This is a genomic window from Pseudomonas viridiflava (genome assembly GCF_001642795.1).
Taxonomy (GTDB): Bacteria; Pseudomonadota; Gammaproteobacteria; order Pseudomonadales; family Pseudomonadaceae; genus Aquipseudomonas; species Aquipseudomonas viridiflava.
Genome location: NZ_LKEH01000023.1, coordinates 230,089 through 285,379, shown reverse-complemented (window position 1 = coordinate 285,379; position 55,291 = coordinate 230,089). Strand labels below are relative to the sequence as shown.

Annotated in this window: 60 protein-coding genes (1 of these 60 cut by a window edge); 29 read left to right on the top strand and 31 right to left on the bottom strand. The window is 59.8% G+C overall.

The genetic code is table 11. The features are described 5' to 3' along the window. The 6 genes from AO065_RS10190 to AO065_RS10165 all read right to left on the bottom strand — a co-directional run. A protein-coding gene (locus AO065_RS10190) for an EAL domain-containing protein (RefSeq protein ID WP_032652430.1) crosses the window boundary here: on the bottom strand, positions 1-1,245 show its 5' portion. Its footprint begins 372 nt before the window's first position; only the first 1,245 of its 1,617 coding nucleotides appear in the window; the start codon lies at positions 1,243-1,245; its stop codon lies beyond the left edge, outside the window. Between the two features lie 83 nt (positions 1,246-1,328). After that, positions 1,329-2,108, bottom strand: coding sequence for an N-acetylmuramoyl-L-alanine amidase (locus tag AO065_RS10185; RefSeq protein ID WP_004887646.1), 780 nt, complete (start codon positions 2,106-2,108; stop codon positions 1,329-1,331). Between the two features lie 94 nt (positions 2,109-2,202). Then, positions 2,203-4,293, bottom strand: a complete 2,091-nt coding sequence (locus AO065_RS10180; RefSeq protein ID WP_004887644.1) for a GGDEF domain-containing protein — start codon at positions 4,291-4,293, stop codon at positions 2,203-2,205. Continuing rightward, entirely contained in the window at positions 4,290-5,165 is an 876-nt protein-coding gene (locus tag AO065_RS10175; protein WP_004887642.1) for an endonuclease/exonuclease/phosphatase family protein, read from the bottom strand. Before AO065_RS10175 ends, AO065_RS10180 begins: the two co-directional genes overlap by 4 nt. Positions 5,166-5,174: 9 nt before the next feature. Next, positions 5,175-5,822 (bottom strand): thiol:disulfide interchange protein DsbA/DsbL, encoded by a 648-nt coding sequence (locus AO065_RS10170; RefSeq protein WP_004887640.1) that lies wholly within the window; start codon positions 5,820-5,822, stop codon positions 5,175-5,177. Positions 5,823-5,987: 165 nt separating this feature from the next. Beyond that, positions 5,988-6,602 carry a c-type cytochrome gene (locus AO065_RS10165; protein WP_004887639.1) on the bottom strand — a complete coding sequence of 205 codons (615 nt, stop codon included), beginning with the start codon at positions 6,600-6,602 and terminating at the stop codon, positions 5,988-5,990. A gap of 352 nt (positions 6,603-6,954) precedes the next feature. Between AO065_RS10165 and yihA the strand changes: the two genes are divergently transcribed. Further along, a complete protein-coding gene (gene yihA / locus AO065_RS10160; RefSeq protein ID WP_004887638.1) occupies positions 6,955-7,590 on the top strand; it encodes a ribosome biogenesis GTP-binding protein YihA/YsxC in 636 nt (211 codons plus the stop codon). 244 nt (positions 7,591-7,834) lie between these two features. Here yihA and polA read toward each other — a convergent pair whose 3' ends face one another. Next, a complete protein-coding gene (polA, locus tag AO065_RS10155) occupies positions 7,835-10,600 on the bottom strand; it encodes a DNA polymerase I (protein WP_004887636.1) in 2,766 nt (921 codons plus the stop codon). Between the two features lie 74 nt (positions 10,601-10,674). Between polA and AO065_RS10150 the strand changes: the two genes are divergently transcribed. Next, positions 10,675-10,962, top strand: a complete 288-nt coding sequence (locus AO065_RS10150) for a DUF2782 domain-containing protein (protein ID WP_004887635.1) — start codon at positions 10,675-10,677, stop codon at positions 10,960-10,962. Between the two features lie 34 nt (positions 10,963-10,996). Further along, on the top strand, positions 10,997-11,947 hold the full coding sequence (locus tag AO065_RS10145) for a homoserine kinase (protein ID WP_004887633.1): 951 nt from the start codon (positions 10,997-10,999) through the stop codon (positions 11,945-11,947). 674 nt (positions 11,948-12,621) lie between these two features. Here AO065_RS10145 and znuA read toward each other — a convergent pair. After that, positions 12,622-13,566, bottom strand: coding sequence for a zinc ABC transporter substrate-binding protein ZnuA (znuA, locus tag AO065_RS10140; RefSeq protein ID WP_004882534.1), 945 nt, complete (start codon positions 13,564-13,566; stop codon positions 12,622-12,624). A 67-nt stretch (positions 13,567-13,633) separates the two neighbouring features. On the opposite strand from znuA, the gene AO065_RS10135 reads away from it, so the two are divergent. The 4 genes from AO065_RS10135 to AO065_RS10120 are packed head-to-tail and all read left to right on the top strand — an operon-like array spanning position 13,634 to position 16,449. Beyond that, entirely contained in the window at positions 13,634-14,116 is a 483-nt protein-coding gene (locus AO065_RS10135) for a Fur family transcriptional regulator (RefSeq protein ID WP_004882533.1), read from the top strand. Beyond that, positions 14,116-14,913, top strand: coding sequence for a zinc ABC transporter ATP-binding protein ZnuC (gene znuC / locus AO065_RS10130; protein WP_004882532.1), 798 nt, complete (start codon positions 14,116-14,118; stop codon positions 14,911-14,913). The genes AO065_RS10135 and znuC overlap by 1 nt, the downstream gene beginning before the upstream one ends. Then, positions 14,906-15,694 (top strand): zinc ABC transporter permease subunit ZnuB, encoded by a 789-nt coding sequence (znuB, locus tag AO065_RS10125; protein WP_004882531.1) that lies wholly within the window; start codon positions 14,906-14,908, stop codon positions 15,692-15,694. Before znuC ends, znuB begins: the two co-directional genes overlap by 8 nt. A 38-nt stretch (positions 15,695-15,732) precedes the next feature. Then, positions 15,733-16,449 carry a PA5502 family lipoprotein gene (locus AO065_RS10120; protein ID WP_004882530.1) on the top strand — a complete coding sequence of 239 codons (717 nt, stop codon included), beginning with the start codon at positions 15,733-15,735 and terminating at the stop codon, positions 16,447-16,449. Positions 16,450-16,594: 145 nt separating this feature from the next. On the opposite strand, the gene katE is transcribed toward AO065_RS10120, so the two are convergent. Then, positions 16,595-18,742 carry a catalase HPII gene (katE, locus tag AO065_RS10115; protein WP_004882529.1) on the bottom strand — a complete coding sequence of 716 codons (2,148 nt, stop codon included), beginning with the start codon at positions 18,740-18,742 and terminating at the stop codon, positions 16,595-16,597. A 14-nt stretch (positions 18,743-18,756) separates the two neighbouring features. On the opposite strand from katE, the gene AO065_RS10110 reads away from it, so the two are divergent. The 4 genes from AO065_RS10110 (at position 18,757) to AO065_RS10095 (ending at position 21,560) form a co-directional block, all read left to right on the top strand. After that, positions 18,757-18,990 (top strand): hypothetical protein, encoded by a 234-nt coding sequence (locus tag AO065_RS10110; protein ID WP_004882528.1) that lies wholly within the window; start codon positions 18,757-18,759, stop codon positions 18,988-18,990. Between the two features lie 62 nt (positions 18,991-19,052). Further along, positions 19,053-20,060 carry a methionine ABC transporter ATP-binding protein gene (locus tag AO065_RS10105; RefSeq protein ID WP_004882527.1) on the top strand — a complete coding sequence of 336 codons (1,008 nt, stop codon included), beginning with the start codon at positions 19,053-19,055 and terminating at the stop codon, positions 20,058-20,060. After that, the gene (locus tag AO065_RS10100) at positions 20,060-20,734 is read left to right on the top strand and encodes a methionine ABC transporter permease (RefSeq protein ID WP_004882526.1); all 675 of its coding nucleotides are present in this window, start codon (positions 20,060-20,062) and stop codon (positions 20,732-20,734) included. The genes AO065_RS10105 and AO065_RS10100 overlap by 1 nt, the downstream gene beginning before the upstream one ends. A gap of 52 nt (positions 20,735-20,786) precedes the next feature. Then, positions 20,787-21,560 (top strand): MetQ/NlpA family ABC transporter substrate-binding protein, encoded by a 774-nt coding sequence (locus tag AO065_RS10095; protein WP_004882525.1) that lies wholly within the window; start codon positions 20,787-20,789, stop codon positions 21,558-21,560. A 160-nt stretch (positions 21,561-21,720) separates the two neighbouring features. Here AO065_RS10095 and AO065_RS10090 read toward each other — a convergent pair whose 3' ends face one another. The 5 genes from AO065_RS10090 to AO065_RS10070 are packed head-to-tail and all read right to left on the bottom strand — an operon-like array spanning position 21,721 to position 25,616. Next, positions 21,721-22,353 carry an SCO family protein gene (locus tag AO065_RS10090; protein ID WP_004882524.1) on the bottom strand — a complete coding sequence of 211 codons (633 nt, stop codon included), beginning with the start codon at positions 22,351-22,353 and terminating at the stop codon, positions 21,721-21,723. Continuing rightward, complete coding sequence (cyoE, locus tag AO065_RS10085; protein WP_004882523.1) at positions 22,350-23,249, bottom strand: heme o synthase; 900 nt, start codon at positions 23,247-23,249, stop codon at positions 22,350-22,352. The genes AO065_RS10090 and cyoE overlap by 4 nt, the downstream gene beginning before the upstream one ends. Further along, positions 23,246-24,304, bottom strand: a complete 1,059-nt coding sequence (locus AO065_RS10080) for a COX15/CtaA family protein (protein WP_080597934.1) — start codon at positions 24,302-24,304, stop codon at positions 23,246-23,248. Before AO065_RS10080 ends, cyoE begins: the two co-directional genes overlap by 4 nt. 12 nt (positions 24,305-24,316) lie before the next feature. Continuing rightward, positions 24,317-24,901: a hypothetical protein gene (locus tag AO065_RS10075; protein WP_032651086.1), complete on the bottom strand. Its 585-nt coding sequence runs from the start codon at positions 24,899-24,901 to the stop codon at positions 24,317-24,319. Further along, a complete protein-coding gene (locus tag AO065_RS10070) occupies positions 24,867-25,616 on the bottom strand; it encodes an SURF1 family protein (RefSeq protein ID WP_004882520.1) in 750 nt (249 codons plus the stop codon). Before AO065_RS10070 ends, AO065_RS10075 begins: the two co-directional genes overlap by 35 nt. A 74-nt stretch (positions 25,617-25,690) precedes the next feature. On the opposite strand from AO065_RS10070, the gene AO065_RS10065 reads away from it, so the two are divergent. After that, positions 25,691-25,885: a twin transmembrane helix small protein gene (locus AO065_RS10065; RefSeq protein ID WP_004882519.1), complete on the top strand. Its 195-nt coding sequence runs from the start codon at positions 25,691-25,693 to the stop codon at positions 25,883-25,885. Between the two features lie 141 nt (positions 25,886-26,026). Here AO065_RS10065 and AO065_RS10060 read toward each other — a convergent pair whose 3' ends face one another. From AO065_RS10060 to coxB, 4 genes are all read right to left on the bottom strand, one after another. Then, positions 26,027-26,917, bottom strand: coding sequence for a cytochrome c oxidase subunit 3 (locus tag AO065_RS10060; RefSeq protein WP_004882518.1), 891 nt, complete (start codon positions 26,915-26,917; stop codon positions 26,027-26,029). 1 nt (position 26,918) lies between these two features. Beyond that, positions 26,919-27,497, bottom strand: a complete 579-nt coding sequence (locus AO065_RS10055) for a cytochrome c oxidase assembly protein (RefSeq protein ID WP_004882517.1) — start codon at positions 27,495-27,497, stop codon at positions 26,919-26,921. 7 nt (positions 27,498-27,504) lie between these two features. Further along, positions 27,505-29,097, bottom strand: coding sequence for a cytochrome c oxidase subunit I (ctaD, locus tag AO065_RS10050; RefSeq protein ID WP_004882516.1), 1,593 nt, complete (start codon positions 29,095-29,097; stop codon positions 27,505-27,507). A 217-nt stretch (positions 29,098-29,314) separates the two neighbouring features. Next, positions 29,315-30,436, bottom strand: a complete 1,122-nt coding sequence (gene coxB, locus AO065_RS10040; RefSeq protein ID WP_032651083.1) for a cytochrome c oxidase subunit II — start codon at positions 30,434-30,436, stop codon at positions 29,315-29,317. Between the two features lie 354 nt (positions 30,437-30,790). On the opposite strand from coxB, the gene AO065_RS10035 reads away from it, so the two are divergent. Beyond that, a complete protein-coding gene (locus tag AO065_RS10035; RefSeq protein ID WP_032651081.1) occupies positions 30,791-31,441 on the top strand; it encodes a hypothetical protein in 651 nt (216 codons plus the stop codon). Positions 31,442-31,550: 109 nt separating this feature from the next. Here the strand turns inward: AO065_RS10035 and AO065_RS10030 are convergent, their stop codons facing one another. From AO065_RS10030 to AO065_RS10020, 3 genes are all read right to left on the bottom strand, one after another. Continuing rightward, positions 31,551-33,083, bottom strand: coding sequence for a SulP family inorganic anion transporter (locus AO065_RS10030; RefSeq protein WP_004882513.1), 1,533 nt, complete (start codon positions 33,081-33,083; stop codon positions 31,551-31,553). A 101-nt stretch (positions 33,084-33,184) separates the two neighbouring features. Beyond that, positions 33,185-33,925: a carbonic anhydrase gene (locus AO065_RS10025; RefSeq protein ID WP_004882512.1), complete on the bottom strand. Its 741-nt coding sequence runs from the start codon at positions 33,923-33,925 to the stop codon at positions 33,185-33,187. 206 nt (positions 33,926-34,131) lie between these two features. Then, positions 34,132-35,190, bottom strand: a complete 1,059-nt coding sequence (locus AO065_RS10020) for a PA0069 family radical SAM protein (protein WP_004882511.1) — start codon at positions 35,188-35,190, stop codon at positions 34,132-34,134. A gap of 238 nt (positions 35,191-35,428) precedes the next feature. Between AO065_RS10020 and AO065_RS10015 the strand changes: the two genes are divergently transcribed. The 4 genes from AO065_RS10015 to AO065_RS10000 all read left to right on the top strand — a co-directional run bounded on the left by AO065_RS10015 (position 35,429) and on the right by AO065_RS10000 (position 37,194). Next, the gene (locus AO065_RS10015; protein WP_004882510.1) at positions 35,429-35,899 is read left to right on the top strand and encodes a phosphoinositide-specific phospholipase C-related protein; all 471 of its coding nucleotides are present in this window, start codon (positions 35,429-35,431) and stop codon (positions 35,897-35,899) included. Further along, positions 35,899-36,429 carry a PI-PLC domain-containing protein gene (locus AO065_RS10010; protein WP_004882509.1) on the top strand — a complete coding sequence of 177 codons (531 nt, stop codon included), beginning with the start codon at positions 35,899-35,901 and terminating at the stop codon, positions 36,427-36,429. The genes AO065_RS10015 and AO065_RS10010 overlap by 1 nt, the downstream gene beginning before the upstream one ends. Before the next feature lie 186 nt (positions 36,430-36,615). Continuing rightward, positions 36,616-36,849 carry a hypothetical protein gene (locus AO065_RS10005; protein ID WP_004882508.1) on the top strand — a complete coding sequence of 78 codons (234 nt, stop codon included), beginning with the start codon at positions 36,616-36,618 and terminating at the stop codon, positions 36,847-36,849. A 57-nt stretch (positions 36,850-36,906) separates the two neighbouring features. Then, positions 36,907-37,194: a hypothetical protein gene (locus AO065_RS10000; RefSeq protein ID WP_004882507.1), complete on the top strand. Its 288-nt coding sequence runs from the start codon at positions 36,907-36,909 to the stop codon at positions 37,192-37,194. 65 nt (positions 37,195-37,259) lie between these two features. Here the strand turns inward: AO065_RS10000 and AO065_RS09995 are convergent, their stop codons facing one another. Then, entirely contained in the window at positions 37,260-37,547 is a 288-nt protein-coding gene (locus tag AO065_RS09995) for a YheV family putative zinc ribbon protein (protein WP_004882506.1), read from the bottom strand. Next, complete coding sequence (gene prlC, locus AO065_RS09990) at positions 37,544-39,631, bottom strand: oligopeptidase A (RefSeq protein ID WP_161987266.1); 2,088 nt, start codon at positions 39,629-39,631, stop codon at positions 37,544-37,546. The genes AO065_RS09995 and prlC overlap by 4 nt, the downstream gene beginning before the upstream one ends. 76 nt (positions 39,632-39,707) lie before the next feature. Between prlC and AO065_RS09985 the strand changes: the two genes are divergently transcribed. The 4 genes from AO065_RS09985 to AO065_RS09970 all read left to right on the top strand — a co-directional run bounded on the left by AO065_RS09985 (position 39,708) and on the right by AO065_RS09970 (position 41,599). After that, complete coding sequence (locus tag AO065_RS09985) at positions 39,708-40,256, top strand: gamma carbonic anhydrase family protein (RefSeq protein WP_004882504.1); 549 nt, start codon at positions 39,708-39,710, stop codon at positions 40,254-40,256. A gap of 23 nt (positions 40,257-40,279) precedes the next feature. Further along, positions 40,280-40,930, top strand: coding sequence for an HAD family hydrolase (locus tag AO065_RS09980; RefSeq protein WP_004882503.1), 651 nt, complete (start codon positions 40,280-40,282; stop codon positions 40,928-40,930). A 95-nt stretch (positions 40,931-41,025) separates the two neighbouring features. Continuing rightward, positions 41,026-41,331 (top strand): type II toxin-antitoxin system RelB/DinJ family antitoxin, encoded by a 306-nt coding sequence (locus AO065_RS09975; RefSeq protein ID WP_004882502.1) that lies wholly within the window; start codon positions 41,026-41,028, stop codon positions 41,329-41,331. Continuing rightward, positions 41,282-41,599, top strand: a complete 318-nt coding sequence (locus AO065_RS09970; protein WP_032651078.1) for a type II toxin-antitoxin system RelE/ParE family toxin — start codon at positions 41,282-41,284, stop codon at positions 41,597-41,599. The genes AO065_RS09975 and AO065_RS09970 overlap by 50 nt, the downstream gene beginning before the upstream one ends. A 274-nt stretch (positions 41,600-41,873) precedes the next feature. Here AO065_RS09970 and AO065_RS09965 read toward each other — a convergent pair whose 3' ends face one another. Next, the gene (locus tag AO065_RS09965) at positions 41,874-42,929 is read right to left on the bottom strand and encodes an aminopeptidase (protein ID WP_032651071.1); all 1,056 of its coding nucleotides are present in this window, start codon (positions 42,927-42,929) and stop codon (positions 41,874-41,876) included. Positions 42,930-43,022: 93 nt separating this feature from the next. Here AO065_RS09965 and AO065_RS09960 point away from each other — a divergent pair, with 93 nt between their 5' ends. Then, positions 43,023-43,436, top strand: coding sequence for a PA0061/PA0062 family lipoprotein (locus tag AO065_RS09960; protein WP_004882499.1), 414 nt, complete (start codon positions 43,023-43,025; stop codon positions 43,434-43,436). Here the strand turns inward: AO065_RS09960 and AO065_RS09955 are convergent, their stop codons facing one another. Beyond that, positions 43,437-43,670, bottom strand: coding sequence for a DUF1161 domain-containing protein (locus AO065_RS09955; protein WP_004882498.1), 234 nt, complete (start codon positions 43,668-43,670; stop codon positions 43,437-43,439). It lies immediately after the preceding gene. 150 nt (positions 43,671-43,820) lie between these two features. Continuing rightward, positions 43,821-44,252, bottom strand: coding sequence for an OsmC family protein (locus tag AO065_RS09950; RefSeq protein ID WP_004882497.1), 432 nt, complete (start codon positions 44,250-44,252; stop codon positions 43,821-43,823). 214 nt (positions 44,253-44,466) lie between these two features. On the opposite strand from AO065_RS09950, the gene AO065_RS09945 reads away from it, so the two are divergent. After that, a complete protein-coding gene (locus AO065_RS09945; RefSeq protein WP_004882496.1) occupies positions 44,467-45,468 on the top strand; it encodes an LLM class flavin-dependent oxidoreductase in 1,002 nt (333 codons plus the stop codon). Between the two features lie 133 nt (positions 45,469-45,601). On the opposite strand, the gene AO065_RS09940 is transcribed toward AO065_RS09945, so the two are convergent. Together AO065_RS09940 and AO065_RS09935 are read right to left on the bottom strand one after the other, a co-directional pair. Then, the gene (locus AO065_RS09940) at positions 45,602-45,826 is read right to left on the bottom strand and encodes a DUF1161 domain-containing protein (protein WP_004882495.1); all 225 of its coding nucleotides are present in this window, start codon (positions 45,824-45,826) and stop codon (positions 45,602-45,604) included. A 147-nt stretch (positions 45,827-45,973) separates the two neighbouring features. Then, complete coding sequence (locus tag AO065_RS09935; protein WP_004882494.1) at positions 45,974-46,192, bottom strand: dodecin; 219 nt, start codon at positions 46,190-46,192, stop codon at positions 45,974-45,976. A gap of 166 nt (positions 46,193-46,358) precedes the next feature. On the opposite strand from AO065_RS09935, the gene AO065_RS09930 reads away from it, so the two are divergent. Continuing rightward, entirely contained in the window at positions 46,359-46,685 is a 327-nt protein-coding gene (locus AO065_RS09930; protein WP_004882493.1) for an ElaB/YgaM/YqjD family protein, read from the top strand. Here AO065_RS09930 and AO065_RS09925 read toward each other — a convergent pair whose 3' ends face one another. Continuing rightward, positions 46,686-47,642 carry a LysR family transcriptional regulator gene (locus AO065_RS09925; protein ID WP_004882492.1) on the bottom strand — a complete coding sequence of 319 codons (957 nt, stop codon included), beginning with the start codon at positions 47,640-47,642 and terminating at the stop codon, positions 46,686-46,688. 79 nt (positions 47,643-47,721) lie between these two features. Between AO065_RS09925 and trpB the strand changes: the two genes are divergently transcribed. From trpB to AO065_RS09910, 3 genes are all read left to right on the top strand, one after another. After that, positions 47,722-48,951, top strand: a complete 1,230-nt coding sequence (gene trpB, locus AO065_RS09920) for a tryptophan synthase subunit beta (RefSeq protein WP_004882491.1) — start codon at positions 47,722-47,724, stop codon at positions 48,949-48,951. Beyond that, complete coding sequence (gene trpA, locus AO065_RS09915; RefSeq protein WP_004882490.1) at positions 48,948-49,760, top strand: tryptophan synthase subunit alpha; 813 nt, start codon at positions 48,948-48,950, stop codon at positions 49,758-49,760. Before trpB ends, trpA begins: the two co-directional genes overlap by 4 nt. 128 nt (positions 49,761-49,888) lie before the next feature. Further along, on the top strand, positions 49,889-50,362 hold the full coding sequence (locus tag AO065_RS09910; RefSeq protein ID WP_004882489.1) for an anti-virulence regulator CigR family protein: 474 nt from the start codon (positions 49,889-49,891) through the stop codon (positions 50,360-50,362). Positions 50,363-50,633: 271 nt separating this feature from the next. Here the strand turns inward: AO065_RS09910 and AO065_RS09905 are convergent, their stop codons facing one another. Next, complete coding sequence (locus AO065_RS09905) at positions 50,634-51,458, bottom strand: alpha/beta fold hydrolase (RefSeq protein ID WP_004882488.1); 825 nt, start codon at positions 51,456-51,458, stop codon at positions 50,634-50,636. A 288-nt stretch (positions 51,459-51,746) separates the two neighbouring features. Continuing rightward, a complete protein-coding gene (locus AO065_RS09900; protein WP_004882487.1) occupies positions 51,747-52,697 on the bottom strand; it encodes a choline sulfate utilization transcriptional regulator in 951 nt (316 codons plus the stop codon). 114 nt (positions 52,698-52,811) lie between these two features. Here AO065_RS09900 and betC point away from each other — a divergent pair, with 114 nt between their 5' ends. Then, entirely contained in the window at positions 52,812-54,317 is a 1,506-nt protein-coding gene (betC, locus tag AO065_RS09895) for a choline-sulfatase (RefSeq protein WP_004882486.1), read from the top strand. Positions 54,318-54,355: 38 nt separating this feature from the next. Further along, positions 54,356-55,282: a choline ABC transporter substrate-binding protein gene (locus tag AO065_RS09890; protein ID WP_004882485.1), complete on the top strand. Its 927-nt coding sequence runs from the start codon at positions 54,356-54,358 to the stop codon at positions 55,280-55,282. Positions 55,283-55,291 lie beyond the last annotated feature (9 nt).

Here is a 55,291-nt window from a genome sequence, read left to right as displayed (position 1 = left end):
ATGATTGCGCGCCACCACCGCATCGATCAGCCCCCGCTCCGTCACCTCGAACGCTATCTGCCGTGCAGACACCTTGTGCAGCGCCAGTAACCGGGCAGTGATGCGCCCGATGCGCGCTGACATGACGTCGCAGGCCGCCAGATTGACCGAGATGTACAGGTGCGGATTGGCGCGCAGCAAAGGCCCCAGTTGCTCCAGTGTTTGTTGCAGCACGAAGTCGGTGATCTGGCGTATCTGGCCGGTGTTTTCAGCCAGCGGAATGAACAGATCAGGGCTGGTCACCGTGCCGTCCGGCCGATGCCAGCGCACCAGCGCCTCGGCCCCTACGCATAGCCTCGTATCGAGGTTGAAGATCGGTTGATACAGAACTTTCAATTCGCCACGACGCAGCGCACGGTTCAGCTCGGCCCCCAGCGATTTGCGCTGACGCAGCACTTGAAACACCAGCGCCCCGACGCACAGCGATATCAGCAGGCTGGCGGGCACCAGCAGCCACCAGGCGCCGGTCATGTCGTCGCGCAGACCGGTACGCGGCGTGATCAGCACCAGTTGATACTCCGGACTCTGGGTGGCCATGCGGTAGACCAATTGCGTGGCCGTGGTGATCAGCGGCTCGCTGCCACCCGTTTCCCAACCCGGAACAGGCCACGCCTGTGCGGGGCCGAGCACCGGTATCGCGCGAGTTGCGTTATCCAGCACCACGAGCAGGCTGCCGCCTGGGGGAAGATCGACCACGTCAGTCAGGTGACCACGGGATGTGGACACCCGAAAGCCCCCACGGCCCATCACCAGCGCCGCCAGGTTATCGTCCGGCTGGGCCGAGGTGTTCAGCCAGTAGTCGTACGTAGGCCCACGAATGTCGGGCGTGCGGGTTTCAGCCAGCAGTGTTTTTCGCGGCCAGCTGGAGCAGGCGCGGGCGTCACCGACATAAGCGGCTTCGTAGATGAAGCGGTGGCTGGAAATGACCTCTCGCAGACGCCCCAGCATCTCCGGGCTGCAACGTCGCAACGGTTGATGCTCGAGCTGGTCCAGCCCCGACTGCAACTGGCCAAACAGCTGCTCGAGCCTGACCAGAAAGCGCTCGCCCTGAGCGTTCATCTGCTGACTCTCGGTCTGCCGCGCCTGCTGCAAGGCCAGCATCAGACTGCCAGTCAGCAACACGGCCGCGCTCAGCAAGGCTGCGAGCAATGCCAGCAACCAAGGGCGGGAAAGGGTCGTTCGAAGACGCGTTGACGCAATCAGCATCGGTGGATACTCAGAGAGAGTACCCATCAGTTATAGCAACAAGCGCGGAGTTGGCCCTTCGAAAGAACGGGCCGGATCTGCGCTCAGTTCGTGCGGTTGAGGACCTGCAGGATGGCAGCGCTCTGCGCATCTGGCTCGCCGTCGAAACGCTCTGGCCGGAAATGCATCTGGAAAGCGGCCATAACCTCTCGTGTGGCGGTATCCAGCTCACCCGTCTGAGGTGTTGTGTAACCCAGGCGTGCCAGTTGCTGCTGGAACCAGCCGATCGTTGGCAGGTTGTTCATCATCAGCGCCTGACGCTGCGCCACCAGCCGTTCGTCGGGCCAGACGCCAAGGCCGTCTGCGGCCAGGCGCTTCCAGGGAAACAACGGCCCCGGATCCATCTTGCGCGTCGGTGCGATGTCGCTGTGTCCGATTATGTGTTTCGGCTCGATCCTGTTGCGTTTGACGATGTCCTTGAGCAGTACCTTGATCGACTGATACTGCGCCTCGGTGTACGGATACCACAGACGGCCTGTCGGCGTTTCAGTGTAGCCGGGATTGACGATCTCGATGCCGATGGAGCTGGAGTTCAGCCAGGTGCGGCCATCCCATTCGCTTTCACCCGCGTGCCAGGCGCGGGCGCTTTCATCGACCAGCTTGTAGATGGTTGCAGAGGCGTCATCACCGATCAGGTAATGGCTGCTGACCTCGCCGTGGGTCAGCAATTGCAGGGACCGCTCGAGTGAGGCGGAGGTGTAATGCATGACAACGTATTGAATACGTCCGTCAAAGTTTGCCGAGGGATGACTGGTGTCCAGTCTTGGGCCGCTGGAGCAGGCGGTCAGGGCAATCAGGAGAAAAGCAGCGAGGTACAACTTCATGAGATCAGACTACGTGCGCGATTAATGCAACATCATAACAAACCGTGCACCAATAGCTCATGCGCTACGACAGCTGTTTGTCCGGAACAGCGCATCAGCCCTGTTCGACCTTGTTCCGGCCACTTTCCTTGGCCCGGTACAGCGCCTGATCGGCGCGCTTGAGGGCCACTTCACTGCGCTCGCCAGAGCGAAACGCGGTCACGCCCATGGAAACCGTGATGGTCACGCGCTCGCCCTTGAAATGGAACGGGCAGAGCTCGACGGTTTCCCTCAATTCGTCCAGCAAATGCAGGCCCGTCGTGACAGGCGTGGCCGGCATCAGCACCACAAATTCTTCGCCCCCGAAACGTGCCAGGAAATCACCCGGCCGCAGACGTTTTTTCAAAACACTGGCGACGATCTTCAACACCTTGTCACCCGCCAGATGCCCATAGCCATCGTTGATCCGCTTGAAATGGTCCAGATCCAGGATGCCGACCAGCAGACTGTTCTTGTGCTGCTGCCAGAGAATCATTTCCTGCTCGAGCCGCTCCGCCCAGGCCGCGCGGTTCGCAAGCCCCGTAAGCGGATCGATCAGGGCTTTCTGACGCTGCTCTTCAAGGTTGGTGCGAAAGCCCAGTGCCTCCTGCTCCATGGTCGCCACGCGGGCAGCGAGACTTTGCAGGCGGGATGCGACTTCCTGCTCACGCGTATCACGCTTGCGCTGGTAGTCGTCCATGGTGCTGAGCAGGCCTTCCAGGCGATTGTCCAGCACCAGTTTGAGGCTGGGCAGATCGGAGGCGTCCTGAACGCTGCTCTGCAGGCCACCCACCTGTTCGCGCAATTGCTCGTTGAGGTCGCGAACCGAAGATTCGCCCTGCGCATGGTCCTCGCTGGCTGCCTGCAGATGGCTCTGGAACGACTCGAGCCGCTCATTAAGTTGCTTTAGGTAGATACCGAATTCCTGCTGCCCGCCGTTGTTGATCGCCAGCATCAGCACGGCGAGATCATCCAGGATTGGCAACAGTTCGTACCAATTTAACCCGTGCCTGAGCCGCAGTTGCATGGCCTCGACCTGAGGCCGGTAATGCTCGGACAGCGTCAGGTCGGCAAGCAGTCCCAACAAGGTTTCTTCGATGTGTGCGGCCACCGAGCTGTAACTCGGTTCGGGCGCAGAGGGCAGGGCATAGCCATCGTCTTCGGCCTCCTCATCAACATCGCTGTCAGCGTCCTCTTCAGGCACCTCATGCTCGCTGACTGGCACCGGTATCTGTTGGAAATGCACGCTCGGCGTCGGCGTCAGCATGCCCTCGATATCGCTGTCGAGCATGGGCTCGGCCACAGGCACGACGACCATCGGGGCAGGTGGTGTGACATCAATCGGTGGAAGGACCGGCTCGGCAGCCTGAATGATTGCAGGCTCTTCAACATCAAGCGCCTGCGCTGGCGGCTCGGAAGGTATGGCAGCGACAGGCTCAGGCGTGGCAGCGACTGCCGGCGCATCGTGTGGAGCGACAGCGACTACTTGCGCAGGCTCGACCGAACGCTCAACGGGTGCTCCGGGCTCCGGATCCTCGTGTGCATACTGTTCTGCGTGAGGGGCGTCGCGCTCATGATCGGAAGAAGACGGCGTTTCGGCAGGTATGACTGCATCGGGATGAGGTTGAGCCTCGCCATGCTCATCCCGCGAGCCGAACAGACGCTCCAGCAACCCGGGTCGATGGCCTTCTTCAGGTTTTTCCAGCTGGGTCAGCGCCTTGCCTTGCAAGCCACTCAGTTCACTGAGCAGCAATGGCAGCTCGCGTGCCTGCGAGGCCCGCTCCTCAAGGTCTTTGGCAAACCGCTTGAGCGGCTTGCGCACGTCACGCGGCAGCGGCAGGGCTTGCAGTTGCGTCACCAGTGCGGTCAGGGCGGTGCTGATCTGACCGACCCGGACTTCGCGCCGGTGCTCGGAATCCAGCACAGCCTTTTCAAGACGTGGAATCAAGGCCGCAAGACCGGCATCCATGTCGTCCTTGCGCACGATTTCGCGCATTTCCTTCATGCATTCGTCGACAGCGCGATCAGAGCCTTCTGCCGCCAGACTGCTTCGTACCAGACCTCGCCGCAACAGGTCGAGCCGCGCATCCCAGCGCTTTTCAAGCTTGTCCTGTTGTTCGATTCCCTTGAGGTACTTCTCTCTCCAACGCTCCGCGTCGTCGCTCATGCAAGGCTTCCACCAGAGGGCACAGGCAGCGAGTCCCCACACAGTGAAGCAGGCAGGCGAATCTCGACAGCAACCGGCAGGTGATCGGAAATGGGTTGAGCCAGCACCTGTACGCGCTCGAGTGTCAGGGTCGGGCTGAGCAAAATATGATCAAGGCAGCGTTGTGGCCGCCAGCTGGGGAACGTCGCTTCGATCTGTGGAGCCAGCAGGCCCAGATCCCGCAGCGGCGAATGCTCCAGCAAGTCATTGGCATGGGTGTTCATGTCGCCCATCAGCACCTGATGACGATAGCCGCCAATCAGTTCGCGGATGTAGGCCAACTGTCGCGTTCGGGTTCGCGTGCCGAGGGCCAGGTGCATCATGACCACCACCAGCGCATCGTCGCCCTCACCGAAACGCACCAGAATCGCACCACGTCCGGCGGGGCCGGGCAGCGGGTGGTCTTCGATCTTGGCGGGACGCAGACGGCTCAGCACGCCATTGCTGTGCTGAGCGAAGCGGCCAAGGTTGCGATTGAGTTGCTGATACCAGTACGGAAAGGCACCCAGCTGGGCAAGGTGCTCGACCTGGTTGACGAAGCCGGAGCGCATGCTGCCGCCGTCGACTTCCTGCAAGGCAACCAGATCGAAATCATGAAGCAGATCACCGATCTTCTTCAGGTTGCCTGCCCGCCCGACGTGCGGCAGCAGGTGCTGCCAGCTGCGCGTCAGGTAGTGCCGGTACCGCTCGGTGCTGATACCGACCTGGATATTGAAACTGAGCAATCGCAGCCTGCCGTCTTCGGGCAGACCACTTTTGCTCAGATGATGTTCGTTGACCCGCGGATCATGCAGGCCAACGACTCGCTTTGTGCCCTCGCCCCAGCGGCCCATGACCGGCGCTTACTTCGCCGCCTGGTTGGCCGCCCGCTCTTTGGCGATCAACTGGTCGGCCACCTGCAGGGTGGCTTCCGGACCACCGGCAGAACCGAGGTCAAAGCGGTACTTGCCGTTCACGATCATGGTTGGAACGCCGGTTACTTCGTACTGTTTGGCCAGTTCCTTGTATTTGGCGATCTTGCCCTTCACAGCAAACGAGTTGAAAGTTTCAAGAAACTTGTCCTTGTCGATGCCTTGAGTCGCAACGAAGTCAGCCATGTCCTTGGGATCTGTCAGACGCTTGCCGCCCTTCTGGATCGCATCGAATACAGCCGCGTGAACCTTGTGCTCGACGCCCATGGTATCGAGCGTGATAAACAGTTGGCCGTGGGCATCCCATGGGCCACCGAACATGGCAGGAATACGGACGAAGTTTACGTCGGACGGCAGTTTTTCAACCCATGGATTGATGGTCGGCTCGAACGCGTAGCAATGCGGGCAGCCATACCAGAACAGCTCCACGACTTCGATCTTGCCTGGTACTGCGACAGGCACAGCGCTGCTCAGCTCGACGTATTGCGGCTTGCCTGCCTGAGCAGGCTCGGCAGCTTGAGCGGACATACCGAACAGACTGGCGGCAACCAGTGCGGCGCTGATGATCAGATTACGCATGCTTTACTCCTGAGCAGATTGAATCGCCTTCAAGCGACGGTGTTTTCGACCGAACGCGAAAGCCTGAGTTCGTTAGTGTAACGCTGGCGACCACAAAAAAGGTCAGGCGTAGTGGCCCTTTTTGCAGACGACGTGAATCAAATCACCCCCCACAAGCACGGCCGCTCAGTGCAAGCCCTGAATATAGTGCGCCAGCGCCTCGATGTCCCGGGTGCTCAGTTTGGCAGCAATGGCACGCATGACCTGGGTATCGCCATCATTGGTCCGGTCACCCTCACGAAATGCTGTCAGCTGCTTCTTGATGTAATCGGCATGCTGGCCGCCAAGATGAGGAAAACCTGCCTGGATATTGCCGCTGCCATCCGGCGAGTGACAGCCGGTGCAGGCGGGCAGGCCCTGATCCAGCCTTCCGCCCCGAAACAAGGCCTCACCTTGCGCCACCAGATCCGGGGACGCAGCGCCGACACTGCCTTTCTGACGAGCGTAGTAAGCGGAGATGTCCGCAAGGTCCTGATCGGTGAGAGTGTTCAGCATGCCGGTCATTTCCACGACCACACGCTTGCCGTCCTTGATCTCGCGCAGTTGCTTGAGCAAGTAGCGCTCACCCTGGCCCGCCAGTTTGGGGAAGTTGGGCGCCAGGCTGTTGCCATCCGGACCGTGGCAGGCGCCGCATACCGCGATTTTTGCCTGTCCGGCGGACGCGTCGCCCACCGGGTCGGCAGCCCTGGAAGCGGCGCAGATGCCCAGCGCCAGCAGCAGACTCACGAATAGTTTGTTCATCAGGTCATCCGATCAGCCAAGGGGGTGAAAAGTCGGGTAGCCCGTGACTTGCGTATCCAGAAGGATAGTCGGCAAATCCTGGCCACTGCTGTCCTTGCACGTTCCACACAGCGCAGCGGCATCGCCTTTGACCCTGTGACAACTGCCCTGAAGCCCGATGACTCAGCAAAAACCTTTCAGGTTGAAAGCGGACTGCGTTCTAATGCGCATATTGATTTCGCTTAACTGTGCACGCTCCCACCGGGAGACGAAAGCACACACAAAATTTGCGGCATTATATACTCGCGCTACCCAAACGGAAACGACACCCCTTGCCGCTTGCCTTGCAGGCAGGGCCTTCACCGGAAATCACATGCAACTCAAGAACCCCATCCTCGGTCTGTGCCAACAGGCCACCTTCATGCTCAGCGCCGCCAAGGTCGACCAATGTCCCGACGACGAGGGTTTTGAAGTCGCGTTCGCCGGTCGTTCCAACGCGGGCAAGTCCAGCGCACTGAACACCCTGACCCACGCCAGCCTGGCGCGCACCTCCAAGACGCCGGGCCGTACCCAGTTGCTGAACTTCTTTGGCCTGGACGAGGATCGCCGCCTGGTCGACCTGCCGGGTTACGGCTACGCCAAAGTGCCTATTCCGCTCAAGCAACACTGGCAGCGCCACCTGGAAGCCTATCTGGGCAGCCGCGAAAGCCTGAAGGGTCTGATCCTGATGATGGACATCCGTCATCCAATGACCGACTTCGACCTGCTGATGCTGGACTGGGCAGTGGCAAGCAACATGCCGATGCATATTCTGCTGACCAAGGCCGACAAACTGACCTACGGCGCAGCGAAGAACACGCTGCTCAAGGTTCAGTCGGAAATCCGCAAGGGCTGGGGCGAAGCCGTCACCATTCAGCTGTTCTCGGCGCCCAAACGCATGGGCCTGGAAGAAGCCTACACCGTGCTGGCCGACTGGATGGAGCTGGAAGACAAGGCACCCGCCGAATAAAAACAGCGGGCAAAAAAAACCCCGGACTTCGAATGGGGAGGGGGAAGTTCCGGGGTTCAAGGTCCAGACCTTAGGGTGGGGTCCGGATATCTGCCAACACTTAACACAACATAGGAGCGCGATCAGTTTTTCAACCAATCGCGACGTCTGACTCCTGCCTGGATGGTTAAGTTCCAGCAATGAAGAAAAGTTCACATTTCCTACAGCATTTGGCGAACTTGGTGACAAGTTCGCCATTATGCCGTCAGTGCGCCTCGTCCCAGTTGTTGCCCACACCGACTTCCACCAGCAGCGGAACCGCCAGTTCAGCCGCGCCGCTCATGTGCGGACGGATCTGCTCGCTGATCTGATCGACCAGATCCTCGCGCACTTCCAGCACCAGTTCGTCGTGCACCTGAAGAATAACCCGCGCGTCCAGACCGGACTCATCCAGCCAGCCGTTCACGGCCACCATCGCCTTCTTGATGATGTCGGCAGCGGTGCCTTGCATAGGCGCGTTGATCGCCATGCGTTCCGCGCCCTTGCGCAGCGACGGGTTCTTGGCATTGATGTCCGGCAGGTACAGGCGACGCCCGAAGATGGTCTCTACGAAACCCTGTTCAGCCGCCTGGGCCCGCGTGCGCTCCATGTAATCGAGCACGCCGGGGTAGCGGGCGAAGTAGCGATCCACATAAGCCTGCGACTGCTTGCGGTCCACGCCGATCTGCTTGGCCAGACCAAAGGCGCTCATGCCGTAGATCAGACCGAAGTTGATCGCCTTGGCACTGCGGCGCATGTCGTTGGTGACGTTTTCCAGCTCGACGCCAAAGACTTCCGCGGCCGTCGCGCGGTGCACATCCAGATCGTTGCGGAAGGCGTGCAACAAGCCCTCGTCCTGGGCCAGATGCGCCATGATCCGCAGTTCGATCTGCGAATAGTCGGCCGCCAGCAGCTTGTAGCCTTTCGGTGCGACGAACGCCTGGCGGATACGACGGCCTTCAGCGGTGCGAATAGGAATGTTCTGCAGGTTTGGATCACTGGACGACAGACGTCCGGTCACCGCCACGGCCTGATGGTAGGAGGTGTGGATCCGGCCGGTACGCGGGTTGATCTGTTCAGGCAGGCGGTCGGTGTAGGTGCTCTTGAGCTTGCTCATGGAGCGGTACTGCATCAGCACCTTGGGCAGCGGGAAATCCTGCTCGGCCAGCTCCGCCAGAACGGCTTCAGCCGTGGAAGGCTGGCCAGTCGCAGTCTTGCTCAGGATCGGCATGCCGAGCTTTTCGTAGAGGATCACGCCCAGTTGCTTGGGCGAGCCCAGGTTGAACTCTTCACCGGCGATGGCAAAGGCTTCGCGCTCCAGCGCGGTCATCTTGTCGCCCAGTTCCACGCTTTGAATACCCAGCAGGTTGGCGTCGACAAACGCGCCTTGACGCTCGATACGCGCCAGCACAGGCACCAATGGCATCTCGATGTCGTTCAGCACCGGTTGCAGGGTCGGAATGGCTGCCAGTCGGGCTTCGAAGACTTCGTGCAGGCGCAGGGTCAGATCAGCTTCCTCTGCGGCATAGGGATAAGCCTGCTCCAGGGCAATCTGATCAAAGGTCAGCTGCTTGGCGCCTTTACCGGCAATGTCCTGGAAATTGATCGGCGTGTGCGTCAGGTACTTGGCCACCAGACTGTCGCGGTCGTGACGAGTGGCCGTGGAGTCCAGCACATAGGATTCCAGGATCGTGTCGAATTTGACGCCCCGCAGATCAATGCCCTGGCTCTGATCGCCACCCAGCGCACAGTTGGCGAGCAGGTTGATGGCGAACTTGGCGTGCTGGCCAACCTTGATCTTGTCCGGGTCCTCAAGCAACGGCTTGAGGGCCTTGAGCACGGTGTCGCGATCCAGTTGCTGCGGCACGCCCATGTAGGAGTGGGTCAGCGGAATGTAGGCCGCTTCGTGGGTCTGAATGGCAAACGACAGGCCGACCAGCTGTGCACGCTGCGCGTCGGTGCCGTTGCTCTGGGTAACGATAGCGAACAGCGGCGCAGCCTGAAGCTTCTTCAGCCAGGCGTCGAATTGCGCCTGCTCGAGGATCACCTCATACGCGGCCTCCTTGGAGACCACAGGCGCTTCTTCGACCGCCAGTTCCTGTCCGGCACGCTTGGCGTCGCGTTGCAGGTCTTCGATCCAGCTCTTGAATTCAAGCTCGGCGTACAACTCCATCAGCGCATCGCGATCAGGTTCGCCGCAGTGCAGCTGGTCCAGTTCGATGTCCAGCGGTACATCGATCTTGATGGTCGCCAGCTCATAGGACAGGAGCGCCATCTCTCGATGTTCTTCAAGCTTGGCAGCCAGCGTCTTGGCGCCACGGATCGGCAGGCCTGCCACTGCTTCAAGATTGCCGTACAGTTCTTTCAGACCACCGCCGACGCCGACCAGCAGACCAACAGCCGTTTTTTCGCCCACGCCGGGAACGCCGGGAATGTTGTCGACCTTGTCGCCCATCAGCGCGAGGAAATCGATGATGTGCTCAGGACCGACACCGAATTTCTCTTTCACGCCAGCGATGTCCAGCACGCTGCCGGTCATGGTGTTGACCAGCGTAATGTGACCATCGACCAGTTGCGCCATGTCCTTGTCGCCGGTGGAGATGATCACCGGACGATCGGCTGCCGCGCTGCTGCGCGCCAAGGTGCCGATCACGTCGTCGGCCTCTACGCCTTCGACGCACAACAGCGGATAGCCCAAACCTTTGACACAGGCATGCAACAGATCGACCTGCACGCGCAGGTCGTCCGGCATGCTGGGACGATTGGCTTTGTATTCGGCGTACAGCGTGTCGCGAAAAGTGCCGCCTTTGGCATCGAACACTACCGCAAACGGGCTTTCCGGGTATTGCCGACGCAGGCTCTTGAGCATATTCAGCACGCCTTTGACGGCGCCGGTCGGCAACCCTTTGGACGTGGCCAGTGGAGGCAGTGCGTGAAAGGCACGGTAGAGATAAGAAGAACCGTCCACCAGGACGAGGGGTGCTTGGCTCATGAGCAGAATCAACCTTTTCGGCGGGTCCGGCGCTAGAATGCGAGGACCATTGACAACAAAGGGGCAAGGTTATCATGCGCAAGGCAAATCGACTGTTGTTGACCGGCTTGTTGGTAATCTGTCCTTTGGTTGCAATCGGCGCTGAAGATTCGCCCTCGGCGGCACCGGACGTCACGATCCGCACCGACGGTGACAAGACCATTCAGGAATACCGCCAGAACGGCTTCCTGTACGCGGTGAAGATCACGCCCAAGCATGGCAAACCCTATTTTCTGGTGCGCGCCGATGGTACAAGCCCCAATTTCATTCGTTCGGACCAACCGGACATGCTGATCCCGCAGTGGGAAATATTCAGCTGGTAACACCCTACATTCACTTATTGCTGGCAGTCCTGATATGTCCGTTTTTACCCCACTGGCTCGGCCCGAGCTGGAAACATTCCTCGCCCCCTATGGGCTCGGCCGTCTGCACGACTTTCAAGGCATTGCCGCCGGTAGCGAAAACACCAACTACTTCATCAGCATGGAGCAGGGCGAGTTCGTTCTGACGCTGGTCGAACGCGGTCCGGTGCAGGAGATGCCGTTCTTCATCGAGCTGCTGGACGTGCTGCACGACGCCGATCTGCCGGTGCCCTACGCCTTGCGCACCACCGACGGCCAGGCGCTGCGCGAGCTGGCGGGCAAACCGGCGCTCTTGCAACCGCGCCTGCCGGGCAAACACATCAGCCAGCCGAATACGCAGCACTGCGCACAGATCGGTGAGCTGCTGGCCAACCTGCATCTGGCGACACGTGAACACGTGCTGGAACGCAAGACCGATCGCGGTCTGGACTGGATGCTGAGCGAAGGTCGCAATTTCCTGTCGCACTTGGGTGATGCGCAGAACGCATTGCTGGACACGTCGCTACAGGAAATCGAAGACCTCAAGCCACAGATTCTGGCGCTGCCTCGGGCCAACCTGCACGCCGACATGTTCCGCGACAACGTGTTGTTCGAAGGCACGCACCTGACCGGGCTGATCGATTTCTACAATGCCTGTTCGGGGCCGATGCTGTATGACCTGGCCATTGCGCTGAACGACTGGTGCTCACGCGAGGACGGCCAGATCGACCCGGTCCGAGCACGTGCCATGCTGGGTGCCTACGCCACCCTGCGGCCGTTCAATGCGGCTGAAGCCAAACTCTGGTCAACCATGCTGCGCGTTGGCTGCGTGCGTTTCTGGCTGTCACGCTTGATTGCGGCAGAGACCTTTGCCGGGCAGGACGTACTGATTCACGACCCCGCAGAATTCGAACAACGCCTGGCACAGCGTCAGGAAACGCACATACCGCTGCCGTTTGCGCTGTAGGCGACATGATTGATCCCATGCTCTGCGCTCACGTTATGCACAAGCCTGTCTCTACACTGATCGTGCCCACGCTCTGCGCTCATCGTTATACACAAGTCTNTCGACACTGATCGTGCCCATGCTCCGCGTGGGTATGCCTCCCGTGACGCTCCGCGTCACAAATGGCACAGACTGAGGATTCAGTGAGCCAGGCGCATGACGTGGGTAACGCTGGAGCTTGGGCGCGCATCTGCGCCACATTCGAGAGCGGACGCGGAGCGTCCTGAGCGGCATTCCCACGCGGAGCGTAGGAACGATCAGCGTGATCTCAAGCACGCCGATCATGCCCACGCCTGTGCTCAGCGTTATACCCGAGTCTTGCTGCGACCACGGACTACTGTGGGAGGCGGCTTGCCGGCGATGCTTTTTCTGAAGCGACCTATCAGCGACTGAACGGACGCAATCGCCGGCAAGCCGCCTCCCACGGGGTATGCATTCAGTCAGATACTTACGTTTTGACCCCCGTTTTGCGCGTCTTGCGGACTTGTGTATAACGACGAGCGCTCTGCGTGGGTATGCCGCCCGCGACGCTCTGCGCCACATTCGAGAGCGGACGCGGAGCGTCCTGGGAGGCGTTACCACGCAGAGCGTGGGAACGATCAATGAGCGCGGAGCGTGGGCACGACTCACCGGGTTCAAATCCCCGACAGACACCCACTCAGATCATCCGCCAGTTTCTGCACGACCTGCTCGTAACCCTGAGCGGTCGCTGGCGTGTAGCCGCCCAGCGCGTCCAGCTCGGCCAGTTTCACCGGCAGGCCTGCGCTCAGGGTTTGCGCCAGACGTGGTCGCAACGGGGGTTCGCTGAACACGCAGGTCTTGCCGGCCTCTTTCAAACGCTCACGCATCGCAGCCACGTGCTGGGCGCCGGGCTGGATTTCGGCAGCGATGGCGAATACACCGGTGTGCTTGAGGCCATACGCCTCTTCGAAGTAATCAAACGCTTCGTGGAACACGAAAAACGGCTTGCCCGTGACCGCGCTCATCTGAGTCTTGATGCGGCTGTCCAGCGTATCCAGCCGCTTGGCAAATGCCTCGGCATTGCGTGTGTAACGCGCTGCGTTGGCCGGGTCCGCGGCGCCAAGGTCCGACGCCATCTTCGCAGCGATCACCCGCGCGTTGACAGTCGAAAGCCACAGGTGCGAGTCCAGACTGCCGGGCATGTGATCGTGGTCGTGCTCATCCGCACCATGCGCGTGGTCGTCGTGATCATGATCATCGTGCGAGGCATTGTCCGCGCCGAAGTGGCGCAGGTGCATGCCGGGCAACTTCTCTACCGCGACCGAAGGCTGGCTGCGCCCTTGAAGCACTCGCGGCAGGAAGGTTTCCATGCCGGGGCCGATCCAGTAGAGCAACTGCACGTCCCTGACGCGCCGTACGTCGGATGGCCGCAGCGCATAGTTATGCGGCGATGCACCCGGTGGAAGCAACACCTCAGGCGTACCGACACCATCCTGCACAGCCGCGGCAATCAGTTGCAGCGGCTTGATGCTGGTCAGAACCCTGACCTCGGCCTGGGCGGAAGGGACGGCCAGCAGACTGGCCCACAAAATGACGCAAAGGTTAAGAAAACGGCGCACGTAAAACACTCATATCGGGCGGGAACAGGTAACATAATAACGTCTCTGGCAAATATCGTCGCTGCTCATGCCCAATACTCCCCTGGCTAGTCGCCCCCATGATCACTCCCATTGCGTGCATTCGGCACTCGCCGAAGCCGATGCGCTGTGCGCCAGACAAGGTCTGCGACTGACCGCGTTGCGCCGCCGCGTGCTGGAACTGGTCTGGCAAAGTCACAAGCCGCTGGGTGCCTACGACATCCTTGCGGTCCTGAGCGAAGAAGATGGCCGTCGCGCTGCGCCGCCAACGGTCTACCGCGCCCTGGATTTCCTGCTGGAAAACGGCCTGGTCCATCGCATCGCATCCCTTAACGCCTTCACCGGCTGCAACCACCCGACCCACGCGCATCAGGGCCAGTTCCTGATCTGCCGCGAGTGTCATGCGGCTATCGAGTTGCAGCACCCGGCCATCAGCAATGCCGTGGTCAGTGCTGCGGTCGAGGTCGGTTTCGAGGTCGAAGGTCAGACCGTCGAAATCGTCGGCATCTGCGCTGGTTGCAAGGCTGCCTGATGAGTGACGCGCTGATTCGCCTGGAACAGGTGGCCGTCACGCTGTCCGGGCAAAACGTGCTGGATAACATTCAGCTGAGCGTCAAACCCGGCGAGATCGTGACCCTGATCGGCCCCAACGGCGCAGGCAAGACCACGTTGGTGCGCGCCGTGCTGGGCTTGCTAAAGCCCGATTCGGGCACTGTGTGGCGCAAGCCGAAGCTGCGCATCGGTTACATGCCGCAAAAGCTGCATGTCGATCAGACCCTGCCGCTGTCCGTATTGCGCTTCCTGCGGCTGGTACCCGGCGTGGACCGTGCGGCTGCGATGACCGCGCTGGAAGAAGTCGGCGCCGAAAAAGTCATCGACAGCCCGCTTCAGGGGATTTCCGGCGGCGAGATGCAGCGTGTTCTGCTGGCGCGTGCTCTGTTGCGCGAACCGGAACTGCTGGTGCTCGACGAGCCGGTGCAAGGCGTCGATGTGGCTGGGCAGGCTGAGCTGTACAGCCTGATCACTCGTTTGCGCGACCGCCACCGATGCGGCGTCCTGATGGTGTCCCACGATCTGCATCTGGTGATGAGCACGACCGATCAGGTGGTGTGCCTGAACCGCCACGTCTGCTGCTCCGGTCACCCCGAGCAGGTCAGCCATGACCCGGCGTTCGTCGAGCTGTTCGGCAAGAACGCGCAGAGTCTGGCGATCTATCACCACCATCACGACCACGCCCATGATCTGCATGGCGAAGTCGTGAGCGATGCCTCGAACGCTACGCCGCATTCCCACACTCATGTTCACGGAGACAGCTGCAAGCATGGCTGATTTTCTACTGTATGCCTTGCTCGCAGGCGTTGCTCTGGCCGTGGTTGCTGGCCCGCTGGGGTCATTCGTGGTCTGGCGGCGCATGGCGTATTTTGGCGACACCCTTTCTCATGCAGCCTTGCTGGGCGTGGCCCTGGGCTTTCTGCTGGATGTCAGCCCGACCATCGCGGTGACCTGCGGTTGCCTGTTGCTGGCGGTGTTGCTGGTCACGCTGCAACAGCGCCAGCCACTGGCGTCGGACACCCTGCTGGGCATACTCGCGCCCAGTACTCTGTCGCTCGGGCTGGTAGTGCTCAGCTTCATGCACGAAGTGCGCATCGACCTGATGGCGTATCTGTTCGGCGACCTGCTGGCGATCAGCCCGACCGATCTGGCCTGGATTCTGGGTGGCAGCGCCCTGGTGCTGGTGATGATCGTGGCGCTATGGCGGCCTTTGCTGGCCGTGACCGTGCATGAGGAACTGGCGAAGGTCGAGGGCCTTCCCGTGGCAGCACTACGTATGGCGCTGATGCTGTTGATCGCCGTAGTGATCGCCGTGGCGATGAAAATCGTCGGTGTGCTGCTGATTACATCGCTGCTGATCATTCCGGCAGCTGCGGCACAACGTCACGCTCGTTCGCCGGAGCAGATGGCACTCGGCGCGAGCGTGCTGGGCGTGACGGCCGTGTGTATTGGGCTATCGTTATCGTGGTTCAAGGACACCCCGGCCGGACCGTCTATAGTGGTATCCGCTGCGGCGTTGTTCTTGCTCAGCTTTGTTCTCCCCAAGCGAGCGGTGTAGACTTGCTCGTTTTTTGCGCAAACTAGAGAATCGCAGGAATGAAGCCGCTCGCCCCACGCCATCTGCTGCTGATCGCCTTTTCCATCCTGTTGGGTGCCTGTCAGAGTGCGCCCACTGCCGAGACGCCTGTGGCCGAGGCTCAGCCGAGCGGGTTCGCACAGCTCGATCAGAGCATCACCAGCAATGAGCTGGCGACGGCCGAAGATCAGCTCGCTGCCTTGCAGGCAGCGGCACCCACCGATATTCGTCTTGAAGCCTTCCAGCGCCGGCTGGCCGAGGCCTACCTGAGCCGCAGCCAGATCGGCCTGCAGAAAGGCGACATGAATGCCGCCGCCAACGCCCTGAGCCGTGCCCGTGCACTGATGCCCAAGGCACCGGCGCTCACCAGCGGCGTGAACGGCGCTATCGCGCATGCCCGCAAGGCTGAGCTGGAAAAGGCAGAGGCTGAATTGCGCGAAGCCGAAGCGCGCCGCGTGGCGAAACTGATTGATCCATCGGCCATGAGCACCACCATCGACCTGAAGATCGGCGACATGCCGAAACTGCGTCGGCAACTGGATGACATTGCGGCAGATACCGTGGCGTTCAACTGTGACGTGCTGCTGGTCGTGCCGCGCACCGACGATTACCCGTGGTTGGCGACGCTGTTGACCAAGCGCGTGGTGAAGATCAATCCGGATTTCGAACTGGACATGAGCCGCCAGATCAATCGCAAGGAACAGGCCTACATCGTACTGACGCCTGCAAGGTCCTGATCGAGCTTCCCTCCCGGAATCTGATCGTGCCCATGACGCTCTGCGTCACATTCAAGAGCGGACGCGGAGCTTCCCGAGAGGCATTCCCACGCAGAGCGTGGGAATGATCATCGATCGTCGAGGCCTGCCTCGACGGGCTAGATCCTCAAGCCGGAACAGCCTTGGCTTTCGGCTCACGCGCCCAGACACGGTGCTGCGCAATGGCGTCGAAGAACGCTTCGAACGAAGCGCTATCCGATACGCACAGCAGGCCGGCGTCTTCATCAAGATGCAGCAGCTTCAGCAACTCTTTGGCTTCTCCGGACAGCGAGATGGCCTTGAGGTGCTTGTAGGCTTCCAGGATGAAGTGCAATGCCACACCGTCGGTGCTCAAGGCTTTCACCGAGTCGGCACCACCCGGTACGAACACCGCATCGAACGCTACCGATGGCAGGCCTTCGGCTGAAGCATCGACCGGCAGGCTCTTGCCATCGGCTGTCTTGACCGGAGCAGAGGTCGGGCCGAGTACCTTGGCATGGGCGCCTTTGGCTTCCAGTGCGGCCTTCATTGCATCGACTGCTTTCCCATCAACACCGTTGGCAACCAGAATCGCCACCTTGCGCGAAGCGATATCGCCAGACAGCAGATTGTCCTGGCTCAGCGCTGGAGACGGTTTCACGGAGGCCTTGCTCGCTGGAACCGTACGCGCGGTTGGCGCTGGCAAACCGAGGTTCGCTGCAACACGGCCAGCCAGTTCCAGGTCGATGTTGGCCAGAATCTCGTTGACCTGACGCGCACGGATGTACTCGCGCTCGACCTTGCCCAATTCGAAGCTGTAGGCCGCGATGATGTGCTCTTTCTCGTGGTGGCTCATGCTGTTGAAGAACAGTGTGGCCTGGGAGAAGTGATCGCCGAACGACTCGCTGCGCTCACGCACCTTGTGCGCTTCCACGCGTTCAGGATAGGTCTCGAAACCGCCATCGACAGCTGCCGCTGGAGTCTCTTTCGGCCAGCCGCCATCGATCGAGTTCGGCTCGTAGGAAGCGCGGCCCTTGTCGATGGTGGTGCGATGCTGCGCGTCACGCTGACCGTTATGGTTAGGCGACACAGGGCGGTTGATCGGGATCTCGTGGAAGTTCGGCCCGCCCAGACGACTGATCTGCGTGTCGGTGTAGGAGAACAGACGCCCCTGCAGCAGCGGGTCATTGGAGAAGTCGATGCCTGGCACCACGTGGCCCGGACAGAACGCAACCTGCTCGGTCTCGGCAAAGTAGTTGTCCGGGTTACGGTTGAGCACCATCTTGCCCAGCGGCGTGACCGGCACCAGCTCCTCGGGAATGATCTTGGTCGGGTCCAGCAGGTCGAAGTCGAACTTATGCTCGTCTTCTTCGGACACGATCTGTACGCCCAGTTCCCACTCGGGATAGTCGCCCATCTCGATGGATTCCCACAGGTCGCGGCGGTGGAAGTCGGTGTCTTTACCGGCCAGCTTCTGGGCTTCATCCCAGACCAGCGAGCAGACGCCGTACTTCGGCTTCCAGTGGAATTTCACGAAGCTGGATTTGCCTTCGGTGTTGATCATGCGGAAGGTGTGAATACCGAAGCCCTGCATGGTGCGCAGGCTTTTCGGAATGGCACGGTCAGACATGGTCCAGAGCACCATGTGAGCGGATTCCGGCACCAGCGAAACGAAGTCCCAGAACGTGTCGTGAGCCGACCCGCCGGTAGGGATTTCGTTATGCGGCTCGGGCTTCACGGCATGCACGAAGTCCGGGAACTTGATGGCATCCTGAATGAAGAAGATCGGCATGTTGTTGCCAACCAGGTCGAAGTTGCCTTCTTCGGTGTAGAACTTGACCGCAAAGCCGCGCACGTCACGCACGGTATCGCCCGAGCCACGTGGACCCTGTACGGTCGAAAAACGCACGAACACCGGGGTCTTGTGGCCCGGATCACGCAGGAAACCCGCCTTGCTCAGCGCGCCATGGTTTTCATACGTCTGGAAATAGCCATGCGCAGCAGTACCGCGGGCGTGGACGATACGCTCCGGGATGCGCTCATGGTCAAAGTGCGTGATCTTTTCACGCATGATGAAATCTTCGAGCAGCGATGGACCACGGCTGCCTACTTTGAGGGTGTTCTGGTTGTCGGCAATCTTCACACCCTGGTTGGTGCGCAGCGCCTGTTGAGTGGCGTCGGAACGGAACTGCTCGAGGCTGTCGAGCTTGGCGTTGGTGTTGCCACGATCCAGTGTGTCGGTGCCGGCCAATTCGCTCTTGGACGTTTCGGTCACCGGTGTTTTCTCGTTAGCCATCAGAAAAACTCCTCATGTTCGACCCAATCATGGAGTTGGGTTCGCTGATTACGACTCCCTGGGCGTTCGCCGGAAATCACGGTATCCAAGAAGTGACCGGGTTGAAAAACAGCCGTTCCGTTTATTTTTTGATCATTGGCACCAGTGGTCACGTTATGTCCGTCCGGCAGGTCATCCTGCAAATAAATGCTAAGCACAGCGGGCCGGACAGGCTAAAATGCGCGCCCGGCTCAATCCGGCCGAGGTAACGAAACAAGCAGGCACCGCCCGCTGCGCTGATTTTTTAACGCGCCCCCACAAGGTTCGCTCCGTGATCGAGTTTCATAACGTCCACAAAACCTATCGGGTGGCAGGCAAGGAAATTCCGGCCCTGCACCCCACCAGCCTGCGCGTCGAAGACGGCCAGGTGTTCGGCCTGATCGGTCATTCCGGTGCAGGCAAAAGCACGCTGCTGCGCCTGATCAACCGCCTGGAAACGCCCAGCGGCGGACAGATCGTGGTTGACGGTGAAGACGTCACTGCGCTGGACGCCAATGGCCTGCGTCGTTTTCGTCAGCAGGTCGGGATGATCTTCCAGCACTTCAACCTGCTGGCCTCCAAGACCGTGGCCGACAACGTCGCCATGCCGCTGACCCTGGCAGGCGACATGCCGCGCAGCCAGATAGACCAGCGCGTCGCCGAGTTGCTGGAGCGGGTTGGACTGTCCGATCACGCGAAAAAATACCCGGCGCAATTGTCAGGCGGCCAGAAGCAGCGCGTCGGCATTGCCCGCGCCCTGGCCACCAAACCGAAGATTCTGCTGTGCGACGAAGCCACCAGCGCACTGGACCCGCAGACCACTGCGTCGGTCCTGCAACTGCTGGCCGAGCTCAATCGTGAGCTGAAGCTGACCATCGTGCTGATTACCCACGAGATGGACGTGATTCGTCGCGTCTGCGATCAGGTCGCCGTCATGGACGCCGGCGTGATCGTCGAGCAGGGCAAGGTGGCCGATGTGTTTCTGCATCCGCAGCACCCGACCACCAAGCGCTTCGTGCAGGAAGACGAACAGATCGATGAGAATGAGCAACGCGACGACTTCGCCCACGTTCAGGGCCGTATCGTGCGCCTGACCTTTCAGGGCGAGGCGACCTACGCACCGCTGCTGGGCACCGTTGCGCGGGAAACCGGTGTCGATTACAGCATCCTGGCCGGTCGCATCGACCGCATCAAGGACACACCTTACGGGCAACTGACGCTGGCCATTACCGGCGGCGACATGGACGCTGCATTCGCGCGCTTCACCGCAGCTGATGTTCACATGGAGGTGCTGCGCTGATGGACGCCTTTCTGAACCTGTTCTCCAACGTCGACTGGTATGAAATCTGGGTCGCCACCGGCGATACGCTGATCATGCTCAGTGTGTCGCTGGGCTTCACCATCCTGCTCGGCCTGCCGCTGGGCGTGCTGATGTTCCTGACCTCGCCACGCCAACTGCTGGAACACAAACAGCTGTACGCCACGGTCGGGCTGATCGTGAACATGCTGCGTGCCTTGCCGTTCATTATTCTGCTGATCGTCATGATGCCGCTGACCGAGATCATCACCGGCACGTCGCTGGGCATTCTGGGTACGCTGCCGCCGCTGATTGCCGGCGCCACGCCGTTCTTTGCACGTCTGGTGGAAACCGCCCTGCGTGAAGTCGACCGCGGCATCATCGAAGCCACACAGGCCATGGGTGCCACCACCCGGCAGATCATTCTCAAGGCGCTGCTGCCCGAGGCGCGGCCTGGCATCTTCGCAGCGATTACCGTCACCGCCATTGCGCTGGTGTCCTTCACCGCCATGGCAGGTGCTGTCGGTGCAGGCGGGCTGGGCGATCTGGCCATTCGTTATGGATACCAACGTTTTCAGAACGATGTGATGTTCGTGACGGTCGTATTGTTGCTGGTGCTGGTGCAGATTCTGCAAACCGTCGGCGACAGACTGGTCGCGCACTTCACACACCGTTGATCGAATCAGTTGGCATCGGCCTGCCACAGGCGGGCCTCAAAGGAGTTGTTGCATGAAAAAGCTATTGGCCGTATTTGCCGCCGTAACCGCACTGTCCGCACAGGCCAACGAAACCCTGACGGTCGCAGCCTCGGCCGTGCCCCACGCCGAGATCCTGGAGTTCGTCAAACCGACCCTGGCCAAAGAAGGCGTGGACCTGAATATCAAGGTCTTCAACGACTACATCCAGCCGAACGTGCAGGTGTCGCAGAAGCGCATGGACGCCAACTTCTTCCAGCACCAGCCGTATCTGGATGAGTTCAACAAGGGCAAGGGCACCGATCTGGTCGCCGTGACCAAGGTTCACGTCGAGCCGTTCGGTGCCTACTCGGACAAATTCAAGAAGCTGGATGAGCTGCCAAACGGTGCCAACGTCGCGCTGCCCAACGATGCCACCAACGAAGGTCGTGCGCTGTTGCTGCTGGCCAAGGCCGGTCTGATCACCCTGAAGGACCCGACCAGCATTCTGTCCAAGCCGTCGGATGTGGTGAACAACCCGAAAGACCTGAAATTCCGCGAACTGGAAGCCGCCACGCTGCCACGCGTGCTGACCCAGGTCGATCTGGCGCTGATCAACACCAACTATGCGCTGAGCGCCAAGCTTGATCCGACCAAGGACGCGCTGATCATCGAAGGTGCCGAGTCGCCTTACGCCAACATTCTGGTTGCCCGCCCGGACAACAAGGACTCGGACGCGATGAAGAAACTGGCCGCTGCGCTGACCAGCCCGGAAGTCAAAACCTTCCTGGCCGAGAAGTACAAAGGCGCCGTAGTTCCGGCGTTCTGAATCCCTGACCGCCACCTGCCTGATCGTGCCAACGCTCCGCGTTGGCATGCAGCCTGTGACACTCTGCGTCACACTCCAGAGCGGACGCGGAGCGTCCTGAGCGGCGTTACCACGCAGAGCGTGGGAACAATCTGTCGATCTGTACGCTTCCAGCTCCGCCTCAATCCCTTTCCAGCAACACCGGTAACTGCGCCACCAGCTTCTGCGCGTTCAGTGGCGAGCGGATGAAGCCGCGTTGTCTGCCGTCCGGACCGATCAGGGCCAGGTTGCCGCTGTGATCGACGGTGTAACCCGGCTTGCTGGTGTCTGCTGGAATGAACGGAATACTCAGTGCGCTGGCCAGTTTCTGGATGTCTGCAACAGGCGCAGTCAGGCCGATGTAGCGCGGGTCGAAGTAGCCCAGATACTGCTTGAGCTGCTGCGGCGTGTCGCGGTTGGGGTCGACGCTGACCAGCACCACGCGCATGTTGTCCACGGCTTCCTGAGGCAGCTTCGTTCTGATGTCACGTAGCTGCGCCAGCGTGGTGGGGCAGATGTCCGGGCAGTAGGTGTAGCCGAAGAACACGAGCGTCCATTTACCCTTCAGTTCGTCCACGGCCACCGGCGCGCCGTTCTGATCATTCATGCTCAACGAAGGCAGGCTGCGGCTTTGCGGCAGCAGGATGACGCCTGCGTCGATCAATGCCGTCTGGTCGCCCGGACCTTTGCCGGACAGCACGCGGTTGATGGTCAGGCCCATGATCAGGGCAACGACAGCGACAAGGATGAAGACGGTTTTCTGGGTTCGGGTCATGGCATCAACAGTAGGTAATGATCGGCGAGCAGCGCGATGAACAGCAGGAACAGGTACCACACAGAGTACTTGAACGTGTCGATCGCGGCGTGCGGTCGAGTGCCACGGTACAGCACCCAGCTCCATCGCAGGAAGCGCAACCCCAGCGCCAGCGCGCAAAGCAGATAAAGCAGGCTGCTCATGTGAATCACGTACGGCAGCAGACTGACCGCCAGCAGGATGCAGGTGTACAGCACGATATGCAGCTTGGTGTAGTGCTCGCCGTGGGTCACCGGCAGCATCGGGATCTCGACGCGGGCGTACTCGGCCTTGCGATGGATGGCCAGCGCCCAGAAGTGCGGCGGCGTCCAGGCAAAGATGATCAGCACCAACAGCAAGGGCTCGGCGCTGACCTGCCCGGTCACCGCCACCCAGCCCAGCAATGGCGGCGCAGCCCCGGCCAGCCCGCCGATGACGATGTTCTGCGGCGTGGCACGCTTGAGAAAGCCGGTGTAGATCACCGCGTAACCCAGCAGCGATGCCAGTGTCAGCCAGGCGGTGAGGGCGTTGATGAAGATGAACAGCAACGCCTGACCCGACAGCGCCAGCAACAGCGCAAAGCTCAGCGCCGCGACAGGCGGGACGCGTCCCTGAGCAATCGGCCGATGATGAGTGCGCGCCATCTGCGCATCGATACGCCGGTCCACCACATGATTCACCACCGCCGCACCCGCCGCGCACAGACCGATGCCCAGATTACCGACGATCAGCGTCATCCATGGCACCGCCGTGTCAGTCGCCAGAAACATACCGATCATGGACGTGATCAGCATCAGCAGGACCACCTTGGGCTTGGTCAACTCAAGGTAGTCATGCCACAGGCTGTACAGCGAACGCTGTCGGGTCAGTGAAGTCATTTCAGGGCATCTCTCGAGCGCAGTCCGGTACCGGCGATCTTTACCAGCGCATCGTGTTCGATGCGCGGCAATGACCACGGCACAGCGACGCGATAGTTGATCAACGTCATGCACAGCATCAGAACCGCGCCGCCCGCACTGTGTGCCACCGCAAGGACCAACGGCAGGTGCAATAGCACGTTGCCCAGCCCGAACAGAAGTTGCACCCCGAGCGCCGACACCAGCAGCACCGCCAGCCTGTTGAGACCGACACGCCTGAGCTGCCAGGCCAGCGCAAGCAGGGTCAGCGAGACAAGCACCGCGCCCATCCGGTGCGTGAGGTGGATGGCCGTACGCGCCTCACTGTCGAGATGGCCGCCCTGATAATTCGGGCCGATTTGCTGGGTCAGATGAAACGCATTGCTGAAGTCTGCCTCCGGCCACCAGCGCCCCTGACACGTGGGCAGATCCGTGCAGGCCATCGCCGCGTAATTGGCGCTCACCCAGCCGCCCAGCGCGATCTGCAGGACCACAAAGATCAGCCCGAGCCGTGCCAGCACCCTGAGGCGAGCAGGCACCCGCGACAGAGCAGGGCAGACGCCGCTCAGTCGCAGGCTCAGCAGAAACAACAGGCTCAAGGTTGCGACGCCACCCAGTAGATGAATCGCGACCACGGGCGGCCAGAGCTGCAGCGTAACGGTCCACATGCCGAACGCTGCCTGCGCGGCCACGATGCCCAGCAGTCCCGCCGCCAGCTTGAACGGATGCCCCGCCAGATGCCGGTGCCTCCAGGCCTGCGCCGCCAGCAGCAGGATGAGCAGCGTCAGGCCGCCCGCGAAATACCGATGGGTCATCTCGCTCCAGCCTTTGTCCGCCTCCACTGGCGTATCCGGAAAATTCAGCTGCGCATGCTCAAGCTGCCGCTCGGTGCCGGGCACGCCGATGAAGCCGTAGCAGCCCGGCCAGTCGGGACAGCCCAGCCCCGCGTGGGTCAGGCGCGTGTAGGCACCAAGCATCACGACCACCAGCGCAAGGACGGTAGCCATTAACGCAAGACGAAATCCGGGGCGGGTCATGACCATCTCCCTTCAGCCGATGTTCGAGAGTTTCAGCAGGCGGCGCAGGTCTTCGAGCAGGTCCTTGCCGTTGACGTTTGCGTCGTAGCGCAGCACCAGATTGCCGTGCGGATCGATGATCCACAGGTAAGGCGTCTGCAGGTCGGGCGCGAGCGTGCGGTAGCGCGACAGGTCCAGCGGATAACGCAGCAGGCGAGGGTATTCCCGGTTCAGCTTCGCGGCGTATTCGGCGTCCAGCGGCTGAGCCCCGGCCAGCGCATGACTGGCACGAGCCGCGTCCCGCCCCAGGCCGATCTGCACCTGCCGCGCCAGATACACCAGCTGCTGACACGTCGCCTCGCAGCGACCGGGCGCGCTGACCAGCAGTTGCCAGCGTCGCTCCCCGGCCGAAATACCCAGATCCATACGGCTCTGGCCATTGCCGATCAGGAAACCGTGATAACTGCGACTCTCGGGCACCCAGAACCCGAAGACATACATGCAGGTGGCCAGAACCATGGGTGCAAAGGCGATCAGCACCACCAACAGCAATTGCAGACGTCCTTTGCGCCGACGCCTTGCATCAGGCATGTCGATGGGGTTCATGGCGGCTCCCATGCCTGTCCTCCTGCGCGGTTCGGCCTAGCACCCGGCCTCGGTACAGATAAAGGCACATCAGCGCGGTGGACAGCGCAAACCACTGCACGGCATAGCCCACATGCTTTTCAGGGCTGATCGCAACCACCGGCCAGTCGACCCGGTAAGCCACAGGGCCAGGCTCCAGCCTCAGTTCATGGGAATAACCTTCACGGCCCAGCTGGCTCCACAGCTGATCGGCAAAGACCGCGTTTACCAGCCTTGGCCAGGAGCCTTGTGGCGCATCAGGTTCAAGCTGAAAGGGCGCACGGGCGGGCACATAGACCCACGCGTCCAGCGCCTGCACGTGATTGGGCGTACTAATGACCGGCCTCGTGCGTCGATCCTTCCAGGGCAGCCAGCCGCGATTGACCAGTAGCCAGAGCCCGCTGGCGTGATCCATGAAGGGCTGGAGCAGCTCGACGCCCGCACGGCCGTCGCGAATGCTGTTGTCCAGCAACACGCTATGGGCTGAATCGAAGTGGCCACGAATGTGCACACGACGCCAGGCGGGGTCCTCGGCGTACAACAACTCGCCGATGCTGACAGGGACGGCGGCGCGGCGCTCGTTGTACTGGCTGAGCATGGAACGCTTCTGTTCGCCCCGTTCCAGTTGCCAGAACCCCAGAGAAATCAGAACCGGTAGCAGGAGCAACACGATCAGCGTCGGCCACAGTCCCGGTGCGAAGCGCTTCATCACAGCCTCCGGTCCGGCATGACGGCCGGACCTATACTCCACTGCATCATCGCGATTGCTCCTGGAGTCCTCTCATGCTCAAAGCAGCGATTGTTCTAATGCTGGCTGCCACGGTGGCCAGCCTGTTCAGCGGCCTGTTCTTTCTGGTCAGGGACGACGATCACTCGACCCGCCTGCTCAAGGTTCTGGCCTTGCGCGTCATCCTCGCCGGGCTGACCCTGATTCTCATCACCTGGGGGTTCTACAGCGGGCAACTGCCGTCACCCTGACGATGATCGTGTCCATGCTCGCATGGGCATGCAGCCCGTGACGCTCTGCGTCACAAAGCGGACGCGGAGCGTCCTGAGAGGCGTTCCCACGCGGAGCGTGGGAACGATCAGAGCCAGCCGCGTACACAATCGGAAGGCGCTCTAAATCACGTACACGAACACAAACAGCCCGACCCATACCACGTCCACGAAATGCCAGTACCAGCTCGCCGCTTCGAAGCCGAATTGATGCTCGGCGTCGAAATGCCCGCGCAGGATGCGGATCAGCATCACCAACAGAATGATTGTGCCCATCGTGACGTGGGCGCCGTGAAAACCGGTCAGCAGGAAGAAAGTCGCGCCATAGATACCGGATCCCAGCGTCAGCCCCAGTTCCTGATAGGCATGGATGTACTCTTCGACCTGAAAGAACAGAAAGGTACAGCCCAAAAGGATGGTCAGCGCCAGCCAGCGCTTCAGCGCGGAGCGGTGTCCTTTCTTCAGGGCATGATGGGCGAACGTGATCGTCACGCTGGAACTGACCAGCAGCACGGTGTTGAGCAACGGCAGTTTCCACGGATCAACAATGCCGCTGGGTGCCGGATAGAGTTTCGGGTCCGGCGTATCGAGCATCGGCCACGTGTATTGGAAGTTCGGCCAGAGCATGTTCGAGATCCCGTTCGCCCCTTCGCCGCCCAGCCACGGCCCGACCCAGATGCGCACGTAGAACAGGACGAAAAAGAACGCCAGAAAGAAGCTCACCTCGGAGAAGATGAACCAGGCCATGCCCCAGCGAAACGAGCGGTCCATCTGCGCGCTGTACAGACCCGCCCGACTTTCCTTCACCACTGCGCTGAACCAGCCGTACATCATGTACGCCACCAGTAGCGCGCCGATGAAGAAGATCAACGGACCATTGGAATCGGGCCGCTCGGCTTTCATGTCGTTGAACCAGGTACCCAGCCCGAACATCGTGATCAACAGCGCCACGGTGGCAATGATCGGCCATTTGCTCTGGGCCGGAACGTAGTAATGCTCGTGGGGCGTTGCCATTTCAGTCTCCTTTGACCACCGCTCTTTCGAGCCTTTTGGCCACCGGCACAGCGGGCGTGTGGCGCTCGGTGATGTCGAACAGCGTGTAGGCCAGCGTGAGGTTCTTCACCTCTGCGGGCAGGTCGCGATCGACGATGAAACGCACCGGCATCTCGATACGCTCACCCGGTTGCAGCACTTGCTGGGTGAAACAGAAGCACTCGGTCTTGTGAAAATAGGCTGCGGCCTGACCCGGCGATATACTGGGTACGGCTTGGGCTTTCATCGGTTGGTCGGTCGGGTTCTGCGCCACGAATATCATCTCGTTGACCGCACCCGGATGAACCTCTATCTGGTCCGTCCGGGGATAGAACGCCCAGACCATGCCAGCCGAATTGGATGACAGGAACTGCACTTTCACCTGACGTGTTTCATCGATGACTTGCGTGCCCTGATACTGCTCGCCGGTCTTGCCATTGATGCCAAACGCCTTGCACATCACGTCGTAAAGCGGCACCAGCGCGAAGCCGAAGGCGAACATGACCAAGGTCATCAGCAGCAGGCGGGTGATGAGTCGTTTGAGAGGCAATGTCTGGTTCATGCGCAACTCACTTCACGTCCGGCGGTGTACTGAAGGTGTGATACGGCGCAGGCGAGGGCAGGCTCCACTCCAGCCCCTCGGCACCGTCCCAGGGCTTGGCCGGTGCCGGTGCGCCGCCCCGGATGGTTTTGATCACGATAAACAGAAACAGTAGCTGGGTTGCGCCAAAGGTGAAGGCGCCAACCGACGAGAGCATGTTGAAATTGGCGAACTGCAGGTTGTAATCCGGAATCCGGCGCGGCATGCCGGCCAGGCCGACGAAATGCATGGGGAAGAACGCCAGGTTCATGCCCACGAAAGACAGCCAGAAATGCAGTTTGGCCAGGGTTTCGTCGTACATGTGCCCGGTCCACTTCGGCAGCCAGTAATACGCCGACGCAAAGATCCCGAAGATCGCTCCGGGCACGAGCACGTAATGAAAGTGCGCCACCACGAAGTAAGTGTCCTGATACTGAAAATCCGCAGGCGCAATCGACAGCATCAGCCCGGAAAACCCGCCGATGCTGAACAGAATCACGAACGCCACGGCAAACAGCATCGGCGCTTCAAACGTCAGCGACCCTTTCCACATGGTGCTGACCCAGTTGAACACCTTCACGCCGGTCGGCACGGCGATCAGCATGGTGGCGTACATGAAGAACAGCTCGCCCACCAACGGTACGCCGACCACGAACATGTGATGCGCCCAGACGATGAAGGACAGAAACGCAATGGCCGCAACCGCATAGACCATCGAGGTGTAGCCGAACAGCGGCTTGCGCGAGAACGCCGGGATGATCGAACTGACTGCTCCGAAGGCAGGCAGGATCATGATGTACACCTCGGGATGACCGAAGAACCAGAACACGTGCTGGAACAGCACCGGATCACCGCCGCCTGCCGCGTTGAAGAAGCTGGTGCCGAAGTGGATGTCCATCAGCATCATGGTCACGCACCCGGCCAGCACCGGCATCACGGCGATCAACAGAAAGGCGGTGATCAGCCAGGTCCAGACGAACAACGGCATTTTCATCAGCGTCATGCCCGGCGCGCGCAGATTCAGGATGGTCGCCACCACATTGATCGCCCCCATGATTGAGCTGATACCCATCATATGAATGGCAAAAATGAAGAAAGTCACGCTTTCGGGTGCATAGGTCGTGGACAACGGGGCGTAAAAGGTCCAGCCGAAATTGGGTCCGCCGCCGGGCATGAACAGGGTTGAAACCAATAACAGGAACGCCGCAGGCAGCAACCAGAAGCTGAAGTTGTTCATGCGCGGCAGTGCCATGTCCGGCGCGCCGATCATCAACGGGATCATCCAGTTGGCCAGTCCGACGAAGGCAGGCATCACGGCGCCAAAGACCATGATCAGGCCATGCATGGTCGTCATCTGGTTGAAAAACTCAGGCTCGACGATCTGCAGACCCGGCTGGAACAGCTCGGCGCGAATCACCATGGCGAACGAACCGCCCAGCAGGAACATGCTGAAACTGAACCACAGGTACATCGTGCCGATGTCCTTGTGATTGGTGGTCAGCACCCAGCGCATCAGGCCCTTGGCCGGACCGTGGGCATGCTCATGGCCAGCGTGGCCATGGTCGTCAATCACTGCACTCATGTCGGTCTCCCGAGGCAAAGGATGTGCTGAATGGACACTGCTCTTGTGGGAGGCGGCTTGCCGGCGATGAAATCAATGCGGTGTATCAGAAAAATCGCGTCATCGTTCATCGCCGGCAAGCCGCCTCCCACAGTCCGGTGTTTGCTGTGCGAGAGCGCTACGTCGAAGACGTGGTGGCGCCTCCCACGGTCTCCTTCGCTGCGAAACGGCACCCCATTCATGGCTGCACCTGCTTGAGCGTCAGCACTTCCCTGGGCGTGACCATGTCGCCCTTGTTGTTGCCCCAGGCGTTGCGCTCGTAGGTCACGACGGCGGCGATATCCACCTCTGACAGCTGTTTGCCGAACGCCGCCATGGCTGTGCCCGGTTTGCCGTTGACGACGATGTTCAAGTGATCGGCAATCGGACCTGTGGCGATCTTCGAGCCCTTGAGGGCCGGGAACATCGGCGGCAGCCCTTGCCCTTCGGGCTGGTGGCAGGCCACGCAAACGGTGTGATAGACCTTGTCGCCTTGGGCGATGAGCTCTTCGCGGGTCCAGTCCTTACTGGTCAGCTCCTTGAGCCTCGCGGCCTCCTGCTTTCGCCCGGCCAACCAGCTTTCATAATCGGCGGGCGAGCGGGCATCCACCACGATGGGCATGAAGCCGTGGTCCTTGCCGCACAGTTCGGTACATTGGCCTCGGTAGATGCCGGGCTTTTCGATCCGCGTCCAGGCTTCGTGAATGAACCCGGGTACCGCGTCGCGCTTGACCGCAAACGCTGGCACCCACCAGGAGTGGATCACGTCGGCTCCAGTGACCAGAAAGCGGATCTTCTCGCCGACGGGCAGCACCAGAGGCTGATCCACTTCCAGCAGGTAGTGCTCGCCCTTGTCGTCACGGTTATGGATCTGATGAGTGGTGGTGGCCAGGTTGCTGAAGAACTCGACGTCCTGCCCCAGGTACTTGTAGTGCCATTTCCATTGATACCCCGTGATCTGGATATCGACGTCCGACTCGCTGGCGTCGTACATGCTGATCAGGGTGCGGGTGGCTGGAATCGCCATGGCGACCAGTATCAGGAACGGAACGACGGTCCAGAGGATTTCGACCGTGGTGTTTTCATGGAAATGCGCAGCCTTCTGGCCGGAAGATCGACGATGCGCAACTATCGACCAGAGCATGGCGCCAAACACCACCACGCCGATCACCACGCAGATCCAGAAGATGGTCATGTGCAGATCGAACACGGCTCCGCTGACCACTGACGCGCCGGGTGACATGTTGGTCGTCCAGTCTGCGTGTGTCTGCTCGAACGCTGACCACAGCAGCAGGCCCATCCAGACCCTTGGATGCCGCATTTCGGGTTCCCCCCACACACTCTTGTTCTACGCGGATCACGCCGCGGGCAAGGCAGTGGGCTACCGACTGCAGGACCGTGACCAGAGGCCACAAGCCGACTTCCTCAGACGTGGAGTATAGACACGGCACGAGGAACGCACCGCAGCGCCGGATGAGTGCATCGTGGCAAACACGAAGCGGATTTGCCGGTTGATCCTTGGGAAAACGCTCAAAAATAAGCTTTTTAGAGCGAAAGCATATAAATGTGAATCGGTTATGACAAAAACGTCTGAGGTATTTAGTTAATCAAGCTAACGTATGACTTTGATCAATAACACCCACCTGGTTATATGCTTTCAGGAGCCCATACCGTCATGAACACGGCCGCATTGCGCGAGCAGATCCAACGAGCACACCAGCACGAGGCCGAGACAGGCCAGTTGCTGCAACAGCTGAAAATTCAGCTTCCGCACCTTCATCCTGCCATCCACCTGCCCGAAGTTGACGCACAGGGCGCACTGACGCGTTTTGTCACTGCGTATATCGATCTGGTCCCCGACCTGCTGGACGCCGCTCACGAGGTGGCAATCGAAGCGGGAATCGAAGGACAAATCAGACCGGTGCTCAGGATTGCCGAGCACTTTTTCACTGCACCACCTGACATCATGCAAGGCCACGAAGGACTCGACAGCCTGCTGGACGAAGCCTATCTGGCGCATCGTCTGGTCGAGGAAGTGAACGATCTTTACATCAAGCACTTCGGCCAGCCGCTGATCCCGTCCAACACGACAGTTGCGAGCGTGATCGCCCATCAGGTGATCGGCGAACAGTTTGCCAACCAACTGGACGAGGCTGTCCACCATGCCGTCGATCAATTGCTTGATGATGAAGATTTCGCGCTGGACTCCGTCGAGGCCTATCGCGAGAAACTAAGCAGCCCCGACACCGAAGCCGCCTGGAAGCGCTGGCCGAGTCTGTCACGTCAATTGGGTATCGGTCTGGAACTGGAACGTTCCGCGGGCTGATTCGCCACCGAATTCATGTCTTCGCCGCAAAGGAAGGAGCCGGATGATGCTCCGCTGCTACGCGAAGACCCATCCGGCTCCCTGTGCCGATCATCAACAGCAGATTGAATCAGGCGGCGCCTGAGCCAATCCCCGTGTTGGTGTACACCCTTCCTTCGAGTCGACGCTTCAAGCCCCGAGGTTCAATCACCAGCTTCGTCCCGTGAGCGGCATTGGCGCGCCCCCAGTCTTCAAGCAGTTCCAAACAGGAGTGATCGATGTAGGACAGGTTGTTCAGCGGCACATGCAACGTGCTGCCAACCGGAACGGTGCCCAGCACCTGAGTCAGCGCTGGCACCTTGAGGAACGTCGCCGCACCCACCAGACGCAGCTCGTACTCGTTCTTGCCCGGCAGCTCGACCAAATTGATCTTCAGTCGCGAAGCCTTGAGCGCCAGCTTGACCAGTGTCAGACCGAAGCCGACCAGAACGCCCGTCAACAGGTCGGTAAAGATGATCGCGCCAGCGGTGGCGGCGTACGTGAACATCGGCATGCGACCGTAGCGACCCAGCCCCTTGAACGTCTTCAGATCGACCAGCTTCAGACCGGTGTACACCAGCACACCTGCAAGGCTCGCGACCGGAATGCTCTGCAGCACGCTGGACAGCAGCAGGACGAACGCCAGCAGCCACAGGCCGTGGAAAATCGTCGAGAAGCGGGTTGTCGCACCGGCCTGAACGTTGGCCGAACTGCGCACGATCACACCCGTCATCGGCAGGGCGCCCAGCAGGCCGCACAGCATGTTACCCACGCCCTGGGCGCTCAGCTCCTTGTCGAAGTCCGAACGCACGCCGCTGTGCATGCGGTCGACCGCTGCGGCAGAGAGCAGTGTTTCGGCACTGGCGATAAAGGCCACGGCGATGGCCGCGATCAGGATCGCAGGATCGGCCAGGTTCATCAGGTCGGCAGGGCGTAGCCAGTCGATGGCGTCGGAGAGGTTTTCAGGTACCTGGACACGCTTGACGTCCAGCGCCATAAACAGGCTGATGGCGGTCGCGATACCGACACCCAGAAGCGCACCCGGAACGAAGCGCAGCGACGCAGGACGAATCTTGTCCCAGCCCCACATGATCAGGATGGTACCCAGGCCCAGCATACCGGCTTGCATACCCGATCCCGGCCCAAAGGCCTGGACCAGCGTCGTCGGGAAACCGATCAGGTTATCCAGCCCGGAGGGTTTCGGTCCGCTGTCGAACATCACATGGGCCTGTGACAGCACGATCAGAATGCCGATACCGGCGAGCATGCCGTAGACCACGGCCGGTGCCGTGACACGGAACCAGCAACCGAGCTTGAAGCGACCGGCCAGCAATTGAAGCAGACCTGCCAACAGCAGAATCGGCCCCAACATCGCCATTCCATGCTCTCGCACCACTTCGAAGACCAATACCGCCAGGCCTGCGGCCGGACCGCTGACCTGCAAGGGCGAGCCGGCCAGCCAGCCGACGACGAGACCACCGATGATACCGGTGATCAGGCCCTTGGCAGGTGGCATGCCGGATGCGATTGCGATACCCATGCACAAGGGCAGGGCCACCAGGAACACGACCACGGAAGCGAGCAGCTCCCGTGGTAAAACGGATTTCAATGCTGTAGCACCCATGACACTTCTCCAGGATTCTTCAGACGAGGCAAAGCTGGCGGCGCGCTCCATGCGCAGCCGCCACCAGCTAAAGAAGGGTGTGCCGTCAGCCGTGACTGATATCAGTCAGCTGAAAAGCGTGCTTTCGGGGAAGCCATCGGTGTCGGGCCCGAGCCGTCGAGCGGCACGAAGCGGTCACTTTCAGCGTCATAGGCCAGGATTTCACTGGTTTCGATGCTGTAGACCCAGCCGTGAATGAACAGCTGACCGCTGGCCATCTTGGCTGCAACCGAAGGGTGCGTGCGCAAGTGCTGCAACTGGGAAATCACGTTTTCCTGTGTCAGGACCTGCATGGTTTCCAGCTCGCCACTGCAACTGCAATTCTGTTCAACGACGGTACGGGCAACTTCTGCGTGGCGCAGCCAGGCTTTTACCGTCGGCATCTTGTCCAGGCTGTCGGGATTGAGCACCGCTCGCATGGCACCGCAGTCAGAGTGACCGCAGACGATGATGTGTTGTACGCCCAGCGCGACGACCGCGTATTCCAGAGCCGTGGATACACCACCGTTCATCTGGCCGTACGGCGGAACGACGTTGCCGACGTTACGGGTCACGAATAGGTCGCCCGGCGAGCTCTGAGTGATCAGCTCGGGAACGATGCGCGAATCCGCGCAGGTAATGAACATGGCTCGCGGCGATTGCGCGGTAGCCAGTTTCTTGAAGAGTTCTTCCTGTTGGGGGAAGACTTCCTTACGAAAATGTACGAAGCCATCGACGATATGTTTCAACGCTACGTCGGCGCTATCCGAGTGGCTATGTGTGCTGGCCGACGTAGCCGACGGCTGTTTATCCATGTCTCTCATGTCTTCATCCTCTCTGACGGATTGATGTGGATTTCTCATGCGTGCTTAACCAGAGCCGGATGTGATCCCTGTTGTTTGGCCTCACGAACAAATCCTTTGAACGCTACCGCTGGTGTCACTCCGAGTTACAGACTAAAGGCCCAAGCTTAAGTGAAACTGAATGCGACCGCTCTGGCATGCGGGTTTGCACGATAGTCCCAAGTTCGTTACAGCAATGACATCTGCCCGCCCGGAGGGCAAAACGCGTCGCAATCGAGCACGAAACTCTCACGCCTGTTCAATCCCAATCGCTTGATCGACATCGCATAACGTTGAGCAAGCAGGTCTGCAAATGGACCTTCACCGCGCATGCGAGTGCCAAACTGGCTGTCGTACAGCGCACCGCCCCGGCTCTGGCGGATCAGACTCAACACATGATCGGCGCGCTGGGGGTAATGCGTCTTCAGCCACTCGTCGAACAAGGGCGCCACTTCGAGTGGCAGGCGCAGCATCACATAACTTGCGCTCAAGGCACCTGCCGCTTTCGCCTCGCTCAGCATGGCTTCAAGCTCGCTGTCATTGATCATCGGAATGATCGGCGCGCACAGCACGCCAACCGGCACACCGGCCTGACGCAACACCTTGATCGCCCTCAACCGTGCCTTGGGTGCTGCGGCCCTCGGCTCGAGGATGCGCTTGAGCTCGTCGTCCAGCGTCGTCAGGCTGATGAACACCGACACCAGCCGCAGCCTGGCCATTTCCGCCAGCAGATCCAGGTCACGCAGGATCAGCGAGCCTTTGGTAATGATGCTGACCGGGTGACGATAGCGCAGCAATACCTCCAACGTGGCCCGAGTGATTTTATGCTCACGCTCGATGGGTTGGTAAGGATCGGTATTGGCACCCAGCGTGATTGGCGCGCAGCGGTAACCGGGCTTGGACAGCTGTTGTTCCAGCAACGCCGCCGCGTTGGTCTTGGCGATCAGCTTCGTCTCGAAATCCAGCCCCGGCGACATGTCCCAGTACGCATGGCTGGGCCTGGCGAAGCAGTAGATGCAGCCATGCTCACAGCCTCGATAAGGATTGATCGAGCGATCAAACGGAATGTCCGGCGAGCTGTTGCGAGTGATGATGCTCTTGGCGGTCTCTAAAGTGACCGTGGTGCCCTGAGTCATCGGCACTTCCTGATACCAGCCATCATCCTCGGCAACGGAGCGACTGGGTGCGAAGCGGTTGTGCGGGTTGGTGGCGGTTCCGCGGCCGCGAATCGGAGAGGAACTGGACATGGAGTGTCGCCTGAATACTGTTTTTATATACAGTACAGCACCACGCAAATGGCCACTCATTAAATACCCGTCACCCTGACAAACGGCACAGCGGGCTGTTGATGGGCGATGGCCGTTTTCAAATCCGGTAACAGGAAAGCGTTTCCCTTGCCGACGCCATTCCGTTATCACTCGTCCCCGGACGGCTTATGGAAAAGCACGTCCGATCTCACTATCCGCACTGAAAAGGATTTCAGGCATGCACACCGTTTTTTCCTTAGCGACCCTGACAGGCGCTTCAATGTTATCGCTCTCCTTCATGCAGGCCCATGCGGCCGGGCTTTCTGACGGCAGCAAGCCATTTGATCAGTACCACTGGGTCACGACCCACAATTCGTACGAAAAAATAAACCAGAACCTCAAGGAAATGCCCCAGCAGTTATCAGATGGCGTACGGGGCTTCATGCTCGACCTCTACACGGATCACAAGCAGAAGGGTTTCAATCGAATAATCGTGTGTCACAAGAGCCTCGCCTGCTATGGACCTTGGGGCAATCATCTGAAAAATGAATTCATTCCATTCCTCAAAGCCAATCCAGCTGAAGTGGTCACGCTGTTCCTGGAAAGCTACGTAACCCGCGACGACCTTCAGCAGGTCTTCGCCAGCGTGCCTGAACTGGCCGAACAGTGGCCCGGGAAACAGGCAAGCGCTGGAACCGGCTGTTTCTGATGAATCAGTTCCACACCGCCACCTCCACGACCTTCGACTCTGGCTCCTTCGACAACAACCTGACCTACCTCAGGCACCGCACTGATAACTGTGGCGTCACGCCAAACTTCATTGGCATCAACAACTATCAGAATGGCGACACACTGGCCTACACACGAGCGCTGACCCAGGGCGGGATCTACTTGTGGGAAGGCCATGGTGCCGACAGGACGCAAGACACGGTGTGCGTGATCCCCAACGGTACACAAACACTGCTTCTGCCCGAAATGGGTTGCGAGAACGATGAGGCTCAATCGCTTTCGCTGTCGGGTATCGCAAAAGGCACACGGATTACCGTTTTCGACAGTCCCCACGCCAGCACTGACGACGACTACGCCACGGTCGACGTCAAACGGGACATCGGTATTTCCGAGCACGTTATCGTTCATGAGTTTGAACGTACGCTTGAGACCGACGACTACCGCGTGAACTACTTCAAGTACAACGGGCTTAATGGCAAGGTTTCCCGGGTGGAAATCCAGGTGCCTTGAAGTGGGTGCTGGAACAAAGGCTCGTCTGATCAGGCGAGCCCTTGATACATGGAAACCAGAATGGCAGCCGCGTACATATTGCCACCTGTCACTTCTGACAGTAGACGTACTTTTGAATGAGGACTAGCGTAACTGGACGCCAGACTCGACCCGACGCTGGCAACTTACCTGACAGCGAGGTGGGTGATGGCGACGTATGTGGTTCGATTGGCGGCAGATGATTTAAATAAAAAAAAGTATCCCGAGATCAGTGCTGAATTATTTGAAGATGATGAGTTTTTAAGCGCTGTTGTACTGACGCTCGACACCCGACAGGAATATGAACTCGACATTCAGGGCGACCCTGAAATCGCTGAAGACATGCTGATCGACCTTGCCCTGTCGTTCAGGGAAAAAATCGTTGAATTGACTGAAAGATAACCCGCCACGGTCCGATGGCTCATGGATCGACCGAATAAGAGAAAGGAGAACATTGAAATGGCCAACTATGAAGTCAGGCTGTCCGTCGAGGACATAGAGGGCGATGACACGCCCGAGGTAATAGTCGAATTCTGGAACAGCGAGCTTGCCAACGAGCGGACAGGCACACGGGGAGATATCGAATTTACTGCATTTGTAACAGCACGCGGAAAAGGGGTGCCTTACGATACTGTCAAAAGTAAAGCTGATGTAGACGGCAACCAGAAGACCGACGCGAAAGACGACGACATCCTGCTTGAACTGGTCAATGCATTCATGAAAATGGATCTCTCTATAAAAAGTTGACCTTTCACCTGCCGTCCATAAGGGGTCGCTTTGCGCCCCTTATGGAACATGGCATCAGAACTTCTTCAGCTCGGATCAACCGGCTTCTTCAACTTCGGATTCGGAAAGAACTGCACGCCCTGCACCTTCGGATCAGCCGGCTTGACCACCACCTTGTTGACCCGAGTGCCCAGTTCTTTCGGCACCGAAAGCCCCTGCTCGTTGAGCGTATCGCTATAGCCGCAGTGCACACACTCGCGGTGCGGCACGTCGTCTTCGCTCCACATCATCAGCTTGTCAGGCTCGCTGCACGCCGGGCAGACAGCCCCGGCGATGAAGCGCTTCTTGGTAACGACCGCAGGTGTATCGGTCATGCTGCCGCGTCCTCACTCAAACCACTGTGGCGCAAGAGTGCGTCAATCGACGGCTCGCGTCCGCGGAAGTCGACGAACAGCACCATCGGTGCCTGTGAACCGCCACGGGCCAGAATGGCTTCGCGGAAAGCACGACCGGTTTCGGCATTGAGCACGCCGTCTTCCTCAAACTTCGAGAACGCATCGGCCGACAGCACTTCAGCCCACTTGTAGCTGTAGTAACCCGCTGCGTAGCCGCCCGCGAAGATGTGCGCGAAGCTGTTCGGGAAACGGTTGTAGGCCGGTGGACGCATGACCGACACCTCGTCACGAATGCCCTCCAGCACCTGCAGCACACTGCGGCCATCGCCGTGGGTGGCGTGCAGTTCGAAGTCGAACAGCGAGAACTCCAGCTGACGCACCATCATCAGGCCGGAATGGAAGTTACGCGCAGCGAGCATCTTTTCCAGCAAGTCCTGGGGCAGCGGTGCGCCGGTTTCGTAGTGACCGGAAATCAGCGCCAGGCCTTCCGGCTCCCAGCACCAGTTTTCCATGAACTGACTTGGCAGCTCGACCGCGTCCCATGCCACACCATTGATCCCGGATACACCCGCGTGATCGATACGAGTCAGCAGGTGATGCAGGCCGTGGCCGAACTCGTGGAACAGCGTGGTGACTTCGTCGTGGGTCAGCAGTGCAGGCTTGCCACCGACTGCCGGAGTGAAGTTGCAGACCAGATTGGCAACCGGGCTCTGCAGAGTGCCCTCAGCGGTGCGACGACGGTCGCGAGCGCCGTCCATCCAGGCGCCGCCACGCTTGTTGGCGCGGGCGTACAGGTCGAAGAAGAAGCGGCCGACGTGCTGACCGTTTTCCTTGATTTCGAACAGACGGACGTCCGGATGCCAGGCGTCGAAGCCTTTCTGCTCAGCGATTTCAATGCCGTACAGACGCTGAACGATGGCAAACAGGCCGCTCAGCACCTTGTCGATCGGGAAGTAGACACGCAGGGCTTCCTGGGAAACGCTGTAACGCTGCTCACGCAGTTTTTCGCTATAGAAGCCGCTGTCCCAGCTTTGCAGATCCGGGCAACCCTGTTCGGCCGCGTAAGCCTTGAGCTCTTCCAGATCCTGCACGGCAAACGGCTTGCTGCGCTTGGCCAGGTCGCGCAGAAAACTCAGCACCTGATCGCTGGACTCGGCCATCTTGGTCGCCAGGCTCAGTTCCGCGAAGTTCGCGTAACCCAGCAGTTGGGCCAGTTCCTGACGCAGGTCGAGGATCTGTTCCATGACCGGGCCGTTGTCGTTCTTGCCGGCATTCGGGCCTTGGTCGGACGCGCGAGTGCAGTAGGCCGCGTAGAGTTCTTCACGCAGCGCGCGGTCTTCGGCGTAGGTCATCACCGCGTAGTAGCTCGGGAACTCCAAGGTGATCAGGTAGCCGTCCAGATCCTTGGCCTTGGCGGCGGCGGCCATCTGCTGCTTGGCCGAGTCGGTCAGGCCAGCGAGGGCGGATTCATCGGCAACCAGCTTGGTCCAGGCCTGTGTGGCGTCCAGCAACTGGTTGGAGAACTGGCTGCCCAGTTCCGACAGCTTGCTCTGCACTTCGGCATAACGTTTCTGCTGCTCGGGCGGCAAGTCGATACCGGACAGGCGGAAGTCACGCAGCGATTGCTCCAGAATGGTCTTCTGGCCGACATCAAAATTCGCCGCTTCCGGGCTGTTGGCCAGCGCTTCATAGGCTTGGAACAGCTCGCGGTTCTGGCCCATCTCCGTGGAGTAGGCGCTCAACGCAGGCAGGCAGGATTCATAGGCTTCGCGCAGTTCGGCGCTGTTGCACACGGCATTCAAGTGGCTGACCGGGCTCCAGGCGGCGCCCAGGCGATCATTCAACTCATCCATGGTCAGCACCAGTCCGGCCCAGGTCGGTGTCGATCCCTGTTTGGCGAGAATGTCGGCAATTGCAGCGCGGTTGTCCGCCAGAATCTGTTCGATGGCAGGTTTGACATGCTCGGCACGGATCGCCGAGAAGGGTGGCAGGTCGTACGATTGCAGAAGCGGGTTGTTCGCGCTCACGGTTTTGCACCTTGGCTGGAAGAAACACTCCTGCATCTTAATTACAATCGACGCCGACCGCAGCATCGAAACCCGCTTCACTCACCTATCACTGCCAAAGAAGGAGCCTATCGTGGCCATTCGCAAGTTTCAGGACCACACACCATCGCTCGGCGAACGGGCCTTCGTCGACCATTCGGCGGTGGTGATCGGCGATGTGGAAATCGGCGCCGACAGCTCCATCTGGCCATTGACCGTTGTGCGCGGCGACATGCACCACATTCGCATCGGTGCGCGCACCAGCGTGCAGGACGGCAGTGTGCTGCACATCACCCACGCCGGACCGTTCAATCCCGACGGTTTTCCCCTGCTGATCGGCGATGAAGTGACCATCGGCCACAAGGCCATGCTGCACGGCTGCACCATCGGCAATCGGATCCTGATCGGCATGGGCTCGACCATCATGGACGGCGCAGTGGTGGAAGATCAGGTGATCATCGGTGCGGGCAGCCTGGTGCCGCCGGGCAAGGTGCTGGAAAGCGGCTTTTTGTATGTAGGCCGTCCGGTCAAGCAGGTGAGGGCGCTGACCGAACAGGAAATCGCATTCTTCCCTTACAGCGCCACCAACTACGTGAAACTCAAGGATCAGCACCTGGCGGAAGGCTTTGACCAGCCATGCTGAAAAATCTGCAGCTCGAGGCCCCCATGCATTACCAGAACATCCTTTTCGACCTCGACGGTACGCTGACCGACCCGCGTCTGGGCATCACCCGCTCGATCCAGTTCGCACTGGCAAAACTGGGTATCGACGAGCCGGATATCACCAGACTGGAACACTTCATCGGCCCACCGTTGTTGCAGGCGTTCATGCAGTTTTACGACATGGACGAAGCCCGCGCGTGGGAAGCCGTCGGCTTCTACCGCGAGCGCTTCCGTGTGACCGGACTGTATGAAAACGAAGTGTTCGACGGCATTGCCGAGCTGCTGGAAACCCTGGGCGGGCAGGGCAGGCGTCTGTATATCGCCACGTCCAAGCCGTGGGAGTTCGCCCGGGAAATCGCCCGGCACTTCGATTTCGCCAGACACTTCATCGTGATCTACGGCAGCGAACTGGACGGCACCCGCACCGACAAGGTCGAACTCATCGCCCACCTGCTCGCCGAAGAAAAGCTCGACCCGGCGCACACCCTGATGATCGGCGACCGCAAACACGACCTGATCGGCGGCATCCGCAACGGGCTGGACGTTGCTGCGGTGGGCTACGGGTTTGGCAGCCATGAAGAACTCACGGCGGAAAACCCGACGTATCACTTTGCGACCGTGGCCGAGTTGCATGAGGCCTTTGTGGGCAGATAAACAAAATGTAAGCGTGCCTGGGTTGACGCTCTCACTATCTGCTCTACACTCTGCTTTGTAGCTACATTGTTGCTACAGAACTTGAAGGTGACGCCATGGCAACAGTATTGAAAAACACCGACGTCCGGTGCCGTATCGATGTGGACTTGAAAGAGCGTGCCACAGCGATACTGGACGCTTGTGGGCTGAGCGTAAGCGAGGCGATGCGCCTTTTCTTTCGCCAGGTCGTCGAGGTAGAAGGGCTCCCCTTCGAGGTTCGTGTGCCGTCGGCACGGACCGCAAAAGCGTTGCAAGAGGCTCGCGAAATTCGCCAGCAGTACGAGTCCATGGATGAGATGTTGAGTGACCTGAATGGCGAAACCTCTGAAAAAACCCAACCCAAAGCGCGCAGAAAGGCCTAAGCGTTGCGCTTACACAAACACATTCAACAAAGCCTGGGATCGATACAAACGAGCCGGCATACGCGACATGGCGGCAGCCTCGGACGTTATGGCAATGATATTCCAAGGCAAGACATTGCCAGCGCACTATCAGGATCATGAACTGACGGGCAATTGGGACGGGGCCAGGGAATGCCACATTGGCGGAGATTTCCTGCTGGTTTATCAGCTATCCGCAGACTTGGTCACGTTTGTGGATCTCGGCAGCCATTCCGAGCTGTTTGGCTGAATGTCCAGAGACGAAAAGGTGACTGGAGTCATGCGCTCGGCTCACTGAACTCTCAGTCTGTGCCATTTGTGACGCGGAGCGTCACGGGAGGCATGCCCACGCGGAGCGATGGGCACGATCATTCCTCCATGAGGCCTTGTGCACAACGATGAGCGCGGAGCATGGGCATGATCAGTGTGCTTGAGACCATGCTCGTTCCCACGCTCCAGCGTGGTAACGCCGCTCAGGACGCTCCGCGTCCGGCCGTGATGCGAAGCAGCGCGGCATGGCGCGCTCACGGCATCAATCGCTGCAGAGCCGCCTTGCGTGAATCGGCAGGCAAGCCACCGAGCTTCTCCACTGCATGAAAAAACGCTTTCCAGTCGCCATTCACTTGCTTGAACAACGCTTCGAACGCAGGCACCCACTGGTCATAAAGCCCGAAGGGCAGCAGCTTGGCGTTGTTCATCGGGCTGTTGATCCAGCCATCGAAGCGTTTGTCGCCTCCCCATTGCTCGTCGCGCAGTCGTCGATAGTCACGGCGCATGCGCTCGAACTCGGCCGCCTTGCGGTCGCGCATGACGTCAGGCGTCAACGGCTGGCGATAAAGCGCTTTCAGACGCTCACGCGTATCGAGCACCAGTTGAATGAACTGATCGCGGCGGCCGGACTGCGAAACGCTCTCAGGCGGCAACCCACGTGCCGCACGCCACTGACGCGTGCCTTCCTGCTCGACGAAGCTGGCGTACGATTCGTTGAATTCCGTATCGTCCTTCACATAGAAACGCTGATGCGCCAATTCGTGAAAAATCAGCGTGGCCAGCCTCTCATCGCCCCAGCCCAGCATCGAACTGAGGATCGGGTCGTTGAACCAGCCCAATGTCGAATAGGCTTCTACGCCACTGAGGTACACATCCTTGCCTGCCTGACGCTGCAAGGCTGCTTCACCGCGAGCGCCACCAGGGCTGTAATAGCCGCGATAGGCCACACAACCGGCAATCGGAAAACAGTGGGTCACCGGATCCAGAGAGAACTCATCTGTGGCAAACACGTTCCATACCACATAAGGACGGCCCAGATCGGCATACAGGCGATAGCTCTTGTTGTCCGGCAGGTGCAGGTGTTCGCTGGCGAAGGCTCGGGCCTTTTGCGACTGGGCCAGGTGTGCCCGAAGCGTTGGATTGCGACCGGGATCGGCAATGATCTCGTCCACCGGTTCGCGGGCCTGCAAGAGCTGCCATTGCCCCTGCGCCAACTGACCGTAATAGGCCACGCTGGAACAGCCACTCAGCAACATGACCGCCACTACCGGCAAAGCCTGCCAAAGGCGTAAAACAATGAGTCGTGGCATACACAGCCTTAAAATCGGAACACAGTGCTGTTATGCAGGACAGACAAGACCGACGCAACTATCATCGCCGCCGGTTCAGAAATGGAGCACAGCATGCGCGTCATGACACTGATTCTCGCCCTGACAACCCTTGCAGGTTGCGCCGGTCCATTGCCTGCCGTTGACCCGAACATGGCCTGGGTCGATCTGCGCACGATCACCGGCAAAGTGGTCATGGCCGACAAGCTCGACGGCAAGAACACCTATGACGGTCGCTACTTCCAGGTCACACCCGGCAGCCATTCGCTGCAAGTGCGTTACGACTATGAGTATCGATACGGAAGTCTCGGCCTGATGGGCGACGACTACACCGAAATCACCTGCTTCGTTGAAGTCGACTACGCGCATTTCGCTGCCGGGCAGCGATACGTGCTTGAGGTGAGGTCACTGACCAATGATGTCGATGCGTGGCTGTACGACGCCGAGCGAAAAACGGTCGCGGAAGAGGGGAATGTTCACTGCATCTGATCAGCGATCATTGCGCTGATAAATGATTTTTTTGGTGCCGTTCTCACAGCTGCCCACGACCATGTTCTGGTCCGTGACTTCGTCATTGGTGACGATTTCCAGCGTGTAGGACGTGACATTGTTCGCCTGGATGCGCGCCTCGATTTCGTCCTTGAGTTCATCACAGGACTTCGGGGCCGCCACAGCATTTACAGCCAGCAGGGTACAGGCCACTGCCAAAGCAAAACGTTTCATGCTTGACCCTCTTCCAGAACACATAACCGGCGCAAGGAACACTGTTGTGGGAGGCGGCTTGCCGGCAAATCAATAGCCCATCCAACCTGGCAACGACTGGATCAACGCTATTGTCGGCCAGCCACCTCACACCAAATCTGAACTACCGAATCAGCTCAGCAGGGTAGCGTCGAGCGTGATGTTGGCGTTCAGCACCTTGGACACCGGGCAGCCTTCTTTGGCTTTAGTGGTCAACTCGTTGAACTGCTCCTGAGTCGCGCCTGGCACCTTGGCTTTCAGTATCAGATGCACAGCAGTGATCGCGAAACCGCCTTCCACCTGGTCGAGCGTGACTTCAGCCTGGGTATCGATGCTGTCGGCTGTGAAGCCTGCGTCGCCCAGAATCATCGACAGCGCCATCGAGAAGCAACCCGCATGGGCCGCGCCGATCAGTTCTTCGGGATTGGTACCTTTGCCGCCTTCAAAACGAGCCTTGAAGCCGTATGGATGCTCGCGCAGTGCCGCGGTTTCAGTCGAGATGCTGCCGATACCGGTTTTCAGATCACCAGCCCAGTGTGCCGATGCTTTCTTGACGATGCTCATGGTCGCTCCTTGAAGGAATGGATTGAGTCTTTTGCACGTGACAGGATTCTGAGGATAGACGGCACTGGAAAGTTCAAATCGACTAAAGACCTAGTATTTAAGTAGGTTTTTTCCGCGTCATCTATTGAAACACCAGGCTTGTGCCCGCACTGTTGTTTCATCGTGGGCAGCTCCTTGAGCCGACCCAACACAATTCGAGGAGCTACCCTGGCCTATGAAACGTCTGGCAGATGTAAAGATTTCCACCCTTGATCTGGTGCCCGTGCGCCACGATAAAGGCCCCGCCGACTCTCTGCGCAACTCGCTGAATCTGGCGCAACACGTCGAAAAACTGGGCTATAACCGCTTCTGGGTCGCCGAACACCACAACATGGACGGCATCGCCAGTTCGGCAACGTCGGTGCTGCTGGCGTATCTGGCAGGCGGTACTTCGACCATACGCGTCGGCGCAGGCGGTATCATGCTGCCCAACCATGCGCCACTGGTGGTGGCCGAGCAGTTCGGCACCCTGGCGAGCCTGTATCCGGACCGCATCGATCTGGGCCTGGGCCGTGCGCCCGGTTCCGATCAGATGACCGCCCGCGCGCTGCGCCGCGAACGTTCCGGCAGTGCCGATGACTTCCCTGATGACGTGACCGAACTGATGGAGTACCTGGGACCGCGTACACCTGATCAAAAAGTGATCGCCGTTCCAGGCTCAGGCACCAACGTACCGATCTGGCTGCTGGGCTCAAGTCTGTTCAGCGCTCAGCTGGCAGGGATGCGCGGCTTGCCTTACGCCTTCGCCTCGCACTTCGCGCCGCGCTACATGCACGAAGCGATTCGCGTCTATCGCAATCACTTCCAGCCTTCTGCGGTGCTCGACAAGCCTTACGTGATGCTGGGCGTGCCGCTGTCGGCCGCAGAGACGGACGAGAAGGCCGAATACCTGGCGACGTCGGTGTACCAGCGTATTCTGGCGCTGATGCGTGGTCACAGCCTGATGCAGCGTCCACCGGTGGAGTCCATGGACGGCCTGTGGCTGCCGCACGAACGTGAAGCGGTGGCGAGCTTTCTGGGGCTGGCGATGGTCGGCGGCCCGGACAAGATCCGCGCCAAACTGGACGTGCTGCTGGAGCAGACCGATGCCGATGAGCTGATCTTTACCTGCGACATGTACGAGCACGAAGACCGTCTGCGGTCCTACGAGATCCTGGCTCAGGTCGCACACGGCTAAACGCTTGATGCACAGACACGAAAAAGCCCGCACCATTCGCTGAATCACTGTTCAGCGTAGGGTGCGGGCTTTTTTTTACAGCTTGAACACGGGGTCTGGCACGGGCTGGACTTACATCGAGCCGGCCTGACTATCAACCGCGCTTATAAACGATTTCCTTGGCGCCACCTTCGCAGGTGCCTACCACTTGCAGATCAGCAGCACTGCCTTTCTCGACCACTTCAAGCGTGTAGGAAGAAACACCCTTGGCCTGAAGCTTGGCGTCGATTTCGCTTTTCAGCTCTTCACATGGCTTGCCTGCCGCCAGGGCGGTGCCCGCGATGCTCAACAAACCTACTGCCAACAAAATCTTCTTCATGGGTATCCCCTTTCGTCCGGCCAAATGCAGACGCCATCGGAACAGGCGCCCATTGAACATACCTACGCCCACCTGTAAGCCATGATGGCTCATGTCAGTGTGTAGCGCAGGTTATGGCAATCGGCCAGCCGAAAGGTTCAAGGACGATCAGCTGCGTTCGATGCGAAAGCCCACTTTCAGAGTGACCTGATAGTGGCCAACCTTGTTGTTGTCCACGATGTGGCCGCGGGTTTCGGTCACTTCGAACCATTCAAGGTTCTTGATGCTTTTGCTGGCTTCGGCCAAAGCGTTCTGGATAGCGTCTTCAACGGTGGTGGTGGACGATCCGACGATTTCGACTTTCTTGTACGTGTGATGATCACTCATGGCAGTTCTCCTGAAGGTCTTTGAACACGTCGTTAAAACCAACGCTCCAGACTTCTGTCAGGAAAAAGCGGGTAAAAGTTCAGACTTTGCAAAATGGCATCGCACTTTCCAATGAGCCCGCAGTCGGAATCATCACACGCCCACTCACCATTGCAGGAGAAACACCATGGCTAGTACTTCACTTCGCAAGGCCTCGTTGCAGAGTATGGAAGCGGAGATCGAGAGTCTCTTGAAGTCGCTCGAGGGCCTGAAAGCCGATGCTTCCGACGAGTCGCGCAAAACCCTGAAAAACCTCAAGGCCAATGCTGAAAGTGCTCTGAGCCATTCGCGCAGCCTGCTCAGCGATGTCTACGAAGACGTCAAAGAGAAGACCCGTGAAAATGCGCTGGCCACTCGTGACTACGCTCAGGAACACCCTTGGACCACCGCAGGCGTTGCTGTGGGTGCCCTCGGCCTGCTGGCAGCCTACCTGCTGTGCAAGCGCGGCAACTGATCAGTTTCTGATCGGGTCTCCAGACCGCAGCAGCTCATTTTTCAACCACTGAGCCAATTGCTGCGCACGGCCATCGGCCACACGTCTGGGCACCCATAACGCCAGTTGCGCCGGGGTTTCGCTGAAACCCCATGGCGCAACCAGGCGTCCGGCCCTGAGGTCATCGACCACCAGCGGCTCGGGCGCAATCGCGATCCCAAGGCCTGCCACGGCCGCCTCCAGCAAATAATACAAATGCTCGAAACCCTGTCCGAACCGCAATGACTGCGGGTCGATGCCGTTGTGTTGCGCCCAGCTTGGCCATGCCTGCGGCCGCGAGGTGGTCTGCAGCAGGGATTCGTCCAGCAGCGCTTCGGCGGGCGCATTGCACAGGCTGTCGAAGCGCGCAAAACGCGGGCTCAGTACCGGCCCTATTCGTTCGCTGGCCAGCTCGAAGACCTGCATGTCGGCAGGCCAGGGCGGTTCGGCGAACACCAGCAGGGCATCCAGACCGGGACGGCGCGGGTCCAGATCGCCTTCGCCTGCCGACAGGTGAAGGCGCAGATCCGGCAGCTCCGCATTCAAACGACTCAGGCGCGGAATGAACCAGCGCGCCAGCAGGCTCCCGGAACATCCAAGCACGAACGGCGCATCGGCGCTGCCCTGGCTCAGCTCGGCACAGACACTGCGCAGCCGGTCGAACGCTTCACCACTGGCGTCACGCAGCCGGATACCCGCATCTGTGAGTTTCAGGCCGCGTCCATCCTTACTGAACAGATTGACGCCCAAGTGCTCTTCAAGAAGCTTCAACTGACGGCTGACGGCACCGTGCGTAACGTGCAATTGCTCGGCAGCCTGACTGACACTGCCCAGCCGAGCCGTGCTTTCAAAGGCACGCAAGGCGTTCAACGGGGGAAGATCGCGGCTCATGATCTGTGAGTTTTCCTGACAGGTTGTGGTGATCTTATCGGTTTTCATCCGGGCGTGCGCTGGTTAAAGTGGACTCATTGCCAGACCGGCTCATCTTATTCGTTCGATATACCCACTGGAGCACTTCATGACCCAGACCAATTTGCGCAACGGCCCTGACGCCAACGGCCTGTTCGGCTCGTTCGGCGGCCGCTACGTCGCTGAAACCCTGATGCCGCTGGTTCTCGACCTGAACCGCGAGTATGAAGCTGCCAAGTCCGACCCTGAATTCATCAAAGAGATGGCGTACTTCCAGCGCGATTATGTGGGCCGTCCGAACCCGCTGTATTTCGCCGAGCGCCTGACCGAGTTCTGCGGTGGCGCGAAGATCTACTTCAAGCGCGAAGAGCTGAATCACACCGGCGCGCACAAGATCAACAACTGCATCGGCCAGGTGCTGCTGGCCAAGCGCATGGGCAAGAAGCGCCTGATCGCTGAAACCGGCGCCGGCATGCACGGTGTTGCCACGGCGACCGTGGCTGCACGTTTCGGTCTGCCTTGCGTGATCTACATGGGTGCGACCGACATCGAGCGCCAGCAGGCCAACGTATTCCGCATGCGGCTGCTGGGTGCCGAGATCGTTCCGGTCACTTCCGGCACCGGCACCCTGAAAGACGCCATGAACGAAGCCCTGCGTGACTGGGTAACCAACGTCGACGACACCTTCTACCTGATCGGTACTGTGGCAGGACCACACCCGTACCCGGCGATGGTGCGTGATTTCCAGGCCATCATCGGCAAGGAAACCAAAGAGCAGATGCTGGAGAAGGAAGGGCGCCTGCCCGACAGTCTGGTCGCCTGCGTCGGCGGCGGTTCCAACGCGATGGGCCTGTTCCATCCGTTCCTGGATGACGCCAGCGTAGAAATCATCGGCGTGGAAGCGGGCGGTCATGGCGTCGAGACCGACAAGCATGCGGCCAGCCTCAACGGTGGTGTACCGGGCGTGCTGCACGGTAACCGCACCTACCTGCTGCAGGACAAGGATGGGCAGATCACTGACGCCCACTCCATTTCCGCAGGTCTGGACTACCCGGGTATCGGTCCCGAGCACGCTTTCCTGCACGAAGTGAAGCGCGTCGAATACGTCAGCATCACCGATGAGGAAGCCCTGGACGCTTTCCATCAGTGCTGCCTGCTCGAAGGCATCATCCCGGCACTGGAAACTGCTCACGCCCTGGCTGAAGCCATGAAGCGCGCCACCAACCTGCGCGACGACCACCTGATGGTTGTGTGCCTGTCCGGACGCGGCGACAAAGATATGCAGACCGTCATGAGCCACATGGCCGCTGCCGAAAAGACTCAGGAGATGCTGGTATGAGCCGCCTTGAACAACGTTTTGCCCAGCTGAAAACCGAAGGTCGTGCTGCACTGGTCACCTTCGTCACTGCGGGCGATCCCGGCTATGACACCTCGCTGAAAGTCCTGAAAGGCCTGCCGGCTGCCGGTGCCGACGTGATCGAACTGGGCATGCCGTTCACCGACCCGATGGCCGACGGCGTTGCCATTCAGCTGGCGACCCTGCGTGCGCTGGATGCAGGTCAGACGCTGCCGAAAACCCTGCAGATGGTTCGTGAGTTTCGTGTCGACGACCAGACCACGCCTATCGTGCTGATGGGTTACTACAACCCGATCCACCGTTTTGGCGTCGAAGCGTTTGTGGCTGAAGCCAAGGAAGCAGGCGTAGACGGTCTGATCATCGTCGACCTGCCGCCTGAGCACGACGCCGAGCTGGCAACGCCCGCACAGGCGTCGGGCATCGACTTCATTCGCCTGACCACGCCGACCACCGACGATGCGCGCCTGCCACGCGTGCTGGAACGCAGCTCCGGCTTCGTTTACTACGTGTCGGTTGCAGGTGTGACAGGTGCAGGTTCGGCGACCACTGAACACGTGACCGAGGCCATCGCACGCCTGCGTCGCCATACCGATCTGCCGATCAGCGTCGGGTTTGGTATTCGTACCCCTGAACAGGCAGCGGCCATTGCGCGTCTGGCCGATGGCGTGGTGGTGGGTTCGGCACTGGTCGACCAGATTGCCAACGCAGGATCGCCGGAGCAGGCCGTCGATGGCGTACTGACCTTGTGCGCTGCACTGGCCGAGGGCGTACGTAACGCCCGCGTCAGCTGAGGGTAAAGTTTCTGGTACAGAGGAATCAAAGCGCCAGCAGCGGTTCTATGATGCAGTAAGACACGAGGGGTTCATGACCAGGTCATGAACCCCTTTTTGCTGCATCGCGTGGAGCCGAGGAATATCCCATGAAACTGCCAAACCGCATCATCACAGGCTTGGGCATCCTGATGATCAGCGCCAGTCCGCTGATCCAGGCCGCGCCGCCCGATCAGCGTGGCAACGGCCCGGACGACAACCGTGGCGATCACCAGCAGGGCCCGCGCGACAACGACGGCCCCGGCAATCGCGGCAACGGCAAAGGTCCGGGCCCAGCCCATCAGGACAATCGCCGTGGCCCGCCTCAGGACTTCGGGCCGGTGCGAGAAACCTTCCAGCAACACCGTGACGTCATCGGCCGTGGTGAACCGTTGCCGCCGGGTATTCATATCGCCAAAGGCCGACCATTGCCGCCAGGTTACGGCAAACGACTGGACCGTCGCTCGCTGCAATACCTGCCGCATTACGAGGGATATGAGTGGCGGCGCCTGGGCACCGATGTCGTGCTGATCGCCGTCGGCACAGGGATTGTTTATGCGATTCTGGATGGCGTGCTGAATTGATTATCGCCTTGCCGGATTGCTGCTCAGAATAAGTCGGCCATCGACAAGCCCTGCGCAAACCTGCTGAAAATCGCGGTTTTTGTGGGAGGTACCACCACGTCTTCGACGTAGCGCTGTCGCGCATCAAACACCGGACCGTGGGAGGCGGCTTGCCGGCGATTCGGTTTTTCAGGCGCCATCTCAGCGACTGACATGCCGCCATCGCGGGCAAGCCCCCTCCCACAGTTTGGTGTTTGCTGCCCGACCGCGGGGTGTCGGAAACGCAGAGACTTTAAGCCGTCCTCTGATGCAACCCGGCCAGAAACGCCATCAGAGCACCTGACACAAACTCCGGGTTTTCCAGATTGGCGATATGCCCGGCCTCGGGCACCAGCACATAAGGGCAGCCAATCAGGCGAGCCATCTCGCGGGTTTCCGTTGGCGGCCTTGGAATATCGGCGTCGCCGCACATGATCAAGGTGGTGTCGGCATCCAGCTGATGCAGAAGCCCAAGCCGATCCTCGCGTCCGAAAATGATGCGACCGACCGGCACAACAGTCTGGCGCAATTGTTCGGAGCTCATGCTCGCCAGCGCCGTTCGCAGTCTCTGGCAGACAGGTGACTGCGGGTCGATGCCGGGACGGAAGAAGATCGGCACCACCACGTCCAGCAACTGTTCGGAAAATCCACCTGCGGCTTCCACCTTGTCGAGCAGAGAGAAATAGTAGGCTTTCATGGCCTCTGATTCATTGCCCAGATAGGTGTCCATCAGCACCAGCCCGTTGATACGTTCAGGCGCGGAAAGCGCAGCGATTGCGCCCCACATGCCTCCGACCGACAGGCCGATGATGGTGCAACGTCTGATGTTCAAGTGGTCGAGCAACGCCAGCGCGTGGCGGGCGAAATCGCTCAGGTTCCGGGTTTCGTCAGGAAACGCACCGGATTCACCATGCCCCCAAAGGTCCGGCACGATCACACGATAATGGCTGGCAAGAAGGTCAATCTGCGCGCTCCACATGTTCCGGTCCCAGAGATAGCTGTGCCCGAGTAAAAGAACCGGCCCGCTGCCTTGGTCAGAATAGTGAAGCTTCTTGCCTTCGATGATTAGATCCGGCATCTCTCATGATCCTCTGTCTTGGTCTCTAAGCATTCAGTGCAAGCCCGAAAACGCGAGCTGCGACTGCATCTGATGCCTGATATTCAGGCAAATGAATGATCACTTTTCGCTGATCTGCACTTCAACGGACCAATCGGTCACGTTTTTGGCGGGGCAATGTTACACCGCTGATTTTGCCTGTCGTTCGACATAGCATCATGCGGAGGAGGCTGGGTGAGGCTTGTCAGTCTTAGAAGCCACTCCCTGAATACCCGACATGAGGTCCTCCCTGACCTGGAAATAATCCGATCACACTGCAATGGACGGTAATGGTCTGCCCGCTAGGGAAACACCGCTCAGCGTCTGTTCACTGGCCAACCAATCGACGAACTGCTGGACGATCTGCACGCGGCGTTTACGCTGGGGCAGCACCACGTAATACCCGTAACCGGAAACCGCCGAAGCCGCGATAGGGCGGCACAGAAGGCCTTGCTCGAGCAGATCATCGACCAGATGCCGCCAGCCGATGGCCACGCCCTGACCGCCAATCGCGGCCTGGATCAACAGCGTGTAATTGTCGAAACGCAATTGTCCGGGTGCCGGTGACTGAGGAATGTCCAGCGCCCGAAATACGCCGCCCCAGTCGAACCAGTTGTTGTTGCTTTCACCGCGCAAGTGCAGCAATGGAAACTCACGCAAGACATCGTTGGGCAACGGCAGTGTTCGCCCCGCAGTCAGTTGCGGACTGCACACAGGGAACACCTCTTCGCTGAACAGCCAATGGCTTTCGCCCTGCTTGAAGCGCCCATCACCAAACAACACCGCGACGTCGATATCCGGGCGCAGCATGCTGTGAGTGCGCTCGCTGGTCACCAGGCTGACGTCCACATCCGGGTTGAGCTTGTGAAAACGGTGCAGCCGGGGCATCAGCCAGTAGGAAGCAAAGGCAAAATCCGTGGCGACCTGAAGCACCTCATGCTGGCGCTGGTCGGTGATCGCCACCAGACCGCTCTCGATGGACTGCAGGCCGGTCTGCACATGACTGAACAGGACCTCGCCCGCTTCGGTCAGCTCGATACCCCGGTAGATGCGGTCGAACAGCCGCGTTGCCAACTGCTCCTCAAGCCGCTTGATCTGCTGGCTGACGGCGGGCTGCGTGGTGCCCAGTTCGATGGCCGCTGCCGTGAAGCTGCGCAAGCGGGCAGCCGCCTCGAACGAGCGCAACAGATCCAGTGACAGCTCACCGAGGGATTCATACATAAGCGCAGCTTATCCTAGGTATTTCTTCATATGGGCTTTACCACAGCTACTATGGCCTTCATTCTCGATATCAGCACTTTCGCATAACTGTTCACTATGGGATGCCGCGATTACATGAAGCGCAAAAATATTCTGTTCATCATGGCCGATCAAATGGCCGCGCCAATGTTGCCGTTCTACGCCCCCTCTCCGATTCTGATGCCGAACCTGTCCCGCCTTGCCGCTCAAGGCGTTGTGTTCGATTCGGCGTATTGCAACAGCCCGCTGTGCGCACCCTCGCGGTTCACGCTGGTCAGCGGTCAGTTACCCAGCAAGATCGGTGCGTACGACAACGCCGCCGACTTTCCGGCGGACATTCCGACCTACGCTCACTACCTGCGTGCCGAGGGCTACAAGACTGCACTGGCCGGCAAGATGCATTTCTGCGGCCCTGACCAGTTGCACGGCTACGAAGAGCGCCTGACCAGCGACATCTACCCGGCAGATTACGGCTGGTCCGTAAACTGGGACGAGCCGGACGTACGCCCGAGCTGGTACCACAACATGTCGTCAGTGCTGCAGGCAGGGCCATGCGTGCGCACCAATCAGCTGGATTTCGATGAGGAAGTGGTCTTCAAGGCCCAGCAGTACCTGTACGACCATGTTCGCGAAGACGGTAATGCGCCGTTTTGCCTGACGGTCTCGATGACTCACCCCCACGATCCGTACACCATCACCCGACCGTTCTGGGACCTTTACGACGACGTCGAGATCCCGATGCCGCCCCTGCACGCCAACCAGAACGCGCTGGACCCGCACTCGCAACGTCTGCTCAAGGTCTACGATTTGTGGGACAAGCCCATGCCGACGCACAAGATTCGTGATGCGCGGCGTGCGTACTTCGGCGCCTGCAGCTACATCGATCTGAACGTCGGAAAACTGATGCAGACGCTGTCTGAAGTCGGGCTGGCCGAAGACACCATCGTCGTGTTCTCCGGCGATCACGGCGACATGCTGGGCGAGAAGGGCCTCTGGTACAAAATGCACTGGTTCGAGATGGCCGCACGTGTGCCGCTGGTGGTTTACGCGCCGGGCCAGTTCAAACCGCGTCGCGTGAAGGCCTCAGTGTCCACCGCCGACCTGTTGCCGACCTTTGTCGATATGGCCAATGGCAAGCTGGACAAAGGCCTGCCGCTGGACGGCCGCTCCCTGATGCCGCATCTGAAAGGCAAGGCCGGTCACGATGAAGTCTTTGGCGAGTACATGGCCGAAGGCACGACGAGCCCGCTGATGATGATCCGCCGCGGAGCCTACAAATTCATTTATTCGGAGCAGGATCCCTGCCTGCTGTTCGATGTGAAGAACGATCCGAAGGAACTGGAGGACCTGAGCCAGTCACCCGACTATCAACAACTGTTCAACGACTTCCTGGCCGAGGCTCGGGCCAAATGGGACATACCGGCGATACACCATGAGGTGCTCGCCAGCCAGCGCAGACGGCGCTTCGTCGCCAAATCGCTGGCAACCGGCAAGCTGAAGAGTTGGGATCACCAGCCACTGGTCGACGCCAGTCAGCAATACATGCGCAACCACATTGATCTGGACGATCTGGAGCGCAAGGCACGTTATCCACAACCCTGACACTGCCCACACCAAAAAAACCAAAAGGGGTAAACCGAATGAGAAAGCTATTCACCGCAGTGGCGGTCAGTGTCATGACGTTGGGCAGTGTCGCGGCTCACGCTGCGGAGACGAGTTGCAGCACGGTCCGAATGGCCGATCCGGGCTGGAGCGACATCGCAGCCACCAACGCAATCACCAGCGTTGTGCTCGAAGGCCTCGGTTACAAGACCAAGATCGACACCCTGGCGGTGCCGATTGCCTACGGTGGCCTGAAAGACGGGCAGCTGGATGTGTTTCTGGGCAACTGGATGCCGGCGCAGCAGGGCTTCTACGACAAATTTGTAGCCACCGGTGACGTCACGCAACTGGCGAAAAACCTGGAAGGCACCGAATTCACCCTGGCCGTACCTGACTACGTCTGGGACGCGGGCGTGCACACCTTTGCCGACCTGAACACATTCGCCGACAAGTTCAGCAAAAAGATTTACGGCATCGGCTCCGGCGCGCCCGCCAACCTGTCGTTGCAGGAAATCATCAAGAAGAACGAATTCGATCTGGGGGGCTGGAAGCTGGTGGAATCCAGCGAGCAGGCAATGCTGGCCGAGGTCAATCGCAACGTGAAGCGCAAGTCCTTCGTGGTGTTTCTGGGCTGGACGCCACACCCGATGAACGTGCAGATCAAGGGCATGCATTACCTCAAGGGCGGCGAGAAATACTTCGGTGACACCGGCTCGGTCTTCACCCTGACCCGCAAAGGCTACGCCGAAGCCTGCCCGAATGTGGGCAAGCTGCTGACCAACCTGAGCTTCACGCTGGACATGGAAAACTCCATCATGGCCGATGTGGTGAACAAGAAAGTCAGCAATAACCAAGCCGCCAAGGCGTGGATGAAGGCCAACCCGGCGGTGCTGGAGAAATGGCTGGATGGGGTGAAAACCATCGACGACAAGGAAGCACTGGCGGCGGTGAAGGCGAAGCTTTAAGCAGGCTTT

Bases quoted from the DNA above. Each gene is read 5' to 3' on its own strand.
- AO065_RS10035 (WP_032651081.1), top strand. From the start codon at position 30,791: ATGAACACGGCCGCATTGCGCGAGCAGATCCAACGAGCACACCAGCAC.
- AO065_RS10110 (WP_004882528.1), top strand. From the start codon at position 18,757: ATGTTCGACCCAATCATGGAGTTGGGTTCGCTGATTACGACTCCCTGG.
- AO065_RS10100 (WP_004882526.1), top strand. From the start codon at position 20,060: ATGGACGCCTTTCTGAACCTGTTCTCCAACGTCGACTGGTATGAAATC.
- AO065_RS09900 (WP_004882487.1), bottom strand. From the start codon at position 52,697: ATGTATGAATCCCTCGGTGAGCTGTCACTGGATCTGTTGCGCTCGTTC.
- AO065_RS10000 (WP_004882507.1), top strand. From the start codon at position 36,907: ATGGCCAACTATGAAGTCAGGCTGTCCGTCGAGGACATAGAGGGCGAT.
- AO065_RS09995 (WP_004882506.1), bottom strand. From the start codon at position 37,547: ATGACCGATACACCTGCGGTCGTTACCAAGAAGCGCTTCATCGCCGGG.
- AO065_RS10120 (WP_004882530.1), top strand. From the start codon at position 15,733: ATGAAGCCGCTCGCCCCACGCCATCTGCTGCTGATCGCCTTTTCCATC.
- AO065_RS09965 (WP_032651071.1), bottom strand. From the start codon at position 42,929: ATGCCACGACTCATTGTTTTACGCCTTTGGCAGGCTTTGCCGGTAGTG.
- trpA (WP_004882490.1), top strand. From the start codon at position 48,948: ATGAGCCGCCTTGAACAACGTTTTGCCCAGCTGAAAACCGAAGGTCGT.
- AO065_RS10150 (WP_004887635.1), top strand. From the start codon at position 10,675: ATGCGCAAGGCAAATCGACTGTTGTTGACCGGCTTGTTGGTAATCTGT.
- AO065_RS10025 (WP_004882512.1), bottom strand. From the start codon at position 33,925: ATGAGAGACATGGATAAACAGCCGTCGGCTACGTCGGCCAGCACACAT.
- AO065_RS10060 (WP_004882518.1), bottom strand. From the start codon at position 26,917: ATGGCAACGCCCCACGAGCATTACTACGTTCCGGCCCAGAGCAAATGG.
- AO065_RS10055 (WP_004882517.1), bottom strand. From the start codon at position 27,497: ATGAACCAGACATTGCCTCTCAAACGACTCATCACCCGCCTGCTGCTG.
- AO065_RS10010 (WP_004882509.1), top strand. From the start codon at position 35,899: ATGAATCAGTTCCACACCGCCACCTCCACGACCTTCGACTCTGGCTCC.
- ctaD (WP_004882516.1), bottom strand. From the start codon at position 29,097: ATGAGTGCAGTGATTGACGACCATGGCCACGCTGGCCATGAGCATGCC.
- AO065_RS10180 (WP_004887644.1), bottom strand. From the start codon at position 4,293: ATGAGCGACGACGCGGAGCGTTGGAGAGAGAAGTACCTCAAGGGAATC.
- AO065_RS10175 (WP_004887642.1), bottom strand. From the start codon at position 5,165: ATGGGCCGCTGGGGCGAGGGCACAAAGCGAGTCGTTGGCCTGCATGAT.
- AO065_RS10065 (WP_004882519.1), top strand. From the start codon at position 25,691: ATGCTCAAAGCAGCGATTGTTCTAATGCTGGCTGCCACGGTGGCCAGC.
- AO065_RS09980 (WP_004882503.1), top strand. From the start codon at position 40,280: ATGCATTACCAGAACATCCTTTTCGACCTCGACGGTACGCTGACCGAC.
- AO065_RS09940 (WP_004882495.1), bottom strand. From the start codon at position 45,826: ATGAAGAAGATTTTGTTGGCAGTAGGTTTGTTGAGCATCGCGGGCACC.
- polA (WP_004887636.1), bottom strand. From the start codon at position 10,600: ATGAGCCAAGCACCCCTCGTCCTGGTGGACGGTTCTTCTTATCTCTAC.
- AO065_RS10185 (WP_004887646.1), bottom strand. From the start codon at position 2,108: ATGAAGTTGTACCTCGCTGCTTTTCTCCTGATTGCCCTGACCGCCTGC.
- betC (WP_004882486.1), top strand. From the start codon at position 52,812: ATGAAGCGCAAAAATATTCTGTTCATCATGGCCGATCAAATGGCCGCG.
- AO065_RS10145 (WP_004887633.1), top strand. From the start codon at position 10,997: ATGTCCGTTTTTACCCCACTGGCTCGGCCCGAGCTGGAAACATTCCTC.
- AO065_RS10090 (WP_004882524.1), bottom strand. From the start codon at position 22,353: ATGACCCGAACCCAGAAAACCGTCTTCATCCTTGTCGCTGTCGTTGCC.
- AO065_RS09975 (WP_004882502.1), top strand. From the start codon at position 41,026: ATGGCAACAGTATTGAAAAACACCGACGTCCGGTGCCGTATCGATGTG.
- AO065_RS09930 (WP_004882493.1), top strand. From the start codon at position 46,359: ATGGCTAGTACTTCACTTCGCAAGGCCTCGTTGCAGAGTATGGAAGCG.
- AO065_RS10135 (WP_004882533.1), top strand. From the start codon at position 13,634: ATGCCCAATACTCCCCTGGCTAGTCGCCCCCATGATCACTCCCATTGC.
- AO065_RS10015 (WP_004882510.1), top strand. From the start codon at position 35,429: ATGCACACCGTTTTTTCCTTAGCGACCCTGACAGGCGCTTCAATGTTA.
- znuB (WP_004882531.1), top strand. From the start codon at position 14,906: ATGGCTGATTTTCTACTGTATGCCTTGCTCGCAGGCGTTGCTCTGGCC.
- AO065_RS09905 (WP_004882488.1), bottom strand. From the start codon at position 51,458: ATGCCGGATCTAATCATCGAAGGCAAGAAGCTTCACTATTCTGACCAA.
- AO065_RS09945 (WP_004882496.1), top strand. From the start codon at position 44,467: ATGAAACGTCTGGCAGATGTAAAGATTTCCACCCTTGATCTGGTGCCC.
- AO065_RS09910 (WP_004882489.1), top strand. From the start codon at position 49,889: ATGAAACTGCCAAACCGCATCATCACAGGCTTGGGCATCCTGATGATC.
- AO065_RS09935 (WP_004882494.1), bottom strand. From the start codon at position 46,192: ATGAGTGATCATCACACGTACAAGAAAGTCGAAATCGTCGGATCGTCC.
- coxB (WP_032651083.1), bottom strand. From the start codon at position 30,436: ATGCGGCATCCAAGGGTCTGGATGGGCCTGCTGCTGTGGTCAGCGTTC.
- AO065_RS10095 (WP_004882525.1), top strand. From the start codon at position 20,787: ATGAAAAAGCTATTGGCCGTATTTGCCGCCGTAACCGCACTGTCCGCA.
- AO065_RS09890 (WP_004882485.1), top strand. From the start codon at position 54,356: ATGAGAAAGCTATTCACCGCAGTGGCGGTCAGTGTCATGACGTTGGGC.
- prlC (WP_161987266.1), bottom strand. From the start codon at position 39,631: ATGCAGGAGTGTTTCTTCCAGCCAAGGTGCAAAACCGTGAGCGCGAAC.
- AO065_RS09925 (WP_004882492.1), bottom strand. From the start codon at position 47,642: ATGAAAACCGATAAGATCACCACAACCTGTCAGGAAAACTCACAGATC.
- AO065_RS10170 (WP_004887640.1), bottom strand. From the start codon at position 5,822: ATGCGTAATCTGATCATCAGCGCCGCACTGGTTGCCGCCAGTCTGTTC.
- AO065_RS10005 (WP_004882508.1), top strand. From the start codon at position 36,616: ATGGCGACGTATGTGGTTCGATTGGCGGCAGATGATTTAAATAAAAAA.
- AO065_RS10075 (WP_032651086.1), bottom strand. From the start codon at position 24,901: ATGGGAGCCGCCATGAACCCCATCGACATGCCTGATGCAAGGCGTCGG.
- AO065_RS10080 (WP_080597934.1), bottom strand. From the start codon at position 24,304: ATGACCCGCCCCGGATTTCGTCTTGCGTTAATGGCTACCGTCCTTGCG.
- AO065_RS09960 (WP_004882499.1), top strand. From the start codon at position 43,023: ATGCGCGTCATGACACTGATTCTCGCCCTGACAACCCTTGCAGGTTGC.
- yihA (WP_004887638.1), top strand. From the start codon at position 6,955: ATGCAACTCAAGAACCCCATCCTCGGTCTGTGCCAACAGGCCACCTTC.
- AO065_RS10070 (WP_004882520.1), bottom strand. From the start codon at position 25,616: ATGAAGCGCTTCGCACCGGGACTGTGGCCGACGCTGATCGTGTTGCTC.
- AO065_RS09950 (WP_004882497.1), bottom strand. From the start codon at position 44,252: ATGAGCATCGTCAAGAAAGCATCGGCACACTGGGCTGGTGATCTGAAA.
- AO065_RS10020 (WP_004882511.1), bottom strand. From the start codon at position 35,190: ATGTCCAGTTCCTCTCCGATTCGCGGCCGCGGAACCGCCACCAACCCG.
- znuC (WP_004882532.1), top strand. From the start codon at position 14,116: ATGAGTGACGCGCTGATTCGCCTGGAACAGGTGGCCGTCACGCTGTCC.
- trpB (WP_004882491.1), top strand. From the start codon at position 47,722: ATGACCCAGACCAATTTGCGCAACGGCCCTGACGCCAACGGCCTGTTC.
- cyoE (WP_004882523.1), bottom strand. From the start codon at position 23,249: ATGACTTCACTGACCCGACAGCGTTCGCTGTACAGCCTGTGGCATGAC.
- katE (WP_004882529.1), bottom strand. From the start codon at position 18,742: ATGGCTAACGAGAAAACACCGGTGACCGAAACGTCCAAGAGCGAATTG.
- AO065_RS10030 (WP_004882513.1), bottom strand. From the start codon at position 33,083: ATGGGTGCTACAGCATTGAAATCCGTTTTACCACGGGAGCTGCTCGCT.
- AO065_RS09955 (WP_004882498.1), bottom strand. From the start codon at position 43,670: ATGAAACGTTTTGCTTTGGCAGTGGCCTGTACCCTGCTGGCTGTAAAT.
- AO065_RS10165 (WP_004887639.1), bottom strand. From the start codon at position 6,602: ATGAACAAACTATTCGTGAGTCTGCTGCTGGCGCTGGGCATCTGCGCC.
- AO065_RS09970 (WP_032651078.1), top strand. From the start codon at position 41,282: ATGGCGAAACCTCTGAAAAAACCCAACCCAAAGCGCGCAGAAAGGCCT.